General features: G+C 60.6%; 46 protein-coding genes, 1 tRNA gene and 2 pseudogenes (1 of these 49 running past the window's edge). 29 read left to right on the forward strand and 20 right to left on the reverse strand.

Annotated elements, in window-relative coordinates:
* Positions 1 to 321 precede the first annotated feature (321 nt).
* Together EXR36_00360 and EXR36_00365 are read left to right on the forward strand one after the other, a co-directional pair.
* Positions 322 to 1,383 carry a hypothetical protein gene (locus EXR36_00360; protein ID MSQ58133.1) on the forward strand — a complete coding sequence of 354 codons (1,062 nt, stop codon included), beginning with the start codon at positions 322 to 324 and terminating at the stop codon, positions 1,381 to 1,383.
* A gap of 50 nt (positions 1,384 to 1,433) precedes the next feature.
* Positions 1,434 to 2,255 carry a methyltransferase domain-containing protein gene (locus tag EXR36_00365; protein MSQ58134.1) on the forward strand — a complete coding sequence of 274 codons (822 nt, stop codon included), beginning with the start codon at positions 1,434 to 1,436 and terminating at the stop codon, positions 2,253 to 2,255.
* Here the strand turns inward: EXR36_00365 and EXR36_00370 are convergent.
* The 7 genes from EXR36_00370 to glmU form a co-directional block, all read right to left on the reverse strand.
* Positions 2,252 to 3,379, reverse strand: a complete 1,128-nt coding sequence (locus EXR36_00370) for a 5-(carboxyamino)imidazole ribonucleotide synthase (protein MSQ58135.1) — start codon at positions 3,377 to 3,379, stop codon at positions 2,252 to 2,254. The two genes, EXR36_00365 and EXR36_00370, sit on opposite strands and share 4 nt — an antisense overlap.
* Positions 3,376 to 3,870: a 5-(carboxyamino)imidazole ribonucleotide mutase gene (gene purE / locus EXR36_00375; GenBank protein MSQ58136.1), complete on the reverse strand. Its 495-nt coding sequence runs from the start codon at positions 3,868 to 3,870 to the stop codon at positions 3,376 to 3,378. The genes EXR36_00370 and purE overlap by 4 nt, the downstream gene beginning before the upstream one ends.
* Before the next feature lie 2 nt (positions 3,871 to 3,872).
* On the reverse strand, positions 3,873 to 5,300 hold the full coding sequence (gene pyk, locus EXR36_00380) for a pyruvate kinase (GenBank protein MSQ58137.1): 1,428 nt from the start codon (positions 5,298 to 5,300) through the stop codon (positions 3,873 to 3,875).
* A gap of 144 nt (positions 5,301 to 5,444) precedes the next feature.
* Positions 5,445 to 6,626, reverse strand: a complete 1,182-nt coding sequence (locus EXR36_00385; protein MSQ58138.1) for a phosphoglycerate kinase — start codon at positions 6,624 to 6,626, stop codon at positions 5,445 to 5,447.
* 175 nt (positions 6,627 to 6,801) lie between these two features.
* Positions 6,802 to 7,815: a type I glyceraldehyde-3-phosphate dehydrogenase gene (gene gap, locus EXR36_00390; GenBank protein MSQ58139.1), complete on the reverse strand. Its 1,014-nt coding sequence runs from the start codon at positions 7,813 to 7,815 to the stop codon at positions 6,802 to 6,804.
* A 185-nt stretch (positions 7,816 to 8,000) separates the two neighbouring features.
* Complete coding sequence (gene glmS / locus EXR36_00395; GenBank protein ID MSQ58140.1) at positions 8,001 to 9,827, reverse strand: glutamine--fructose-6-phosphate transaminase (isomerizing); 1,827 nt, start codon at positions 9,825 to 9,827, stop codon at positions 8,001 to 8,003.
* Between the two features lie 33 nt (positions 9,828 to 9,860).
* Entirely contained in the window at positions 9,861 to 11,243 is a 1,383-nt protein-coding gene (glmU, locus tag EXR36_00400; protein ID MSQ58141.1) for a UDP-N-acetylglucosamine diphosphorylase/glucosamine-1-phosphate N-acetyltransferase, read from the reverse strand.
* Between the two features lie 249 nt (positions 11,244 to 11,492).
* On the opposite strand from glmU, the gene EXR36_00405 reads away from it, so the two are divergent.
* The gene (locus tag EXR36_00405; GenBank protein MSQ58142.1) at positions 11,493 to 11,945 is read left to right on the forward strand and encodes a hypothetical protein; all 453 of its coding nucleotides are present in this window, start codon (positions 11,493 to 11,495) and stop codon (positions 11,943 to 11,945) included.
* Here EXR36_00405 and EXR36_00410 read toward each other — a convergent pair.
* From EXR36_00410 to EXR36_00425, 4 genes are all read right to left on the reverse strand, one after another.
* The gene (locus tag EXR36_00410) at positions 11,942 to 13,066 is read right to left on the reverse strand and encodes a c-type cytochrome (GenBank protein ID MSQ58143.1); all 1,125 of its coding nucleotides are present in this window, start codon (positions 13,064 to 13,066) and stop codon (positions 11,942 to 11,944) included. The genes EXR36_00405 and EXR36_00410 overlap by 4 nt on opposite strands.
* A complete protein-coding gene (locus EXR36_00415; protein ID MSQ58144.1) occupies positions 13,023 to 13,700 on the reverse strand; it encodes an SCO family protein in 678 nt (225 codons plus the stop codon). The genes EXR36_00410 and EXR36_00415 overlap by 44 nt, the downstream gene beginning before the upstream one ends.
* On the reverse strand, positions 13,700 to 15,010 hold the full coding sequence (locus EXR36_00420; GenBank protein ID MSQ58145.1) for a selenium-binding protein: 1,311 nt from the start codon (positions 15,008 to 15,010) through the stop codon (positions 13,700 to 13,702). The genes EXR36_00415 and EXR36_00420 overlap by 1 nt, the downstream gene beginning before the upstream one ends.
* A gap of 91 nt (positions 15,011 to 15,101) precedes the next feature.
* Positions 15,102 to 16,253 carry an MFS transporter gene (locus EXR36_00425; GenBank protein MSQ58146.1) on the reverse strand — a complete coding sequence of 384 codons (1,152 nt, stop codon included), beginning with the start codon at positions 16,251 to 16,253 and terminating at the stop codon, positions 15,102 to 15,104.
* 359 nt (positions 16,254 to 16,612) lie between these two features.
* Between EXR36_00425 and soxB the strand changes: the two genes are divergently transcribed.
* From soxB to EXR36_00440, 3 genes are all read left to right on the forward strand, one after another.
* On the forward strand, positions 16,613 to 18,301 hold the full coding sequence (gene soxB, locus EXR36_00430; GenBank protein ID MSQ58147.1) for a thiosulfohydrolase SoxB: 1,689 nt from the start codon (positions 16,613 to 16,615) through the stop codon (positions 18,299 to 18,301).
* A gap of 67 nt (positions 18,302 to 18,368) precedes the next feature.
* Positions 18,369 to 18,662, forward strand: a complete 294-nt coding sequence (locus tag EXR36_00435) for a c-type cytochrome (GenBank protein ID MSQ58148.1) — start codon at positions 18,369 to 18,371, stop codon at positions 18,660 to 18,662.
* 10 nt (positions 18,663 to 18,672) lie between these two features.
* A complete protein-coding gene (locus EXR36_00440) occupies positions 18,673 to 19,947 on the forward strand; it encodes a twin-arginine translocation signal domain-containing protein (GenBank protein ID MSQ58149.1) in 1,275 nt (424 codons plus the stop codon).
* Positions 19,948 to 20,068: 121 nt separating this feature from the next.
* On the opposite strand, the gene dacB is transcribed toward EXR36_00440, so the two are convergent.
* The gene (gene dacB, locus EXR36_00445; GenBank protein ID MSQ58150.1) at positions 20,069 to 21,532 is read right to left on the reverse strand and encodes a D-alanyl-D-alanine carboxypeptidase/D-alanyl-D-alanine-endopeptidase; all 1,464 of its coding nucleotides are present in this window, start codon (positions 21,530 to 21,532) and stop codon (positions 20,069 to 20,071) included.
* Positions 21,487 to 22,874: pseudogene (locus tag EXR36_00450) on the reverse strand (MBL fold metallo-hydrolase). Before EXR36_00450 ends, dacB begins: the two are co-directional and overlap by 46 nt.
* A 209-nt stretch (positions 22,875 to 23,083) precedes the next feature.
* Here EXR36_00450 and EXR36_00455 point away from each other — a divergent pair.
* The 5 genes from EXR36_00455 (at position 23,084) to EXR36_00475 (ending at position 28,188) form a co-directional block, all read left to right on the forward strand.
* Positions 23,084 to 23,704, forward strand: coding sequence for a diguanylate cyclase (locus tag EXR36_00455; GenBank protein ID MSQ58151.1), 621 nt, complete (start codon positions 23,084 to 23,086; stop codon positions 23,702 to 23,704).
* Positions 23,705 to 23,932: 228 nt separating this feature from the next.
* A complete protein-coding gene (locus EXR36_00460) occupies positions 23,933 to 24,223 on the forward strand; it encodes a co-chaperone GroES (protein MSQ58152.1) in 291 nt (96 codons plus the stop codon).
* Positions 24,224 to 24,264: 41 nt separating this feature from the next.
* On the forward strand, positions 24,265 to 25,920 hold the full coding sequence (gene groL / locus EXR36_00465; GenBank protein MSQ58153.1) for a chaperonin GroEL: 1,656 nt from the start codon (positions 24,265 to 24,267) through the stop codon (positions 25,918 to 25,920).
* Positions 25,921 to 26,162: 242 nt separating this feature from the next.
* Positions 26,163 to 27,785 (forward strand): MFS transporter, encoded by a 1,623-nt coding sequence (locus tag EXR36_00470; protein MSQ58154.1) that lies wholly within the window; start codon positions 26,163 to 26,165, stop codon positions 27,783 to 27,785.
* A gap of 327 nt (positions 27,786 to 28,112) precedes the next feature.
* A tRNA-Phe gene (locus EXR36_00475) sits at positions 28,113 to 28,188 on the forward strand.
* A 142-nt stretch (positions 28,189 to 28,330) separates the two neighbouring features.
* Here the strand turns inward: EXR36_00475 and EXR36_00480 are convergent.
* Positions 28,331 to 28,706 (reverse strand): annotated as a pseudogene (locus EXR36_00480) (integrase).
* Positions 28,707 to 29,144: 438 nt separating this feature from the next.
* Here EXR36_00480 and EXR36_00485 point away from each other — a divergent pair.
* Both EXR36_00485 and EXR36_00490 read left to right on the forward strand, forming a co-directional pair.
* Positions 29,145 to 30,221 (forward strand): C-terminal binding protein, encoded by a 1,077-nt coding sequence (locus tag EXR36_00485; GenBank protein MSQ58155.1) that lies wholly within the window; start codon positions 29,145 to 29,147, stop codon positions 30,219 to 30,221.
* Positions 30,222 to 30,292: 71 nt separating this feature from the next.
* Positions 30,293 to 31,897, forward strand: coding sequence for a GAF domain-containing protein (locus EXR36_00490; GenBank protein MSQ58156.1), 1,605 nt, complete (start codon positions 30,293 to 30,295; stop codon positions 31,895 to 31,897).
* 4 nt (positions 31,898 to 31,901) lie between these two features.
* Here EXR36_00490 and EXR36_00495 read toward each other — a convergent pair whose 3' ends face one another.
* Both EXR36_00495 and recQ read right to left on the reverse strand, forming a co-directional pair.
* On the reverse strand, positions 31,902 to 34,301 hold the full coding sequence (locus EXR36_00495; GenBank protein MSQ58157.1) for a PAS domain S-box protein: 2,400 nt from the start codon (positions 34,299 to 34,301) through the stop codon (positions 31,902 to 31,904).
* 326 nt (positions 34,302 to 34,627) lie between these two features.
* The gene (recQ, locus tag EXR36_00500) at positions 34,628 to 36,454 is read right to left on the reverse strand and encodes a DNA helicase RecQ (GenBank protein MSQ58158.1); all 1,827 of its coding nucleotides are present in this window, start codon (positions 36,452 to 36,454) and stop codon (positions 34,628 to 34,630) included.
* Between the two features lie 130 nt (positions 36,455 to 36,584).
* Between recQ and EXR36_00505 the strand changes: the two genes are divergently transcribed.
* The 4 genes from EXR36_00505 to metH all read left to right on the forward strand — a co-directional run bounded on the left by EXR36_00505 (position 36,585) and on the right by metH (position 43,664).
* Positions 36,585 to 37,844 carry a glutamyl-tRNA reductase gene (locus EXR36_00505; protein ID MSQ58159.1) on the forward strand — a complete coding sequence of 420 codons (1,260 nt, stop codon included), beginning with the start codon at positions 36,585 to 36,587 and terminating at the stop codon, positions 37,842 to 37,844.
* Complete coding sequence (prfA, locus tag EXR36_00510) at positions 37,841 to 38,929, forward strand: peptide chain release factor 1 (GenBank protein MSQ58160.1); 1,089 nt, start codon at positions 37,841 to 37,843, stop codon at positions 38,927 to 38,929. The genes EXR36_00505 and prfA overlap by 4 nt, the downstream gene beginning before the upstream one ends.
* A 5-nt stretch (positions 38,930 to 38,934) precedes the next feature.
* On the forward strand, positions 38,935 to 39,801 hold the full coding sequence (gene prmC / locus EXR36_00515; protein MSQ58161.1) for a peptide chain release factor N(5)-glutamine methyltransferase: 867 nt from the start codon (positions 38,935 to 38,937) through the stop codon (positions 39,799 to 39,801).
* A gap of 152 nt (positions 39,802 to 39,953) precedes the next feature.
* Complete coding sequence (gene metH, locus EXR36_00520; GenBank protein MSQ58162.1) at positions 39,954 to 43,664, forward strand: methionine synthase; 3,711 nt, start codon at positions 39,954 to 39,956, stop codon at positions 43,662 to 43,664.
* A gap of 111 nt (positions 43,665 to 43,775) precedes the next feature.
* On the opposite strand, the gene EXR36_00525 is transcribed toward metH, so the two are convergent.
* Both EXR36_00525 and EXR36_00530 read right to left on the reverse strand, forming a co-directional pair.
* Positions 43,776 to 43,934: a PIN domain-containing protein gene (locus EXR36_00525; protein ID MSQ58163.1), complete on the reverse strand. Its 159-nt coding sequence runs from the start codon at positions 43,932 to 43,934 to the stop codon at positions 43,776 to 43,778.
* The gene (locus EXR36_00530; protein ID MSQ58164.1) at positions 43,931 to 44,155 is read right to left on the reverse strand and encodes an AbrB/MazE/SpoVT family DNA-binding domain-containing protein; all 225 of its coding nucleotides are present in this window, start codon (positions 44,153 to 44,155) and stop codon (positions 43,931 to 43,933) included. The genes EXR36_00525 and EXR36_00530 overlap by 4 nt, the downstream gene beginning before the upstream one ends.
* 276 nt (positions 44,156 to 44,431) lie before the next feature.
* On the opposite strand from EXR36_00530, the gene EXR36_00535 reads away from it, so the two are divergent.
* The 9 genes from EXR36_00535 to ald all read left to right on the forward strand — a co-directional run bounded on the left by EXR36_00535 (position 44,432) and on the right by ald (position 53,564).
* Positions 44,432 to 45,871 (forward strand): hypothetical protein, encoded by a 1,440-nt coding sequence (locus tag EXR36_00535; protein MSQ58165.1) that lies wholly within the window; start codon positions 44,432 to 44,434, stop codon positions 45,869 to 45,871.
* Positions 45,864 to 46,328: a DUF2214 family protein gene (locus tag EXR36_00540; protein ID MSQ58166.1), complete on the forward strand. Its 465-nt coding sequence runs from the start codon at positions 45,864 to 45,866 to the stop codon at positions 46,326 to 46,328. The genes EXR36_00535 and EXR36_00540 overlap by 8 nt, the downstream gene beginning before the upstream one ends.
* Positions 46,325 to 47,737, forward strand: a complete 1,413-nt coding sequence (locus EXR36_00545) for an amidase (GenBank protein ID MSQ58167.1) — start codon at positions 46,325 to 46,327, stop codon at positions 47,735 to 47,737. Before EXR36_00540 ends, EXR36_00545 begins: the two co-directional genes overlap by 4 nt.
* A gap of 19 nt (positions 47,738 to 47,756) precedes the next feature.
* Positions 47,757 to 48,587: a hypothetical protein gene (locus tag EXR36_00550; GenBank protein MSQ58168.1), complete on the forward strand. Its 831-nt coding sequence runs from the start codon at positions 47,757 to 47,759 to the stop codon at positions 48,585 to 48,587.
* Positions 48,588 to 48,598: 11 nt separating this feature from the next.
* The gene (locus EXR36_00555; GenBank protein MSQ58169.1) at positions 48,599 to 49,054 is read left to right on the forward strand and encodes a nuclear transport factor 2 family protein; all 456 of its coding nucleotides are present in this window, start codon (positions 48,599 to 48,601) and stop codon (positions 49,052 to 49,054) included.
* A gap of 50 nt (positions 49,055 to 49,104) precedes the next feature.
* A complete protein-coding gene (gene mgtE, locus EXR36_00560) occupies positions 49,105 to 50,547 on the forward strand; it encodes a magnesium transporter (protein MSQ58170.1) in 1,443 nt (480 codons plus the stop codon).
* 135 nt (positions 50,548 to 50,682) lie between these two features.
* Positions 50,683 to 51,645: a protein-methionine-sulfoxide reductase catalytic subunit MsrP gene (msrP, locus tag EXR36_00565; protein ID MSQ58171.1), complete on the forward strand. Its 963-nt coding sequence runs from the start codon at positions 50,683 to 50,685 to the stop codon at positions 51,643 to 51,645.
* Positions 51,646 to 51,789: 144 nt separating this feature from the next.
* Positions 51,790 to 52,428: a sulfoxide reductase heme-binding subunit YedZ gene (locus tag EXR36_00570; protein ID MSQ58172.1), complete on the forward strand. Its 639-nt coding sequence runs from the start codon at positions 51,790 to 51,792 to the stop codon at positions 52,426 to 52,428.
* Positions 52,428 to 53,564 carry an alanine dehydrogenase gene (ald, locus tag EXR36_00575; protein ID MSQ58173.1) on the forward strand — a complete coding sequence of 379 codons (1,137 nt, stop codon included), beginning with the start codon at positions 52,428 to 52,430 and terminating at the stop codon, positions 53,562 to 53,564. Before EXR36_00570 ends, ald begins: the two co-directional genes overlap by 1 nt.
* On the opposite strand, the gene EXR36_00580 is transcribed toward ald, so the two are convergent.
* Both EXR36_00580 and EXR36_00585 read right to left on the reverse strand, forming a co-directional pair.
* On the reverse strand, positions 53,520 to 54,407 hold the full coding sequence (locus EXR36_00580) for a DMT family transporter (GenBank protein ID MSQ58174.1): 888 nt from the start codon (positions 54,405 to 54,407) through the stop codon (positions 53,520 to 53,522). The genes ald and EXR36_00580 overlap by 45 nt on opposite strands.
* A gap of 40 nt (positions 54,408 to 54,447) precedes the next feature.
* A complete protein-coding gene (locus EXR36_00585; protein MSQ58175.1) occupies positions 54,448 to 54,906 on the reverse strand; it encodes a DUF1178 family protein in 459 nt (152 codons plus the stop codon).
* Between the two features lie 555 nt (positions 54,907 to 55,461).
* Between EXR36_00585 and EXR36_00590 the strand changes: the two genes are divergently transcribed.
* The 3 genes from EXR36_00590 to EXR36_00600 all read left to right on the forward strand — a co-directional run.
* Positions 55,462 to 55,557, forward strand: a complete 96-nt coding sequence (locus tag EXR36_00590) for a hypothetical protein (GenBank protein ID MSQ58176.1) — start codon at positions 55,462 to 55,464, stop codon at positions 55,555 to 55,557.
* A complete protein-coding gene (locus EXR36_00595) occupies positions 55,558 to 55,929 on the forward strand; it encodes a universal stress protein (GenBank protein MSQ58177.1) in 372 nt (123 codons plus the stop codon). It abuts the gene before it with no gap.
* Between the two features lie 1,569 nt (positions 55,930 to 57,498).
* On the forward strand, positions 57,499 to 57,671 hold the 5' end (the start) of the coding sequence (locus EXR36_00600) for a ParA family protein (GenBank protein MSQ58178.1). 589 nt of this gene lie beyond the right edge of the window; the window shows 173 of its 762 coding nt (coding positions 1-173); it begins with the start codon at positions 57,499 to 57,501; the stop codon falls past the right edge of the window.

Raw genomic sequence — 57,671 nt, forward strand, 5'->3', positions numbered from 1 at the left:
CAGGCGGCGGCGCCAAGAACCCCCGCGCCGCCCGCGAGAAAGGCCCATTGGCGTATACCGTGGCCGGTGAAATCCGGAACGAAGTACCACCCCATGCCGGCTCCCATCAAGGCAAACAGGAGTACGGTGAGTATCAGTCCTAGGAATCCGATTCGTCTTAGCATGGGGGTGGACCCGGCTCCTGAACTGTTCTTCGAGTTGGACGGCGGCGTCCTCACCAGCAAACCCATGAAGGGCACCGCCGGACGTGGCCTGTGGGGGGCGGACGACGAGGCCAAGGCCCAGCGCCTATGGAACTAGGCCAAGGACCGCGCCGAGAACGTGATGATCGTGGACATGGTGCGTAACGACCTGGGCCGTATCGCCCGCACGGGCAGCGTCACGGTGCCGAAATTGTTCGAGACCGAGCGCTATCCCACCTTGTGGCAGATGACCTCCACGGTGCGGGCGCGGTCCAACGCAACGCTCACCGAGATCTTGCGAGCAATGTTTCCGGCGGCCTCCATCACCGGTGCGCCAAAAGCCCGCGCCACGCGGATCATCGCGGATTTGGAGACCACGCCGCGCGGTGTCTATACTGGATGCGTGGGTTACTTGGCCCCTGGAGGCCGCGCGCAATTCAACGTGGCGATTCGCACCGCCGTCATCGATCGCCAGAGCAACCGGATCGAGTACGGGGTGGGCGGCGGCATCATTTGGGACTCCACCAGCTCGGCGGAATACGCGGAGTGTTTGCTCAAGGCACGCATCGTCACGGACGCGCCGCCGCCCTTCGAATTGCTGGAAACGCTGCTGTGGGAGCCCGGTCGCGGGTATTTTCTGCTGAATGAGCATCTGCTTCGCCTACGCGATTCGGCGCTTTACCTGGATGTACCGGTGGATATCGCGGAGGTGGAGGCCGCGCTCCTGGCCGCAGTGCCCGAAGGCGCGGCGCAACCCCGGCGCGCCAGGCTCCTGGTTAGCCGGACGGGTGAGATAAAAATTTCGCTTCAGCCCGCACCCGCGAATGCGGACGCGATTGCCCGTCTTGCCGTGGCGCCCGCGCCTGTGAACCGGAGCAATCCCTTCCTCTATCACAAGACCACCCACCGGGATGTCTACGAGCAAGCAAAGGCCGCATCCCCCGGCTACGACGACGTCGTCCTCTGGAACGAAGCGGGAGAGGTTACCGAGACTACCATCGCCAACATCGCGATCGAATGCAAGGGACGTCTTATCACGCCTCCGGTGCGATGCGGTCTCCTCGCGGGAGTTTTTCGCAACGCCATGCTGGCGCAAGGTAAGTTGGCCGAAGCCCCCATCACCCTCGACGAATTGCGCGAGGCCCCACGCATATTCTTGCTCAATTCCGTGCGCAAATGGCGCAAAGCGAGCGTGCGCTAGAACGAGCGATACTTACCCAATCGCCAATGATCGAACAATAAGGAATGACTATGGGCACCGTTGACGTATACAGAATTACCGACCGCTTGGATCAAACCACCCTGGACGTGCTTGTGGCGCGGCTGGAAGCGCGTGGCAAACATCCGCGCGTGATCGAGATGATCAGCGAATATCTTGGCGCCATGAACATCGACGGCGCGCAAGACGTTCTGGACATCGGCTGCGGCACCGGCGTCGTGTCGCGCGCGATCGCGCGGCGCCTGAAGTTTGGCGGCAGGATCATCGGTATCGATCTTAGCCCCTATCTGACCCATGCCGCGGCGCGCCTGGCCGAAGCCGAGGGGCTGGGCCATCGCATCGACTTCAGAACCGGCGATTCGCACATCCTCGGAATACCGGAACGTTCCCTCGATGCCGTGGTGGCTCACACATTACTGAGCCATGTGGACAACCCCGGCGCGGTGCTCGCGGAGATTTACCGAATCCTCAAACCTGGTGGCACGGCCGCCATTTTCGATGGCGATTTCGCTTCCATGACCTTCGCCAGTAGCGATCCCGAACAGGGTAAGCGCGATGAAGAACGCATCATCAACGCCATCGTGACGCAACCCCTGGTGATGCGCCAGATGCCCGAGCTATTGCAGCAGGCGGGATTCAAGCTCGAGAAGTCTTTTCCCTACGTCGTCGCCGATATCGGCACGATGGATTATTGGGTACCGGGGATCGAATCTTTTCGCAAGGTCCTGCCCAAATCCGGCGCCATGTCGCAACAGGAGGCGGACCGGTGGGCCGATGCCATGGTGGAGAGGTCAAACCAGGGTACGTTCTTCGGGGCGAGTAACTTCTACACCTACATAGCGAGGCGCCCTTAAGCGGCCAGACCCGCCTTGATGTCGCGGGCTGTTTCCACCACGGCGGATAACTCCTCGCCCAGAAGCGTGATGTGCCCCATCTTGCGGCCCGCGCGCGCCTGCGCCTTGCCGTACAGGTGCAGCTTGGCGCGCGGGTGCGCCAGCACCTTGCGCCAGTCCGGTTCGCCGCGCCGCCACGCATCGCCCAGAATGTTCACCATGACGGCGGGACAATGCAGCGACGTATCGCCCAGCGGCAGCTTCGCCAGGACGCGGGCTTGCTGCTCGAATTGCGAGGTGACGCAAGCGTCGATGGTGTAATGCCCGCTGTTGTGCGGGCGCGGAGCGATTTCGTTGGCGAGCAAGCGGCCGTCGCGCAGGATAAAAAATTCCACGCATAGCACGCCGCGATAATCCAGTTGCCCGGCGATGCGGATGGCGGATTCTCGCGCCTTGTGCGCGATGCTCTCGCTCACCCGGGCCGGTACGATGCTCAAATCGAGGATGCCGTTCACGTGCTCGTTCTCGGATACGGGATAGGTGGCGGTCTCCCCTTCGAAGCCGCGCACCACGACCACGGAGACTTCCAATGCCAGATCCAACATGCGTTCCAGCACGCAGGGTTTTTGGCCAAGCTCCCGGAAGGCGCCGGCGAGTTGGTCTTGGGTGCGAACGCGGATCTGGCCCTTACCGTCGTAGCCCAGACGGCTCAATTTCAAGATGCCGGGTAGCAATGCCGCATTGCCGGCGGCGCCGGTACCGGCGGGAGATTCGATGATGGCGAACGGGGCCACTTCGATTCCGATGTCCGACAAAAAACGCTTTTCTCGAATGCGGTCCTGCGCAACGGAAACGCTTTGCGCGCCCGGGCTGACCAAGCAGTGCTGGGCGAGAAATTCCAAGGCAGCGGCGGGCACGTTCTCGAATTCGGTGGTGGCCGCCTTGCAATGCCGCGCCAGTTCTTGCAAAGCCTTGCTGTCAAGGTAGTCCGCTTGAATATGGCGGTCGGCCACGATTCCCGCAGGACTTTCCGCTCCGGGATCGAGCACCAGCACTTTGTAACCCATGCTTTGCGCCGCCATGGTGAACATGCGGCCAAGCTGGCCTCCGCCCAGGAGGCCCAGCCAGGAACCCGGCGGAATCATTTCTTCGGGGGCAACGTCATGGCGCGCACGGTTTCTTGCTGCTTGGCGCGGAACTCATCGAGTTTCTTGGCGAGGGCCTTATCCGTCGTGGCTAGAAGGGCGATGGCGAAGAGCGCGGCATTCACGGCGCCGGCTTCGCCCACGGCAAAAGTGGCCACCGGTACGCCGCGCGGCATCTGCACGATGCAGAGCAAGGAATCGAGTCCCTGCAGATGCTTGCTGGGCACCGGAACACCCAGCACAGGAAGGATGGTCTTGGCCGCGATCATCCCGGCGAGGTGAGCGGCCCCGCCAGCGCCCGCGATGATGCAGCGAAGCCCGCGGCCAGCCGCCGATTCGGCGTAGCGGAACATGTCATCCGGCGTGCGATGCGCTGAGACAACCTTCGCTTCATGGGCAACGCCGAAGCGCTCTAAATACTGGGCCGCATGTTGCATGACTTCCCAGTCGCTGTCGCTGCCCATCACCACGCCTACCAATGGTTGTGTCATGACTACGCTCTCTCGCCGATGCGAACGATCTTCATGAGGTTGGTGCCCCCCGGCTGGCCGATGGGTTCCCCGAAGGTGAGCACGATGAGATCGCCCGCCTTCACCACGCCGGCTTCGACCAGCCGCTCTTCCGCCATGCGCAACAAGGTATCGCGGCTATCGCCCTCGTATTGCAGCATGATGGGGAACACGTCGCGAAACAAGGAAACCTTGTAGCGCGTGGAGACTTCTGGCGTCAGCGCGTAGATGGGTACACCGCAGTTCAGCCGCGACATCCACAGCGCCGTGGAACCTGACGACGTGAGTGCGGCTATGGCCTTCACCTTCAAGTGATAGGCGGTGAACAACGCCGCCATGGCGATGGATTGATCCACGCGCGTGAACACACGGTCGAGAAAATCCCGGTCGAGCGTGACTTCCTTGGACTTCTCCGCTTCCAGGCACACGCGCGCCATGGCTTCCACGGTTTCCACGGGATATTTGCCACTCGCCGTTTCCGCGGAGAGCATCACGGCATCGGTACCATCCAGCACGGCATTGGCCACGTCGGATACTTCGGCGCGGGTCGGCAACGGGCTGTTGATCATGGATTCCATCATCTGCGTGGCGGTGATGGTGAGTTTGTTTCTTTCGCGCGCCATGCGGATCATCTTCTTCTGCAGCGCCGGCACGGCGGCATCTCCCACTTCCACGGCGAGATCGCCGCGCGCCACCATGATGGCATCGGCCGCGTTCACGACTTCCTCCAATGCGTTGATGGCTTCGGCACGTTCGATCTTGGCGATGAGCAGGGCCTTGCCTCCAGCGGCACGCATCAGCTCACGCGCCATGTACATGTCGGCACCGCTCTTGGGAAAGGACACGGCGAGAAAGTCCGCTTTGATCTGCGCCGCGGTACGGATGTCCTCCATATCCTTGCCGGTCAAGGAGGGAGCGGTGAGGCCGCCACCTTGGCGGTTGATGCCCTTGTTGTTGGACAACTCGCCGCCGTGGCGCACGACAGTCATGACTTGGCTGCCGCGCACCTCCTTCACGTCGAGCACAATACGGCCGTCGTCGAGCAGCAGCACGGATCCCGCGGGCGCATCGGAAGTCAGTTCCTTGTAATCCAGCCCGACGCGCTCCTGGTTCCCCAGTTCGCACTCCGCGTCAAGAACGAAGGTGTCGCCCTTGTTCAAGGTGACCTTGCCGGAAGCGAACTTGCCGATACGGATCTTCGGGCCTTGCAAATCCACCATGACACCCACGGTTCGCTGCTGTTCGCGCGCGATCTCGCGCACGAGCATGGCGCGGTCTATGTGGTCTTGCGCCTTGCCGTGGGAGAAATTCATCCGCACCACGTTGACGCCCGCGGCGATCATGCGCGAGAGCACTTCGCGGCTTTCAGATGCGGGGCCGAGAGTTGCGACAATCTTGGTACTGCGCCGCATGAAAATCCTTTGGAAAAAAATAAAAGGGGCTTCGCGGGCGGGGTATTGACCCCGCCCTTGACCAAAGAGCGGCTACATAGTCGCCCACTTTGGAAACCCCCGAAGCTAGTCCCCGCGCCCAGAGCGCGGAGAATACAAGTTTATCTACGATGCCGCGCGTCGTTCCAGTATCTCCACCGCCGGGAGTTTCTTGCCTTCAAGAAACTCCAGGAACGCGCCGCCCGCGGTGGAGACATAACCCATCTTGGAGGTGACGCCAAATTTTTCCAGGGCCGCTATCGTGTCGCCGCCGCCGGCGAGAGAAAAAGCGGGAGACGAGGCAATGGCGTAGGCTAACTCGCGCGTGCCGCGTGCGAATAGATCGAACTCGAAAACACCCAAGGGCCCGTTCCACACCACCGTGCCCGCGCTGGCCAGCAGTGCCCCGAGCATGGCGGAAGTTTGGGGCCCGGCGTCCAGGATGAGATCGTCATCCGCCACCGCGCTGGCGGGCTTGGTGGTAGCCGTGGCCGTGGCGGAGAACTCCTTGGCCACCACGACGTCCACGGGCAAATGCACATTACCGCCCTTGGCCTTCAGTTTATCCATCACCTTCTTCGCTTCGCCTAGCAAGGCGGCCTCGCACAACGACTTGCCAATTCGCATCCCCGCCGCAGCCATGAAGGTATTGGCGATGCCGCCGCCCACGATGAGTTGATCCACCTTATCCGACAACGCATCGAGCACCGTGAGCTTGGTGGACACTTTCGAGCCGCCGACGATGGCGACCAGCGGATGCTTGGGATGCTTGAGCGCCTTGCCGAGGGCCTCCAACTCCGCCGCCAGCAGCGGGCCCGCGCAAGCGACGGGCGCATACTTGGCCACGCCATGGGTGGTGGCCTCGGCGCGGTGGGCGGTGGCAAAGGCATCGTTGACATAGACATCGCATAAGGCGGCGATGCGTCTGGCCAAAGCGTCGTCGTTCTTCTTCTCGCCCTTGTTCACGCGGCAATTTTCCAGCATAACGACGTTACCGGGTTGCACGCTTACGCCGTCGAGCCAATTTTGTTTGAGCGGAACATCGCGCTTGAGCAGTTCGCTCAGGCGTTTGGCGATGGGCGCCAAAGAGTCCTTAGGATGCAACTCACCTTCAGTGGGGCGGCCCAGGTGCGAGGTCACCATCACCGCGGCGCCCGCCTTCAACGCGTGCTCGATGCCAGGAACGGATGCGCGTATGCGGGTGTCGTCAGTAATGGCTCCGCTCTCGTCCTGGGGTACGTTGAGGTCAGCGCGTATGAGGACTCGCTTGTTGCGCAAGTCCAGATTGGTCATTTTTATAATTGGCATGGTCCGTTGCCGGTGGTCGATTCCATCATCCCCACCCTTGTGGCTCCGGCTTTACCTAAAGGTAAGCCTTCACCGCAACAAGCCGCTTCGCGGCGTGTTGTCCCGTGGGAAGAAGGGCTTTTACTTCCCTCGCCCTCCGGGAGTGGGATCGAGGGTGAGGGAGAAAGCGTATCCATTATTTCGCGTTCATCAGTGCGACCGTGGTATCCAGCATTCGGTTGCTGAAGCCCCATTCGTTGTCATACCAGCTGCTTACTTTTACTAGGGTTCCATCGGACACCTTGGTCAGCGTGGCGTCGAAGATGGATGAGGCAGGATTGTGATTGAAATCCACCGACACCAGCGGCTCCACGTTGTAGAGAAGAATGCCCTTCAATTCGCCATCCGCCGCTTGCTTGATGGCCGCGTTTACTTCATCCACTGTCGTGGCCCGTTTGGCGACGAAGGTCAAGTCCACGAGGGACACATTGATGGTGGGCACGCGCACGGCAAAGCCATCTAGCTTGCCGTTGAGTTCGGGCAGCACCAAGCCCACGGCGGCAGCGGCGCCGGTCTTGGTGGGAATCATGGATTGCGTGGCGGAGCGGGCGCGGCGCAGATCCTCGTGATAGACGTCCGTCAGCACCTGGTCGTTTGTGTAGGCGTGAATGGTGGTCATGAGGCCGCTCACGACGCCGATGCCCTCATGCAGGGCCTTGACCATGGGCGCCAAGCAATTCGTGGTGCACGAGGCGTTGGAGATCACGGTGTGAGCCGCCTTCAGCGTCTTGTGATTCACCCCATAGACCACGGTGGCATCCACGTCCTTACCGCCCGGCGCGGAAATGATGACTTTCTTGGCCCCCGCGGTGAGATGGGCGCCAGCCTTCTCCTTCGTGGTGAAAAGCCCCGTGCACTCCAGCACCACATCGACCTTCAAATCCTTCCAGGGAAGTTCGGCCGGGTTACGCTTCGCGCTGACCTTGATCTTGTCGCCATTGACGACCAGATGGTCGCCCTCCACCGCGACGGTACCGGGGAATGGCCCGTGAGCGGTGTCGTAACGGGTGAGGTGGGCATTGGTTTCGGGGCTGCCAAGATCGTTGATAGCAACGATCTGGATGTCGTGCTTCTTGCCGCCCTCGTAATGGGCGCGAAGAATGTTGCGCCCGATGCGGCCATAGCCGTTGATGGCAACGCGGATAGTCATCGGTGAGAGCTCCTATATAGGGGTCGAGAAAAGAAGGATTCTAGCCTTCGGCGGAACCTCCCGTGAGACCGGTCAATCGACCGTGAGCGATTTCGCAACATTGAGGGGCTTGTGGCTACGGCCGCTTCGCTTAACTTGTCCCTGGGGCCAAGTTAGCCTTCGCCGAAAGCCTCGCGCGAAATCATTCACTCGACCGTGACTGATTTCGCAAGATTGCGGGGCTTGTCCACATCGGTTCCGCGTGCGACAGCGGCGTTGTAAGCCAGCAGTTGAACGGGAATGGAGTGGACGACGGGGGAGAGCACTCCCGCGTGGCGCGGCGTGCGGATAACGTGTACGCCTTCGCTCTCGGTGAAATGACTGTCCAGATCGGCGAAGACGAAGAGTTCACCACCGCGCGCACTCACCTCTTGCATGTTGGACTTGACCTTTTCCAGCAGCGTGTCGTTGGGCGCGATGACCACCACTGGCATGTCGCTATCGACCAGCGCCAAGGGGCCGTGCTTGAGTTCGCCTGCGGGATAGGCCTCGGCGTGGATGTAGGAAATTTCCTTCAGCTTCAAGGCACCTTCCAGCGCGATGGGGTAGTGAATACCGCGGCCCAAGAAGAGCGCGTGGTGTTTGGTGGCGAAGCGCTCCGACCAGACGCGAATCTGGGCTTCGAGGTTGAGCGCGTGCTGCACGCTGCCGGGCAGGTGACGCATGGCGGTAAAGTGATTGGCCTCCTGCTCCATGCCAAGGCGCCCCTTGGCCTTGGCGATGGCGAGCGTCAAGGTGAAAAGCGCGGTGAGTTGCGTGGTGAAGGCCTTGGTGGAGGCAACGCCGATCTCGGCGCCCGCGCGTGTGAAAAACACGAATTTGGAATTGCGCGGAATGGCGCTCTCACGCACGTTGCAGATGGAGAGCGTTTCCTCTTGTCCCAGTTCTACCGCCCGCTTCAGCGCTTCCATGGTGTCCAGGGTTTCGCCGGACTGGGAGATTGTGACGATCAATTGCTTGGGATTGGCCACCACGTCGCGGTAACGGTATTCGCTGGCGATCTCCACGTTGCAAGGGATCTTCGCTATGGATTCCATCCAGTAGCGCGCCACGCTGCCCGCGTAGTAGCTGGTGCCACAGGCAAGGATTTGCACGCCCTCGATCTCCTTGAACGACTTCTCCGCGCCGGTGCCGAAGAGCTGGGGGACGAAGCCTTCGGCGATGACTTGTTCCATGGTATCGAACAATGCCTTGGGTTGTTCGTGGATTTCCTTCTGCATGAAGTGCTTGTAGGGACCCAGTTCCAAGGATGCCAGCGAGACATCGGAAACATTGACCTTGCGCACGATGGGCTGGCCGCTCTTGTCGTAGATGCGCACGGACTCGCGGGTGATTTCCGCCACATCGCCTTCGTCCAGGTAGATCACCCGGCGCGTGGCGGAGAGCACCGCGGAGACGTCGGAGGCCACGAAATTCTCGCCGTCTCCCAAGCCGATCAATAGCGGGCAGCCCATGCGTGCGCAGATGAAACGGTTAGGCTCCTTGAGGCTGACCACGGCGATGGCGTAAGCGCCGACGAGCTCGCCCACCGCGATCTGCGTGGCGCGCAGCAGATCGTATTGCTGGACGAGGTAGTAGTGAATGAGGTGCGCGATGACTTCCGTGTCGGTCTGGGATTCGAATTGGTAACCCAGTTTTTTCAGCCGGTCGCGCTGTTGTTCGTGGTTCTCTATGATGCCGTTGTGCACCACGCTCACCAGTCCGCCCGAAATGTGCGGATGCGCATTGGGTTCGGTGACGCCGCCGTGGGTGGCCCAGCGCGTGTGGCCGATTCCCATGAGCCCGTTGAGATTCTCGGCCTGCGCGGCGGCTTCCATTTCCGCGACCCGGCCCACGCGGCGCACGCGCTTGATGACGCCGTTCAGCACCGCCACGCCGGAGGAGTCGTAACCCCGGTACTCCAAGCGCTTCAAGCCTTCGACAAGAATGGGTACGACGTTACGCTGGGCGATGGCGCCTACGATTCCGCACATGGTTTGGTCACTTTAGTAAGGATTGATCAAGAACTACCCGGCTTTATTCTTCACCGGGCGCTTCCATCCGGCGATGGCGGTCTGCTTGGCGCGGGAGATGGTGAGTTCGCCAGGCGGGGCATCCTTGGTCAGCGTGGTGCCCGCGCCCAAGGTTGCTCCCTTGCCCACCCTAACGGGGGCGACGAGCTGGGTGTCCGAACCGATAAATGCGTCGTCTTCGATCACCGTTCGGTGTTTGTTGGCGCCATCGTAATTGCAGGTGATGGTGCCGGCACCCACGTTGACGTTGCGCCCGACGGTGGCGTCTCCCAGGTAGGTCAGATGATTGACCTTGGAACCTTCTCCGAGATCGACCTTTTTCATTTCCACGAAATTCCCCACGTGGGCATGGGCGGCGAGAGTGGTTTCGGGGCGGATTCGGGCGAAGGGGCCGATGCGGCACTCGGGCCCCACTTTGGCGCCATCGATGACGGACATGGGCGCGATGACGGTGCCGGCGCCAATCTCGGCGTCCTTGATGTAGCAATTGGCACCCACCACCACCCCTTCCGCCAGATGCACCTTGCCTTGGAACACGCAGTTCACGTCGATCTCCACGTCCTGGCCGCAGTGCAGGTCGCCGCGGATGTCGATGCGGGCGGGGTCTCGCAAGGTCACCCCAACCGCCATCAAGCGCAATGCGTATTCGTGCTGGTAACGGCGCTCGAGCTCCGCCAACTGTGCGCGGCTATTCACCCCAAGCACTTCCCAGAGGTTGGCAGCGTTCACGGACGCTACGTTCATGCCCTGGGCGATGGCCCGAGGCACGATATCGGTCAAGTAGTACTCGCCCTGGGCGTTGTGGTTCTTGAGTGACATTAACCAACCCGCCAAGGCCTTCGTGGGGGCGGCCACGATGCCGGTGTTGATTTCGCGCACTGCCTTTTCCTCGGCGGTGGCGTCTTTTTCTTCGGCGATGCGCAGGAATTTCCCGCTCTTGTCGCGAATGATGCGCCCGTAGCCGGCCGGGTCCGCCAGCTCCGCGGTCAGCACGACCAAGGTTTGCGCGCTGGCGCACACGGCGGCCAGCGTTTGCGCCCGAATCAATGGGACATCGCCATAGAGCACCAGGGTGCGCCCGCTGAGGGGTATGAGCGGCATGGCTTGCGCCACGGCGTGACCGGTCCCCCGTTGGGGCTCTTGCTTGACGAAACGCACGCCGGGTTGCGCAAAGGCATTGGGTACTTGTTCGCCGCCATGGCCGTACACCACGACGATATGCGCCGGATTCAAGGTTTTGGCGGCATCGATCACATGCCCCAGCAGGGGCTTATGGGCCAGCCGGTGCAAAACCTTGGGCAGGTTGGAGTACATTCGCGTACCCTTTCCAGCGGCGAGGATGACGACGCTTAGGTCAGAGGTGCTGGAATCCGTCATGTTCATCAAGCGGGCTTGGGGAATGCTGCTGTAATTACGTGGCGAGTTTTAGTGTGGCGGGGCCCATAATATGCCACCGGATTATCCCATAGCACCTTGCGCGCAAAATCACAGCGCAGGAGCTATGCCAGGCTTTGGCAGGGTGAGGCCTGGGCTTAAGCGGGATGGATGGGCGGACGTTAATGGAAGACTTGTGTCTGAAAAGGAATGCTCATGGGATGGTGGCGGACAGGATTAGTCGGAGTGTTCATGGCGGGCTTACTCAGCGCGAGCCCGGCTCAGGCCCAACTCACGGAAGCCCGCGTCGAGCAGTTTCTGGTGCAACTGGAACTGGCGGCCGAGCGGCGAGATATTGCTCACATCATTGACTCGCTCGCCGACGACGTGGTCATCGTGTTTCGCATGGCCGCCCTGGGCGGCATGCCCGACATGACCTTGGACAAGGTTCAGTACCGCGATTTCTTGGTGGGCGCTTTTGCCACCATCGAAGCCCATGGTTCGCGGCGTTACGGAACCAAGATCACCGTCTCGCCGGATGGGATGTACGCTGAAGTGTTCGCCAATGTGGAAGAGACGACCACCATGAAAGGGAGGACCTCCGTTCACACCTCGCAGCAGACGGTGCTGGTCGCGCTGGCGAACAACAAACTTCAAGTGAAGCGCGTTTTCGCCGAGGTGATGCCGGGGGGCAGCGATACCTAGCGCGATATGTGATCGGTGCCGAAACCTTCGCGGGCGGCACGAATTAGCTCGCCGATGTTGCCAGCGCTTAAGGCGCGAAGAAAAGTAGCCAGCGCGCGTTTCTCTCCTGGGCTCAAGCCGAGGGGCTTGATGAGCTGGTCCACATCCTTGCCCTGGCCGCCTCGGTCATAGAAAGCGATCACCTCTTCCAGAGTGCTCATGGACCCGTCGTGCATGTAAGGGGCGGTCAAGGAGACGTTACGCAAGCTGGGTGTGCGAAAGGCCTTGCGGTCCTTGTCTTCGCCCGTGACTTCCCAGCGCCCTAGATCCAAAGCGGGCGGATCGATGGCCCCCTCCAGATCTTGCCGCGCGACGAGTACCTCTACTCCGGGCGCCAGTTCGACTTTCAGTTTTTCCGGCGGCGCGGCTGCTCCAGCACCCGTACGGTGGAACCGGTGATCGGTAAACAATGCCCCATCTCGGCCAGCGCTGTGACACTGTGCGCAACCGGCTTTCCCCTGAAATAGCTCGAAGCCCTTTTGTTCTTCCACTGAAAGAGCGTCCGCCTCACCGCCAAGGTACCAGCGATCGAAGCGCGAGCCTCCGGCGACCACGGTGCGCTGGTACGCCGCCAGGGCGGCGGCTACGCTAGCCTCGCCGATGCCCTGCGCAGGGAAGGCCTGTGCAAAAGCATGCTCGTAACCAGGCAAGGCGCGGATGCGCTCCACCACCTCGGATTTGGACGCGTTGTTCATCTCGTCCTTGGATAGCAGCGGTGCCCATACTTGCGATTCCAGCGAGGCTTCGCGCCCGTCGTGGAAAAAGCTCCGCTGGTACGCCACGTTGAGCGACGTGGGCGCATTACGCCGCAGGCTCTTGCCGAACATCCCCACGGAGGTGGCGACCTCGTTGGAGGTAAACCCCTGTTCGGGCACGTGGCACATGGCGCAGGACATGGTTTGATTGGGCGACAAACGCCGGTCGAAGAACAAGCGGCGCCCGATCTGCGCCTGCACGGCATCGGGAGGTTCCATGGGCGGCAATCCCAACGAGGACGGTGGCGCGGCGTGTGCCGCGAGTACACCTAGCGCGACCAGACTAATTCGCGCGCTGTTCTTCCAGAAGGAGGGATTGAATGTCATTCACGACCACCTGCGGCAAGAGGTAGGAGGTGGTGTAAATCTCCCGTACCCAGCCCGTGGCATCGATGAGAAAGACCTTGAGTACGTGGCTAAAGGAGCGCGAGGCCACTCCAGTTTTGGGATCCACGCGGATACGCACGTCCTGGCCTAGCCCCTTCAACAACGGGGCCAACTCGCGGTAGGAAGGCGTGGTGAGGAAGTACCACGGCAACCCGCTCTTGCGGCTCAACTGGCTCTCGCCGTAGTCCGCCATGACTTCTGGCGTATCCACGAGGGGATCGAAACTCAGGCTGATGAGTTGTACCCGGCGCTGCGCCGGCGCATCCGCCTGTAACGTGGCTTGGATTTGATCCATCACATCGTAGGCAAGCGGACAACCTTCGGGATCCATGCAGGTGGTGAACATGAAAGACAGCAACGTAACCTTGCCTTGCGTAAAACGCGACAAGGCCACCGCTTGGGCGTTGGTGTCCAACACCGTTCCTTGGGGCACGCGTTGAATTTTTTCCAGCCGGTAGGTGCCCGCGGCGGGCGGCACGAATTCCAACCTTGCACCGCGCTCGGCTTCGTGAGCTGAAGCGGTGGCGGCGGCCATCGCGAGGAGGGCCGCCGCCAAGCGGTACGGCAAGGGCATTATTGCTTTGCCGCCAGGGTATCCGTCGTGGGAGCGTAAGCGGACTTTAATTCCGCGGTGCCAAACTTCATGTGATGAGCACGGCCCAGGCGCAACTTATTAAAGTCCACCTCGAAAGCCTGGGTCAGTTCATGGCCATCCCAATTAAAGGCGCGCAGCACTTGCTCGTTCATGTCACCGCCCTTATCCCAATTGGCCAGCAAGGATGAGGTGATGTACACGCGCTTGCCATCCCAGCTTTGGGAGACCATGTTGACCTGCTTACCCGTCTGCTTGGCGTAGGTCTGCTTCGGCGCTTCCGGGTCTGTGAGGTCAAAGTAACGCGTCATCCCATCCATGAAGGTGTTCACCCAGAGTCCCTTGGCGTCGGCACTAATACTGATGTCCACGGGCAATGGAATCTTGGAGGGGTCGCCGATGGTGGCCACTTCCTTGGCTTCCCACTCGCCTCCCGCATCTTGCTTGATGAGCCAGATCTTGGAAGTGAGAGCCGTGGCCACCACGGCCCAGTTATCTTCGCGCTTGAGCGACCAACGTACTTCCAAGGGGCTGCCCGGAACGGAGAAAATCTTCTTGGGCTCCATCGCTTTCAAGTCCCACATCACCATGGTGCCGCCAAAACGCTTCATAGCCTCGGCGTCTTGGATCAACTTGCCGATGGGCATCATGTAATTGTTCCAGCCCGTGAAGCTGGAAGTCAGCAGCGCGTTGCGCGAGGGATTGATACCGATGTCGTAACCGTAGCCGTCACCGCCATCGCTGGTGGGCATGGGATAAGTCTGGATGAGATCGCCGCTGTTGTTGAACAGCAGCATCCCCGTTACCCCGCCATGGTCCTTGGTGTTGGCAAGCATCTGCACCAGCATGCGCCCAGGCAGGGCGTAGAAGGTATGCGGGCCCACCAAACCTGTCTGCTTGGGCAGATCGGAAATGGTTTTCACCAAGCGCGGCATCGCGGGTTCCGTGCCGACGTCGAAAATGTAGATCCGGCTATCGTCCAGGCCGCCCGCCCACAGATAGCGCCGGTCATCGGTGAAGCCCATGTGGTGAGCTTCGCCACGCCGCTTCACCGAGAAGGAATGAATCACCTTGCCGTAGCGAGGCGATTCGGGATTGACATCGATGGTCACCAGCTTGTCCGATCCATCGCCTAGGCCTTCCACGCCCAGGGTCCATACGTAGACGTAATCTTCCTGCCCCTTGATGAGGTTGCTCATGTAGGGCGAATTGCAGGTTTCGTCGGCGGCCGCTGGAACGCCAACGGCGGCCAGCGATAGCGCAAACGCAAGACTCCTAAATACATTTTTCATGTCTTTCCTCCTGTCCATGGGGTTGCGTCATGGCCACCAGAGCGGCGGCAGCGGCGAGGATAAGCGATAGAGCGTGGGGTTGCAAACGCACTCACTTACGTTCCCGCCATCGCAGCGCGGCGGCTCCGCCGCCCGCGACTACTGCCGCCATGGCCCAGAGCATCGCGGCGGCCCCGAGCACGGAGCCGAAGGCGCCGAACATCAATGGCAGCACCACGTGGCTGCTGTTCATGATCGTCGTGCGTACCCCGAGCGCCTCCCCGACGCGTCCCTCCGGCGAGCGTGAATGCAGAAGCGACATCACATTGGGTTGCGCGGACCCCAGTCCGCAGCCCAGCAGGAAGGCCACCATCATGAGCGGTGCAAGCGATGAGAAGAGCGGGAACAAAGCGAAGCCCAGGCTAGTGTTGAACAAGGTGTACGTGAGCACCTGCCACTCGCTGAAGTGGCGAGACAGCCATGGCATGGCAAGGCGCACGCTGAAGGTCGCCGCCGAGAAGGCACCCAACACGAAGCCCACCTGAGAGGCCGATAATCCCACGTGAGTGCCATGTACCGGCACCACGAAAGTCATCAGATCCCATGACATGGAGATCAATCCCGTGGTGATGAGCACGCGCCGCAGCTCTGTATGTTTCAGCAACTCGAAGGGATGCATGGGCTCCGGCGCGCTGCCCCGGTGCTTGTGCTCGGGGAAAAGCCCGCGGTTTAGCCAGAGCAACCCCAACGCCAGCAGCACGACAACCACCAACACGGCGAAGGTGGCGCGGTGGCCGAAGCCGTCGATCAGCAAGCCGCTCACGACGGGTCCTGTAAAACCCGCGATGGAGGCGCCCATCGCCAACCAGGAAAACGCCGCCGCGCGGCGATTCGGATCCGCGCGTTCACCGACGATTTGCTGGATGGCGAGCATCACCAAGGTGGCTCCGGTGCCGATCATGGCCGCCGCGACCAGCAGGGGCGCGACATCGCTGGTCGCGTAGGGAAAGGCCGCAGGCAGCAACATGCCCCCCAGCATCAACAAAACTCCAACGAGCGTCGGCCGCCACGGCCCCACGACATCCAGCCACCGCCCCGCGCGCACGGCGATCAACATCGGCACCAACGCAAACAACGCCATCACGACGCCAACAGTGAAGGTAGACGCCTTGTTCGCCAGCGCATAGAGGGAACCCGTCATGCGCGAGGCGACAAAAGCCATATGCGTGAGCACGGCAATCGCGATGATGCGGGCGAGTATCATGGAGAATTGCTTCCGACTGGGTGAGGGCGTTTCAGCCTAGAGGTTGCGAGCCGTTAGTCTGGCATGGAATCTACCGGCTTACGGCTAGCTCCTCTCAAACGTTCGCGTCGAGTAGCATTCATTTTGCGGGCGTTATGGTGTTGGCTTCGATAACCGCATCATGCTAGAAATAGCCGCCTGCATCTTCACTTTTCGCCACGCCTTGCGAAATAAATCCCCCGCACCGCCGAGGTTTTGCAAGAGCCTCTATCGTCATAATGTTTCCGTGCCTCAGACTCGAATCCGTCCGCCAACATCAATCCGCGCATGCGCCATTTCGCCAAGTACACTCAAATTGACCCGCGGGACCGAGAAGTAGCGTGACACGCCGAGCGTTCTTGGAAGTGTTGGCCGTGGCAGGCATGGCGGGCCTAAGCGGCTTCGCGAGGGCGGAGTCGTTGTACGCTCGCCCGCGCTTCGGCAACGTCCACCTGTTGCACATCACGGATTGCCACGCTCAGCTCTTGCCTATCTATTATCGAGAGTCCAGCCTAAATATCGGGGTGGGCAATGCGAAGGGCAAGCCGCCGCATTTGGTGGGCGAGGCCTTCGCGCGACATTTCGGTTTGGCGAAAAATTCGCGCGAACTACATGCCTTCACCCATTTGAATTTCACGGAGGCCGCGAATGTGTTCGGCAAGGTAGGCGGCTTCGCGCATCTTGCAACCTTGGTCAAGCAACTCAGAGCGGACCGGCCTAACGCATTGTTGTTAGATGGCGGGGATACGTGGCAGGGTTCCGCCACCGCCTTGTGGACTCAAGGCCAGGACATGGTGGATGCCTGCAAGCTTTTAGGCGTGGATGTGATGACTGGGCATTGGGAATTCACCTTGGGTGCCGCACGCGTGAACCACATCATCGAGCACGATTTCGCCGGGCACACCGATTTTCTTGCGCAAAACGTGCACACGCGAGATTTCGCGGATCCCGTTTTTCCAAGCCATGCGGTAAAGGAGTTGAACGGCGTTCCCGTGGCCATCATCGGCCAAGCCTTTCCTCACACTGCCATCGCCAACCCCGCTCACCTGGTGCCAGATTGGTCCTTTGGGTTGCATGAGAACAAGTTGCAAGACTTGGTGGACAGTGTTCGCGGCCAAGGTGCGAGAGCGGTCGTGCTGCTATCTCACAACGGCATGGATGTGGATCTCAAGCTCGCGTCTCGTGTGAGCGGCATAGATGCGATTCTCGGCGGGCATACGCACGATGGTATTCCGAGCCCGGTGCTGGTGAAGAACCGTTCGGGGCAGACTCTGGTCACCAATGCCGGATCGAACGGAAAATTCCTCGGCGTACTGGACTTCGATGCGCGGCAAGGGCGAGTGAAGGATTTTCGCTATGCGCTTTTGCCGGTATACGCGAACCTCTTGCCAGCCGATCCGGCCATGCGTGATCTCATCGAGAAATCGCGCGCGCCCTTCCACGCCAAACTCACGCGCAAACTCGCGGTCACGGAAGGACTTCTATACCGCCGGGGAAATTTTGGCGGCACCTTCGACCAACTTCTGCTCAACGCCCTGATGGAGGTCAAGGGCGCGCAAATCGCGCTATCGCCGGGATTTCGCTGGGGCACGAGCTTGCTGCCGGGTGACGCGGTCACGGTGGAGGACGTGTTCAACCAGACCGCCATCACCTACCCCGCCACCACGCTCACGGACATGAAGGGCGGGCAAATCAAGGATATTCTGGAGGATGTCTGCGACAACCTGTTCAACCCCGATCCCTATTACCAGCAAGGCGGCGATATGGTTCGGGTGGGCGGGATGACTTACACATGCACTCCCAACGCCAAGATGGGTGCGCGTATCGGCGATATGCGTATAGGCGGCCGGCCCATCGAGGCGGACAGGGTCTATAAGGTGGCGGGCTGGGCCCCGGTGAGCGAAGGCGTCACTGGCGAGCCCATGTGGGATCTGCTACAAACCTATCTGCGCGCCCATCCCAATATCGAGCCTCTCACGCCTCAAGTGCCGAAGCTGGTGGGCGTCGAAGAAAATCCAGGAGCAGGGTAGGTGGACTGTCACCGTTTGACTGGCTCGTGCGTTTTGGAGGCGTTAAGAACTCATAAAGGAGACCCCGATGAAAGCCCTATTCACAGCAGGCGTTCTAGCGCTCGCCAGCGCAAGCGCTCACGCGGCGGACGCAAATCACGCCAGTTATCTTGCCTCCACCTGTGCCAGCTGCCATGGCACGGACGGCAAGTCCACCGGATCGGTGGCGAGCCTGGCGGGCCAGCCGGCGGCTGACTTACTCACCAAGTTGGCCGAATTCAAGGACGGTACGCGCCCGGCGACCATCATGCACCAGATCGCCAAGGGCTACACCGGCGAGCAACTCAAACTCATCGCCGAGTTTTTCTCGGCGCAGAAATAAGGAGGCGGTCATGACGGATAGACGCGATTTCATCAAGTCGGCCGCCGCGGTGGCGGGGACCGCCATCACAGGTTTCCCGGCCATCGTGCATGGGATGGGGCAAAAGAACGTGGTCGTGATCGGCGGCGGTTACGGCGGTGCGACCGCTGCCCGCTACGTCATGCGCTGGGGCGGGCCGAAGTTTCGGGTGACGCTGATCGAGCGCAATACGCAGTTCATCTCCTGCCCGCTTTCCAATCTGGTGCTGGGCGGCAGCAAGACGCTCGCGGACATCACGCGCTCCTACGATGGTTTGCGCAAGGAGCTCATCATGACTGTGCAAGACGAGGCCGCGGCCATCGACCCGGCCGCCCATTTGGTGAAGCTCAAGAGCGGGCGCAATATCGACTACGAACGCCTGATTGTCTCCCCTGGGGTGGATTTTCTCTGGGACCAGGTGGGCGGAATGAGTAGCCCCGAGGCGCAAGCCAAGATCCTGCACGCCTGGAAGGCGGGCCCTCAGACCGTGGCGCTACGCAAACAATTGGAGGCCATGGACGACGGCGGCGTATTTGGCATTTCCATTCCGCTGGCGCCCTATCGTTGCCCGCCCGGGCCCTACGAGCGGGCGTGCCAAGTCGCGCATTACTTCAAGCAATACAAGCCGAAATCCAAGGTGCTGGTGCTGGACGCCAATGACAAAATTGTTTCCAAGCCGGCCCTGTTCGAGAAGGCTTTCAAGGAGCGTTACGCGAACATCATCGAATACCGGCCCAATAGCAAGCTCGTGGAAATGGATATCGCTACCAACACCGCGAAATTCGAGTTCGACGATGTGAAGGCGGACGTGTGGAACGTGATCCCGCCCCAGCGCGCCGCGGACATAGCCAAGCAGGCGGGGTTAATCACGGCCAACAATAAATGGTGCGAAGTGAACTGGCTGTCCATGGTCTCCAAGGCGGATCCGGACATCCATGTCTTGGGCGATGCAACGCTCTCCGGGCCCATGATGCCCAAGTCCGGGCACATGGCGAACCAGCATGGCAAGCTGGCCGCCGCCGCCATCGTGAACCTCATGAACGGCAAGGAGCCCAATCCCGAACCCGTGGTGATGAACACTTGCTACAGCTTCTTGGACGACAAGAGCGTGATCCACGTAGCCTCGGTGCACCAGTACAACAAGGAAAAGAAAGTAGTGGAGCCGGTGCAAGGAGCGGGCGGCGTTTCCAAGGAAGCTTCCGAGCTGGAAGGCGAGTATGCGTTCTCCTGGGCGAAGAATATTTGGGCGGATATGCTTGGGGGGTGAGACGTGCAGGGTGCAGGGTGCAGGGTGAAGGGTGCCCCCACCCTATCCCTCTCCCGCGAGCAGGGGAGGGGACGATATTTCACGTCTCACGCTTAACATCTCACGCCTATCGCCTCACGCCTCACCGCCTACAACACTTCTTCTTACCCGGCGTTGCATACGCCCATTCGATCACGGCGTCGTGAAAGCCTTGCGAGGCGCGCGCGCTTGCGCCGTTGACTAGGCACACCACGACCACCATGCGGTCCTCCTCGTCTTGAACGAAACCCACGCTGGCGCGCACGCCCTCTAGGTATCCCGTCTTGATGTGCGCGCGGCCGGTGGTGGGGCTCTCCTTCAAGCGCTTGCGCATGGTGCCGTCGATGCCGCTCAGGGGAAGGGACGCGATGAATTCGGGCGCGAGCGGAGATATCGCCGCCCACAGCAGCAGCTTGCCAAGATGTTCCGGGCTGATCCGCTCCGCGCGTGAGAGGCCCGATCCGTTTTCCACCACCAACTCCGGAAAATCGAAGCCCTCGCGATTAAGCCATTGCCTGAGCGCGTGGGCCGATTTCTCCGCGTTCAGGGGCGGCACGTTCTCGGCGAGACCTAGAGCGAGAAACAAGTGCCGGGCCATGACGTTATTGCTGAATTTATTGATGTCGCGAATGAGTTCGGAAAGCGGTTCCGATCCATGGGTTGCAATCAATTGGGCATACATGGATCCGGTGCCATCGCTCGCTTGCCCTGAGAGAGTTCCCCCCAATTCGCGCCATAACTCGCGGAACACGGCCTCGATGTATCGCGGCGAGGACAGCGGGCTATAGTTCCGCGACGTTTCTCCGCAGGGGATGGGAAAATCCCCCTTGAATAGCATTTGGCCGGAGCCCGCGTCGTGGACGGGGTCCTGCGGCCAATCGGCGCAGGCCATATCCACCGCGTGAAGTTGGTTGAGCAACGTGATCTGCGGCAGTGGCGGATGCATGAGTATTGCCACTTGGCCAGAATCCGCCTTCGGTATGAAATTGAGCCGAACGGCGTTGAAGTTCACCAGCAACGCATCGGGCAGCGCGTTGTAGGGACGCAGACTATCGCCATCGAAATCTCCGGGCGCGCCATTCACCGTTTCGAAAAAGGTGCGGTCCAGCACCAACTCCCCGTGGATGTGCCGAACGCCCCGAGCGCGAACTTCGCGCAGCAAGGTCCAGAATTCCTCCAGGGTGAGCTTGGGATCCCCGGCCCCTTTAAATACGAGGTTTCCGTCCAGTACGCCGTCCTTGACGGGCCCGTCGGCGTACACCTCCGTGCGCCAGGAGTAAGCGGGGCCCAGGACATGCAAGCCCGCGAGGGTCGTGACGAGCTTCATGGTCGAGGCGGGATTCATCGGGCGCTGCGCGTTATGAGCTAACCGCGCGGGCTTGGTCCCTACCACGTGAACGTACAAGCCTAGGTCTTCCGCGCGCAAGCCATGCTCCTTCGCGGCGCGCGCCAAGGGCTCCGGAAGAGGGGCAGTGCGCGCCCCGCCCGCGCACAGGAAAAGTACCGCCAGCAGGAGTGCTTTTATAACTCCACGATGGTTCCGCGTTCGGGCACTTTGGTGCTCCATCCCAACTCCTCTTGAATGACTTCGCTGAAAGCGATGGCCGCCGCGTACTCGCCATGCACGATGTAGGTCTAGCGCGGCGGCGCGGGCATTTGCCGCATCCATTGCAGCAATCCTTCCTGGTCCGCGTGCGCGGACAAGCCGCCGATGGTATGAATGCTTGCGCGCACCGCAATCTCGTCGCCGAAGATGCGCACGCGGGACGCGCCATCCACCAAGCGCCGGCCAAGCGTACCTTGCGCTTGGAATCCCATGATGATTACACAGGACTCTTCCCGCGGAAGATTAGCCCGTAAATGAAACTTGATGCGCCCCGCATCGCACATGCCCGAGCCCGCGATGATGATGGCACCTTGTTCGCGGCGGCTTAGCTCGCCGGATTCATCGGCGCTTTCGACGAAACGGATATTGAGATCGTGCTCTTGTTCGATTCCCGCTTCGAACATGGGCGCCACGTCCGGGTCGAGCACCTTCCAATGTTTTAGAGTGGCCGTGGTGGCCTTGGTGGCGAGTGGCGAATCCACGAATACATCCATGGCGGGTAAGCGGCCCTCCCGGTGCAAGCGGATGAGCAGATACAAAAGCTCTTGCGTTCGGCCCACCGCGAAGGCCGGAATGACGATATTGCCGCGTTTGAGCGCGAGGGTACGCGTGATGATGTCCACGAACTCATCGAGCGTCGCGGCCAGCTTGCGGTGCTGGCGGTTGCCGTAGGTGGATTCCATCACCAAAACGTCCGCTTGCGCCAGGGCTGCCGGGTCGCGCACCAGTGGCCGCCCGCGATTACCGATGTCTCCCGAGAATACTAGACGCCGCGTGACGCCATCTTCCGTGATGGCCAATTCGATGAACGCCGCGCCCAGAATGTGGCCCGCCTCCCGGAAACAAGCGCGCACGCTAGGGCACGGAGAAAACTCTTCGTCATGGGAATGGGCCCGCAGTTGCGCCAAGGTTCGCAGTGCTTGAGTGGCCGTGTAGAGCGGCTCTCCCTGTTTAGCGCCGTGGCGCTGCTCCTTGCGCCGTTGCGCTTCGTACTCCTGAATGTGGGCCGCGTCGAGCAGCATGGGTTCGAGCAGGGCGCAGGTGGCGGCGGTCGCGTGGATGAGCCCTTGGAATCCCATCGCAATCAAACGAGGCAGCAGCCCGGAGTGGTCGATGTGGGCGTGTGTGAGCAAGACAAAATCGAGGCCGTGTATCCAGGGGCCCAATGCAACGCGGTTTTTCTCCGAAGCATCGCGCCCCCCTGAAAAAGCCCGCAATCCACCAGAAAGCGCGCGTCATTGCTCTCTAACAGAAAACAAGAACCGGTGACCTCTCGTGCCGCGCCGAGGAATTGGAGATTCATGGGGGAGTTATCTATTCGTGGACATTCTACGCATTGGCAGCGTACCACCACGAGCGCTAGCACTTAATCGCGGCGAACACGGTTACATTTCAGGTTCAGGGATTTCGTCCGATGACATTGGCAGGGGACGCGAATTTTCGCGGTGTTGCGATATCAAGAACGCAAAGGCGGCCAGCCCATGCCGCGATTAATTACGGTGGAGGAAGGGTATGGAATTTATCGATCGAATCGAACAACAACTCTCGGCTACCAAGCTGCCCTTGGTGGCGATCACCTTCGCGGCGGTGCCATGTCCCGACACTCCAGTCATTCTCACCTTGCACTGGCACGGTTTCATAAGCGATAAAATCGCCGACGTGGAAGGTGCCAACCCCGTGCGATTCACCTCGGTTCCAAGCTCAGCGCTGCAATTGAACGAACATTGGGACGATGTGGAAGATCTCGACCGCGCCACCTTGGACGCGGCCTGGGCCTTCGGCGCCTGGGATGTCGCCCGCGCCGAGCGGCCATCGTGCATGCGGCCAGGTGCGCAATCCCGGGAGGCGGTGGAGTGCCTGCAAGCCTTTGGCGGATTTCCCTTCGGAGCCCATGGCGACCAAGTGGTGGTTGCAGACGCGCCCGACGCGGATGAACTCATCAGCGTGGCAGCCAAGCGCGGTTACCTCATGTGGATGTTCCGGCCCGTGCATGGCGGCATTTGGAAGGACGTCGCGGAGGATGCCACCCTCAAACCCGATGGCAAGCGCGAACCGCCTTGCCACTTGGAGCCCGTCCCTCCTGTTGGTAGGGGCATGCGCAAGACCGTCTATCGTTTGGGCGCCCCGCTCTAACCTCACGGCCGAAGCCATAGCCGCCCGCGGGCGGTAGAAGTACCCCAGCTCGTTCTAACTGGCACTCCATCCCGGAATGCCCATAACTTCTTGTCCTATCCGGAATGCCCAGTTACTATTAGCACTCAGTAGTAAGGAGTGCTAGCAGGGTGCCAGGAAGCCTGTGCCGGCCTTCCATCCAACCGAAGTAGTTCATACATTCAATCAGTTAGAGAAAAGGAGAATTCCATGAAGATCCGGCCATTGCATGACCGAGTCGTCGTGAAGCGTCTGGAAGAGGAGCGCAAGACCGCCTCTGGTATCGTCATCCCGGATACGGCGGCGGAAAAACCCGATTCAGGCGAGATCATGGCTGTGGGCTCGGGCAAGATCGGCGACGACGGCAAAGTGCGTCCGCTGGATGTGAAGAAGGGCGACAAAGTCCTGTTCGGCAAGTATTCCGGCCAGACCGTCAAGGTCGACGGCGTGGAGTACCTGGTGATGCGCGAAGAAGATCTGATGGGCGTGATCGAGGGCTAACGCGCCTCTCCCCCTACTACCCACCAATTTAGGAGACTTACATGGCAGCAAAGGACGTAAGGTTTCACGATAGCGCCCGTGCGCGCATCATGGCTGGAGTGAATGTTCTGGCCGACGCGGTAAAAGTAACCCTGGGCCCGAAGGGCCGTAACGTAGTGCTGGAGCGCTCCTTCGGTGCGCCGACCGTCACCAAGGACGGTGTCTCGGTCGCCAAGGAAATCGAACTCAAGGACAAGTTCGAGAACATGGGCGCGCAGATGGTCAAGGAAGTGGCTTCCAAGACCTCCGACATCGCGGGCGACGGCACCACCACCGCCACGGTGTTGGCCCAAGCCATCGTGCAAGAAGGCATGAAGTACGTGGCCGCCGGCATGAACCCCATGGACTTGAAGCGCGGCATCGACAAGGCGGTCATCGCCATCGTGGCCGAGTTGAAGAAAATCTCCAAGCCCTGCTCCACCAGCAAGGAAATCGCCCAGGTGGGCTCCATCTCCGCCAACGCGGATGACGACATCGGCAAGATCATCGCCGATGCCATGGACAAAGTGGGCAAGGAAGGCGTCATCACCGTGGAAGACGGCAAGAGCCTGAACAACGAGCTCGACGTCGTGGACGGCATGCAGTTCGACCGCGGCTACCTCTCGCCCTACTTCATCAACACGCCCGACAAGCAAAGCGCCATGTTGGACAACCCCTACGTCCTGCTGCACGACAAGAAGATCTCCAACATCCGCGATCTTCTGCCCGTGTTGGAACAAGTCGCCAAGTCCGGCCGTCCCCTGCTGATCATCGCCGAGGAAGTGGAAGGCGAGGCACTCGCCACCTTGGTGGTGAACAACATCCGCGGCATTCTGAAGACTTGCGCCGTCAAGGCCCCTGGCTTCGGTGACCGCCGCAAGGCCATGCTGGAAGACATCGCCGCGCTGACTGGCGGCACCGTGATCGCCGAGGAAGTGGGCCTGTCACTCGAGAAAGCGACTCTGGCCGACCTCGGCCAAGCCAAGCGCATCGAAGTGGGCAAGGAAGAAACCACCATCATCGACGGACAAGGCGACACCAAGCAGATCGAAGGCCGCGTCAAGTCCATCCGCCAGCAAATCGACGAAACCAGCAGCGACTACGACCGCGAGAAATTGCAAGAGCGCGTCGCCAAACTGGCCGGTGGTGTGGCCCTCATCAAGGTGGGCGCCGCGACCGAAGTCGAAATGAAAGAGAAAAAAGCCCGCGTGGAAGATGCACTGCATGCCACCCGCGCCGCCGTGGAAGAAGGTATCGTCCCCGGTGGTGGTGTGGCCCTCATCCGCGCCCGCAGCGCGCTAGCCGCGATCAAGGGTGAGAACCCCGACCAGGATGCCGGCATCAAGATCGTCATCCGCGCCCTGGAAGAGCCCCTTCGCATGATCGTGGCCAACGCCGGTGCCGAACCTTCTGTCGTCATGAACAAGATCATGGAAGGCAAGGGTAGCTACGGCTACAACGCCGCCACCGAGAAATATGGCGACATGATGGAAATGGGCGTGCTGGATCCCACCAAGGTTGCGCGCTGCGCTCTGCAGAACGCCGCCAGCGTGGCCGGCTTGATCCTCACCACCGATGCCATGATTGCCGAGTCCCCCAAGGAAGAAAGCCACTCCTACGGCGGAGGCGGCCACGGCGGCATGGGTGGAATGGGCGGCATGGGCGGCATGGACATGTAATTGGGTCCAACCCTCCAGCAGTAAACGCAGTACAAGAGAGCCCCGCCCAGTGCTGGGCTCTTTCTTTTTACCCCTCATGCTATTGCCATGCTTGGGGACCGGCATTTTTAGTAATATGTTGCGCTTCCCTGTAGCCAGGGCCCATTCGCTGGCGGGCGGCACGGGGGCACAATCCATAAAACCGATTCGGGGAGAGCACTATGGCTGTAGCGTCCGCCGCTGTACAGGGTGAAGTCCGGCCCATGACCGCCGACGAGAAGAGAGTTATTTTCGCCTCGTCCCTGGGTACCGTATTCGAGTGGTACGACTTTTATCTGTTCGGCGTCATGGCGGCCATCATCGCCAAGAACTTCTTCTCCGCGCTGGACGATTCCACCCGGGTCATCTTCACTCTGCTGGCCTTCGCCGCGGGTTTCGCGGTGCGCCCCTTTGGCGCCATCGTGTTCGGGCGCCTGGGAGACCTCGTAGGCCGAAAGTACACCTTCTTGATCACCATCATGATCATGGGTACATCGACCTTCATCGTTGGCCTGCTGCCTAACTATGCTTCCATCGGGCTTGCGGCGCCCGTCATCCTCATCGCTCTTCGCCTGCTGCAAGGCTTGGCCCTGGGCGGCGAATACGGCGGCGCGGCCACTTACGTCGCCGAACACGCGCCCCATGGCAAGCGCGGTGCCTACACCGCTTGGATTCAAACCACCGCTACTGTCGGGTTGATGCTGGCACTTTTGGTCATCTTGGGAACCCGTACTGCCATGGGAGAAGAGGCCTTCACGGCTTGGGGCTGGCGCATTCCCTATCTGCTTTCCGTCATCCTGCTGGGCATTTCCGTGTGGATTCGTTTGCAGTTGAACGAGTCTCCCGCCTTCCAGAAAATGAAGAACGAAGGCAAGGGCTCGAAGGCGCCTCTAACGGAATCCTTCGGGCAATGGGCGAATTTGAAGATCGTGATTCTCGCCCTCGTCGGTTTGACAGCGGGGCAAGCGGTGGTCTGGTACACGGGCCAGTTCTACGCGCTGTTCTTCCTGGAGAAGATGGCCAAGGTGGACGGCCCCACGGCGAACATCCTCATCGCCGCGAGCCTGGTCATCGGCACGCCATTCTTTCTGCTGTTTGGCTCGCTCTCGGACAAGATCGGCCGCAAACCCATCATCATGGCGGGATGCTTGATCGCGGCTCTGACCTACTTTCCGCTCTTCAAAGCCCTCACGCACTACGCGAATCCGGACTTGGCCTCGGCACAGGCCAAGAGCCCCATCATGGTCAACGCCGACCCATCGCAATGCTCCTTCCAGTTCAATCCAACGGGAACGGCGAAGTTCACCTCCAGTTGCGACGTAGCCAAGGCCTACCTCGCGCAAAACGGCTTGGATTATCACAACACGAAAGTCGAGCCAGGTACCACGGCGTCGGTGAAGATCGGCGAGAAAGTCATCGCCGCCTACGACGGCAAGGCGCCTAACGCCAAGGAAGAGGGCGCCCGCTTCAAGAAGGAAATGGACACGGCGGTGAAAGAGGCCGGCTACCCCGCGAAGGCCGACCCCGAGAAGATGAATAAGCCGATGCTGATCTTGCTTCTCACCATCATGGTGATCTACGTCACCATGGTCTACGGCCCCATCGCCGCCATGCTGGTGGAGATGTTCCCCACCCGTATCCGTTACACCTCCATGTCGTTGCCCTATCACATCGGTAACGGCTGGTTCGGCGGCTTCCTCCCCGCCACCGCCTTCGCCATCGTGGCCGCCAACGGGGACATCTACTCCGGACTGTGGTACCCCATAGTGATCGCCGCCGGCACATTCGTCATCGGCATGCTCTTCGTGAAGGAGACCAAGGACGTCGATATCTACAAGCACGACTAGATAATCGGCCACCGGAGGGCCCCACCCGGCCCTCCAAACGCTTTTGTTTTAGCACCCGCGCGGCTAGAATGCGCGCCTTTCGCCAGAGGGTCTTTAGCGGGCGAAACGGCCAAGTAGCCCAGTTGGATGAGGCCGGACAAGCAAAAAGCCCTGCGGCTTGTTGCTTGCCTGCCGAATCCGAGCGCCATGCAGGGCGCGAGGCGGAAGAGCAGAGGACTGATAACTTGGCCGTGCATTTGGGCCAAGTTACGTCGTAGACTCACATTTCGCGAAACGCAATGTGATGTCGAAGACAAAATCCTTGTACCTTGCTTTCGCAGCACCCGTGGCCAAGTAGCTCAGTTGGTAGAGCAGAGGACTGAAAATCCTTGTGTCGGTGGTTCGATTCCGCCCTTGGCCACCATTAGCTCTAGCTTTTGGTAGAAGTATTCACTAACTCGCTTCTACAAAAAAACCGCACTCTTCTACAAAACGAAGAGCGATGGGCTCGGCGGCGCTCAACGAAGCGGCTTGACCTTGTCGCCCTTTCGGTTTCGCGTGTATTGCTACGTCATCTCTTGGTGCTTGTGTCCGAGCAGCTTCTGCGCGCGCGAGGTCTTCCATATCGGTTGCTGACTTCGCGCGAATATCCCTGAATTGGAACGAGACGCCAGCGGCCGCGCGAGCTTTGTCGAAGCGAGAGCGCAGCGCGAAGTAACTCAAGCGTTGGCCGTTCTGATTTTGTATCGTAGAAAGGCCCGTAGATTTTCGCGGCTTGTTCAACATGCGGTCAATCAAGCTAGAAAGTTAGCCGGTGACTTCGATGCGCAACTTCTTGCCGTTTTTTTTCTGCGTGATCCAGAGCACACCGTCATGCACGTCGGCGCGTTGCAGTTTGAGCACGTCAGCGGGCCGCTGTCCGGTGAGATAGGCGAGGCCCATCGCGTTTTGCACGTGAAGTGCGCTTTCTCGTAAACCGCGAGGAACTCTGCGTCTTCAATGTAGCGATCCCGGCCCGGCTCGCGGTTTCCCTTCGCGCCCGCGCACGGGTTCGGCGCATCGGTGTAGCCCCACTCCCTCGCGCAGTTGAATACGTGGCTCAGTAGCGCCTTTTCGCGGTTCGCGCGGGCCTTGGCTTTCACTGAAGGCTACGCACTGGTTTCCAGTTCTCGGGAATTCGAACGTGCATTGCAACGCTCTCTTGTCCGCCATGCGACACGAGGCGCCCTGCTGCGACGGTTGACCGAAGCGGGTCTGTGGGCGGGATGACAACGGGTACGTTTGTCGTTGCGCTCCACCAGTTCGAAACCATCCGCGCCAAACCGCTCCGGGAGCGCCAAGGGTCATAATGATGTTCCGAGATCACTCAGGTAAGAACCCATGACCCAACCCTTCCGAGTACTGCACATTGCTCCCGCCAAGTCGGAGGCCTTTGATATCTCCTCCATCGAACAGCAAAGCCGTGCGATTTTGCATGCGGGTGGGACGGTGATTCGTTATACGGGCCAGAGCACCGACGAGTTGGTGGCGGCGCTTCGGGATGTGGACGTGGCCTTGCTCCAAGGCCATGGATTCGACCGGGCTGCGTTCAACGCCATGGGATTGCACGGCCGCTGCAAGGGACTGGTTTCCTTTGGCCATGGTTACGATCACTTGGATCTGGAGGCGGCGGCACAAAACGGTGTCGTGCTGGCCAATACCGCCTCGTTCGGCACCGAGGAAGTGTCGAACCATACGATGATGCACTTCCTGGTGTGCGCGCGAAAATTCGTTCTGCACGACAAGCTGGTGCGAAGCGGGACTTGGACTCGCAAGAACTTGGGGACCATGGGCCATGTCGCGGGCGAGACCTTTGGCATCGTGGGCCTGGGCGATATCGGCCGCGCGGTGGCGCGCAAGGCCAAGGCTTTCGGCCTGCACGTGATTGCCTACGATCCCTACGTCGCGTCCTGGGATGCGCTGGAGAGTGGCGTTGAGATGGTGGGCACGCTCGAAGCATTGTGCCGGCGGTGCGATTACCTAAGCGTGCACGTTTATCTCAACGCCGAGACCCGCTATCTGATAAGTAAGCCGCAGTTCGCCGTCATGAAGCCCACCGCCTACCTCATCAACTGCTCGCGCGGCGGCGTGGTCGATGAAGGCGCCCTCATCGAAGCGCTCAATGAAAAACGCGTCGCGGGCGCGGGGCTCGATGTGTTCGAGAAGGAGCCCGTGGATCCCAACAATCCGCTGCTCAAAATGGACAACGTCTCGGTGACCAATCATTACGCGAGCTATTCGGAAGTGGCATGGGAACGGGCACAAACACAGTTGGGCGAGGAGGCAGTGAGAATCGCCACGGGCATGTGGCCCATGTCGCACATCAACCCCGGCGTGCGCCACGTGATCCCGCCACGCACGGCAGCCCGGTCTTGGGAGGTGCTGGCTCCCGAGTTATCGGCGCCACGCCATCGCTGAATCGCCAGGAGGGCTCCCGGTTGGGGGGAGATTTCTAAAGTAGCACCGCAATCTGCCGAACAAGCGGTGCCATGTCACAAAATCCAGAGTCCCATCCGCCAATCGAGACCGAGGAGCCCCCGCGGGAGGGCGTCTCGGGAACCATGGAATTTCTCATTGGGAGAATGCGGCGCAATGGGGACTTCCCCGCGCTTTCGAGCACCATAAGCGCGGTGAGCAAGGCAGCAGCATCGGAAATGGAGGGCATCTCCGCGCTCGCTGGCAACATTCTCAAGGACTTTTCCTTCACGCAAAAGCTGCTGAAGCTGGTGAACACCGCTCACTTTGGCCGTTTCGGCGGCACGGTCAGCACGATCTCGCGGGCCATCATGGTGATGGGTTTCGACCAAATTCGTACCCTTGCGGTGACCTTGTTGCTATTCGAGCATTTGCAGAACAACGCGCAGGCGGACGACCTCAAGGATGAGGTGCTGTCGGCCTACTTCAGTGCGCTCATCGCTCGCGACTTGGTGTCGAAGGCTGGCGTGCGGAATTCGGAGGATGCTTTCATCTGCGCCATGTTTAGCCGGCTAGGTAAGCTTCTGGTGACTTTCTATCTGTACGACGAGCGCCTCGCGATCGAGCGTGCGATAAGCGCTGGCGCCAGCGAAGAGTCCGCATCCATCCAGGTTCTGGGAATTTCCTATAGCGAGGCCGGAATGGGGGTGGCGAGCTCCTGGGGCTTTCCGGATAAGCTGGTTGCCTCCATGCGGCCTTTGCCGGAAAGCGAGATTCGCAAGCCTGCCGGGGATACGTCGCGTCTGTGCGTGCTATCGGAGTTGTCCTCCAGCCTAACGCAGCTCATCCGCGATGTGCCTCTCAGCAAACGCCAAGAAAGCGTCAAGGCCATGGTGGCGCGGTTCGGAAAAGGCTTGGGTATCACTGAGCAACACCTGGACGGCGCGGTGCTCAATACGGTGAACGAGATCGCCCGCGACGCCGGGATACTGAATTTTCGCACGGACAAAAGCGCTCTCTTCGATAAAGCCCGTAAATGGTCAGTGAAAGCCAAGACAAAATCCGGCAACGATAGCGAGGCCGGTCTGCCAATGGAGGCCGTGCTCCTGGACGGCTCCAAGACGACCAGCGCGCCCGCCGCCGGGGCGGCTTCGGGCGCGGCCAGGCAAGCCATATTGAGCGCGGGATTCCAAGACATCAGCAACGCTTTGGTAGGTGATTTCAACCTCAACGATGTCTTGCGCATCATTCTCGAAACCATGTACCGCGGTCTCGGATTCACGCGCACCATCCTTTGTGCCCTGGATCCGAAGAGCGATTCCCTCAAGGCTCGTTTCGGTTTCGGGCAAGACGTGGATCAAATCATTCGTGCAGGCTTTTCCATTTCTCTCTCGCCCGCGCGCGATGTGTTCCACGCCGCCATCAGCAAAGGCGCGGACATCTACATCGATGATGTGCAAAGCGAACGCATACGAGATCACATTCCTGGGTGGTACCAGCAACTCATTCCCGCCAAATCCTTTGCGCTATTTCCCGTGATGATCGCCAAGAAGCCCGTGGGGTTGTTCTACGGGGATGCGAACACCGCGAAATCCCTGCGCCTGGAGGCCGGCGACATGGCGCAACTCAAGACGCTACGCAACCAGGCGGTACTCGCGATCAAATCTCAGAGCGCGTAACGCGTTACGTGAGCCTCTCGGCGGCAGCCGGAGGGATCTCTCGCCCGCCTTGCGTGCGCCGCTGGCGGCAGGGCACGACGAAAGTAAACACCGAGCCTCCCGCTGGATTGTGAGAGGCGTTAATGTAGCCTTCGTGCTGGCGCAAGATCTCGCTGCATGCCGCCAGATTGAGCCCTGCTCCGCCCACCCCATGGGCGTCATTCCCAACCGGGTGTTCGAAGACCCGCTCCAGCTCACCCCCTGGAATACTCGTACCCTCGTCGGTGACACTCACTTCGGCGGCTTCCAAGATTCCCATGTACTGCGCCCCATGTCCTTCGGGTAGCCAGGACTGCGCGACACGCACCGCAATACGCTTGCCCGCCGGGGTGAATTCGTGCGCATTGGACAGGAGGATCCGCATCACTTGCCGGATGCGCTCCGGATCGCACCAGGCATATACCGGGAAGCTGGAGCATTCCAAGACGATATTGACTCCGCGCCGCACCGCCACCGCGCTTAGTTCGTCCGCCGCCGCGCGTACGATGGCATTCATCTCGTGAATGCCGAAAGCGCTAACCCCCGCGCTTAGCTTGGAGATGCCGAGCAGCTCGCCCAGCGAAGACAGCAAGCGCTGCCCAACCTCATCGATCTTGCTGGCGAGAAACTCGGAATTGGGTTGAGCTCCAACGGCTACCCGCGGGACATGAACGGTATGGGGATTGGCTTCCAACTCGCGCACGCGTGACTGAAGTTGCTTGACCTCAACCTCGGCGGCGGCGATATCCGTGGCGTCTCGTATCACGCAAAGAAACATCCGCTCTTCGCCGAACATCGTCTCGCTCACGGCGGTCTCCATGGGGAATTCCTGGCCGCCGGCACGAAGACCGGCTAATATGGGCAGCGGAACAGACGTGTCTTGCAAGCCGCGCTCCCATAGGCCGCGATTCTTCTCCGGCATCAACGCGCGGAGATTCTGGCCCGGCAACTCTGATTGCTCGAATCCAAACATGCGGCAGGCGGCGGCATTGGAGGATTGAATAACGCCCTGTTGGTTGGCGATGACCACGCGCGCGCTCAGGGAATCGAACAGGACTTCAAGCCTCTCTTCGATCTCCTTGCCCGCGGCCTCCGCATGTTCGGCTCGCTTCAGCGCTTCCTGCAACGCTTGCGCGGATTCCTTCGCCTGCGAAATATCTTGCACTACCCCAATGAAACGCGACAGCCGGTCTTGTTCTCGAATGGGCACCATCTTGATGCGAACCCATTTGACCCAGTCGTCGTCCTTGTGAATACGGTGTTCGCTTTCAAATTCCGTCCCGCGAATGAGCGCGGTCTGAAAAGCCTGCGCCACGGCTTGCCGGTCGTCGGGATGAATGCGCCTCGACCAACCCCAGTCTTGCGCTTGGTCCTGGGTTAACTCAACCAACGCTTCGCAGCGCTTGTTAAGGCGCACGGTTTTACTGTCGGAGGAGATCTCCACGATGGCTACCGGGGCATGGTCATGGACGATCTTCAACTCATCGGTTCTAACCCCAAGCTGCTGCTCCAGGTCTTGGGCGGATTCCTTCAAACGCCGGTTCGTCCTCGACAAGCGCAGCATGAGGACGAAAGGGGAAAAACTCGCCACGAGAGCGCTAACGCCCAATACATTGGCCCAGATCCATGCTGTGGTATCCCGGCTCAGGCGCGCGCTCAGCTCCCAAGTGCGCCCAAACACTTGAAGACTCACCGATGCGTGGGCGAAATTGTCCGGCTTCACTCCGGTGGAGGGCGGGTAACTTGCAAGTGGCAACGACCCGCGTTGGCCTTCACCCGCATCTCGTATTTCGATCTGCTGGCGCGTGGTTTCGGGGTTCTCGGTGGCGCGCAAGAAATCCGTGGCGGAGAACGCACTGAAGACCCAGCCCCGTACCATCCCCAAGGGCCGCCACACGCTGGGTCCGATATCCGATTCCCAATAGACGGGGAAGTACAGCATCGCCACGGGGTTCGAGTCTTTCTCCCGAGCGAGGGTAATCGGCGCGGAGAGTACCGCAGCATTTGCCTCGCCTGCCCGCGCCATGGCGGCTTGAAGGGTTGGTTCCGTCCACATATCGAAGCCCGCCATGCGGGCATTGGCGCCTTCCCCCGGTTCCAACAGGAGTAGCGGCGCGTAGACCTCGCGCTTGCCCGAGGGATAGATGTTGAAGTCCCGCAGCTTTTGCTCGCGCATGCGGTTGGTGAGTTCATCTTTTTGCCTGCGCGAAATGACCTCCGCGAAACCCAGGGTCCCAGGCCCGTGCGAGGGAAGATCCAGCCGGGACGCATACTTTCTCCAGCGCTCCCGCCTCACGTTGGCGTCACCTTCGAACAATGCGCTGGCACCCGCCAGAACCTGCTCGTGGGAGCGCATGCGCTCCCACGAGCTTGAGCCGCATCTCATTTACGTAGCTCTGGGCGCGCACCTGGTCTGCATTCCTAGCGTGATGCAGGGCGCCCCACCACACGCCAGCCGTGATCGATAGCGATGCAAGCAACACACTCCATGCCACGCGGTGGCGGCGTAGACTCGATGTCATGCTGGCACCTGGCCGCGCACTTACCTCCATTCGTTCGTTCATGTTTTCGCTCTAACTCGCCGAGAAGAACTTCCCACGTCTATTACGGCGGCATCCGGCGGTTCCGAAGCCCCGCAACGGATCGTCCGGGGAGGATTTTTGTTAATCCGTATCCAAAAGCAGACGGATGGATGCCCGCGCCGGAACGGCGTCAGCGGGCAGAGGCGGCGGCGATCAGTGCCAGCAGATCCGCGCCATAACGGTCCAGTTTCGCCGTGCCGATGCCGCTGATTCCAGCAAGCGCCCGCAAGTTGTGAGGTTGCTGGCTCGCGATTTCCGCTAAGGTCTTGTCGTGCAAGATTACGAAGGCAGGTACGCCTTGCACGCGGGCCTGTTCCCGGCGCCATGTTTTCAGTTTCTCAAGCAACGCCATTCCCCCGGTAGATAGGTCCGCGGCTCCCGCGGATACCGCAGGCCGTTCGCGGCGCTTCCTGGGCGGATCGGTATGCCGCATTTGCAAGTGCTCGCCGCCCTTGAGCACCGGGCGGCTGGCATCGCACAGTTTCAGAGCCCCGTGAGATTCGTGATCCACCCGGACATAGCCCAGCGCCACCAACTGGCGGAAGATGCCGCGCCAGGCGATATCGCTCAAATCGGCGCCGATGCCGAAGACGCTCAGCTTCTCGTGACCCCAGCGCGTGACGCGGTCATTGGCTTTGCCGCGTAGAACGTCAATGACGTGAATGGCGCCAAAGCGCTGGCCCGTTCGGTAGATGGCGGAAAGAGCCTTGCGCCCGACCTCGGTGGCGTCCCAGGTATGAGGCGGGTTGAGGCAGGTGTCGCAATTTCCGCAAGGCGCGCTGTCTTCACCAAAATAACTCAGCAGCCGCACACGGCGGCAACCCGCTGTTTCGCACAAGCCCAGCAAGGCATCGAGCTTGGCGGCGCGCACGCGTTTGAATTCCTCGCCGGCGTCCGATTGGTCGATAAGCCGGCGCTGTTGCACCACGTCGGCGAGGCCGTAGGTCATCATCGCGCTGGCTGGTAACCCGTCGCGCCCCGCGCGGCCAGTCTCCTGGTAATACGCTTCAATGCTCTTGGGCAGATCGAGATGAACCACGAAACGCACGTCGGGTTTGTCGATGCCCATGCCGAAGGCGATGGTGGCCACCATCACAATCCCGTCTTCCATCTGAAACAGGGACTGGTGCTTGGAACGCTGCGCGGTTTCCATGCCGGCGTGGTAGGGCAAGGCCGCAATGCCTTGCTGCCCGAGCCAGTGCGCGGTCTCATCGACCTTGCGACGCGATAGGCAGTAGACGATACCGGCTTCCCCCGCGTGTTCTTCCCGGATGAAACGCAGCAGTTGCGCGCGCGCATCGGTTTTGTCGGTGATGCTATAGCGGATGTTGGGGCGGTCGAAGCTGGACACGTACTCACGCGCCTTGCCGAGTACCAAGCGGTCCAGGATTTCCTTGCGCGTTTGCGGATCCGCCGTGGCCGTGAGCGCGATGCGCGGCACGCCAGGAAAGCGCTGGTGCAGAATGGATAGTTGCAAGTACTCAGGGCGAAAATCGTGGCCCCACTGCGACACGCAATGCGCCTCGTCGATGGCGAAGAGCGCGATCTTTATACGCTCCAAGAGTTCGATGCAGCCGTGGGTGGTCAAGCGCTCCGGAGCGATATAGAGCAAGTCCAATTTGCCGCCGAGCATGGCTTGCTCGGTGGCTCTGGATTGCGCGAAGTCTTGCGTGGAATTGAGAAAGGCCGCGCGCACGCCCACTTGTTTCATGGCCGCTACCTGGTCCTGCATCAAGGCGATGAGGGGCGAAATCACCACGCCCGTGCCCTCGCGCAGAAGGGAGGGAAGCTGGTAGCACAGGGATTTTCCGCCGCCCGTGGGCATTAGCACCAGGGCATCGCCTCCGGCCACGACGTGATCGACGATTTCGGCCTGAGCCCCGCGAAACTCGGGAAAACCGAAAGTCTCGCGCAGAAGCTTCAAGGCGGACGATTGAGGCTGGGAGGTGTGTTGCATGGAGCGGCATTATCGGGCAACACCTTGCGTGTTCGGTCGTCTGCGCCGGTGTGAGAGGTGCACCCGCCAGGCGCCCCGTGCCCTATAATTCAAAGACTTGAGAATTTCCGCTGAACACCTCACCCAAACCGTGGCCCAATCCCAGCAGCTATTCGCCCTTGGCGTGAATCATAAGACCGCTCCCCTGGACGTACGGGAGCGCATCGCCTTTTCGGCCGAGACGCTGCCCGTGGCGCTGAGAAACTTCGCCGATACCGAGGGGATAGGTGAAGCCGCTATCGTCTCCACCTGCAACCGGACGGAGGTGTATTGCAACGGAGGCGACGCCGAGAAAGCCGTGCGCTGGCTCGCCGGTTATCGCCAATTGAAGCCGCAACAAGTCGAACCTTTCGTCTATCTGCTGCCGCAAGAAGGTGCCGTCAACCACGCCATCCGGGTCGCGAGTGGGTTGGATTCCATGGTTCTCGGCGAACCGCAAATCCTGGGGCAGATGAAGCAGGCGGTGCGCTCCGCGGAGAAAGCCGGCACGCTGGGGTCGGTGCTGCACAAATTCTTTCAGCTCACATTCTCCATCGCCAAGGACGTGCGTAGCCAAACCGATATCGGCGCCAACTCGGTGTCCATGGCGGCGGCCTCGGTGAAACTGGCGGAACGCATCTACCCGGCCATCGGCGAGCAGCGCATCTTGTTCATCGGTGCCGGGGAAATGATCGAGCTGTGCGCCACCCATTTCGCCGCTCAGCACCCACGTGGCACCACCTTCGCAAACCGCACCTTGGAGCACGCCCAGGAACTCGCGAAACGCTTCGAGGGCAGCGCGCGGGCATTGAGCGATCTTCCGAGCTATATCGCCGCCCACGACATCATCGTCACCTCCACCGCAAGCCCTCTGCCCATTATCGGTAAGGGGTTGGTGGAGCGCGCCCTGAAGGCACGGCGCCACCGGCCGGTGTTGATGATCGATCTCGCCGTGCCGCGCGACGTGGAAGCCGAAGTGGGCACATTGGATGACGTGTTTCTCTATACCGTGGACGATTTGGGCAAGGTGGTCGAACAAGGGTTCGAGTCGCGCAAGGCGGCGGTATCCAAAGCCGAGACCATCATATCCGCGGGCGTGGTGGATTTCATGCAATGGCTGGAAAGCCGCAAGAGCGTGCCTGCTATTCGCGCGTTGCGCGACCAAGCCGAGCGTGCGCGCCGCAATGAGTTGTCGCGCGCCATCAAACGCCTGTTACGCGGCGATGCACCCGAGGAGGTGCTCGAGGCGCTTAGCCGTTCCCTAACGAACAAATTGATTCACCCGCCCACCGCCGCGCTGCACCGGACTCCCGGCCAAGACGAGCAACGCGCCCTCGTCGAGCGCATTTACCAACTGAACCGCGGCGAATGAAACCCACCATAGCCTCCAAGCTCGCCCAACTCTCGGCGCGCTTGGAGGAGTTGAATGGCCTGTTGAGTGCCGAAGGCATCACGGCCGACATGGATAATTACAAGAGGCTCACCAAGGAGCACGCCGAAGTGGCGCCCCTGGTGGAGTTGTATCGCACCTACCAGCACACCTTGAAGAACATCGAGTCCGCCGAGCTGATGCTTTCGGATCCGGAAATGAAGGAACTGGCGCAGGAAGAAATCCTGTCCAACCGCGCGCGGGTCAACCAGTTGGAAGATGAGTTGCAGCAAAGATTGCTCCCCAAGGATGCGAACGACGAGCGCAACATCTATCTCGAAATTCGCGCCGGTACTGGAGGAGACGAATCCGCGCTCTTCGCGGGCGATTTGTTTCGCATGTATACGAGATTCGCGGAGCGCAGGCGCTGGAGCGTGGAGGTCGTGTCGCAGAGCCTCGGCGACGTGGGCGGTTTCAAGGAAATCATCGTTAGCATTGCCGGCCAAGGCGTCTACTCGCGCCTCAAGTTCGAGTCCGGCGGTCACCGCGTGCAGCGCGTCCCGGCAACCGAGGCCCAAGGCCGCATCCACACCAGCGCCTGTACCGTGGCCATCATGGCGGAGGTGGATGAAATCAGCGACGTCACCATCAATCCGGCGGATTTGCGTATCGATACTTTCCGCGCTTCGGGCGCTGGCGGCCAGCACGTGAACAAGACCGAATCGGCCATCCGGCTCACTCACCTGCCCACGGGCATCGTGGTGGAATGCCAGGACGACCGCTCGCAGCACAAGAACAAGGAGCGCGCGATGTCGCTACTCGCCGCGCGCATCAAGGACAAGCAGGTACGCGAGCAGCAGGCCAAGGAAGCGGCCACGCGCAAATCCCTAGTGGGCAGCGGTGAGCGCTCCGACCGCATTCGCACCTATAACTTTCCGCAGGGGCGCGTGACGGACCACCGCATCAACCTCACGCTGTACAAAATCGACGCCATCATGGATGGTGACCTCGGCGAGATCTTGGACGCCCTGTCGGCCGAACACCAGACCGAGCAGCTCGCCGCCATGGCCGAAGAACAGGCGGCTTAGGACCTCTGAGCCCTCCTGCCTCCCTCGCCGCCCTGCTCACTAGAGATGCCTCACGCATCGCGCAGGCTCTAGGCCTTGCCCCGGAGGACGCGGCGAACGAAGCGCAAATCCTGCTGGCCAGCGCCGCGAGAAAATCTCGCGCATGGGTCATGGCGCACGGACAGGATGCTCCAAGTGTCTTGGGCTCAACCCCCTACGAGCAATGGATCGCCAGGCGCGTTGGAGGGGAGCCCATCGCCTACATCCTTGGCCGCCGTGAGTTTTACGGCCTCGAATTGGAAGTCGGCGAACATGTTCTCATTCCCAGGCCCGAGACCGAGCTCCTGGTTGATCTAGCCCTTGACCATCTGCGCGAAGCCCGGCCATGCAAGGTGCTCGACCTTGGCACCGGTAGCGGCTGCATCGCGATCGCCATCGCCGCCCATGCGCCGCATTGCCATGTGCTGGGCACTGATTCATCGTTGGAGGCCTTGAGCACCGCCGCGCGAAATATTCAGCGGCATGGCCTGGAGAACGTGGACTTGCTGCATAGCGATTGGTACGTAGCGCTAGGCGCGATGCGCTTCGGCGTCATCGTCTCCAATCCGCCCTATATCGCGGCCGCTGACGCGCATCTCACCCAGGGCGATTTGCGTTTCGAACCGCAGGGGGCGCTAACCCCGGGCACTAAGGGCCTCGAAGCGATCGAGCGCATCGTCACCGGCGCACAGGGTTTTCTGAGAGAAGACGGCAGGCTCATGATCGAGCACGGTCATGACCAAGCTCAGGCGGTGCGTGAGATCCTTGAGCGGAACGGTTTTCAGGGCGTAACGGCCGCACGTGACCTTGCCGGAATCGCACGGATAGCCATGGGGCGCATGCGTCCCGATTGACAGATGCCCGGCCAGTCCTTAAGGTAGCCCCCATCGCGCCGATTTGTCCGTGATTGCGGGCGCGTAATAAGTGCGGCTAAAACTCGGGAGCACCAAGCCCGATTGCCTATTACCGGTAGCTTCGGGCTTTTTTGTTGTTGGATAGATTCGAGATGAACAAAACCACACAGCGCCTCCACGATCTCCTGGGGGAACGCATCCTTCTGCTGGATGGTGCCATGGGCACCATGATCCAGGGCCACGGGCTGGACACGCATCACTACCATGGTGACCGCTTCCACGACCACCATTGCGACCAGAAGGGCAACAATGACTTGCTCACCCTGACCCAGCCAAAGGTCATCGCGAGCATTCACCAGGCCTACCTCGAAGCCGGCGCGGACATTCTGGAGACCAACACCTTCAACTCCTCCCGCATCTCCATGGCGGACTACTACATGGAGGATCACATCCTTGAACTCAACCGCGAGGGAGCCCGGCTGGCGCGCCAGCTCGCGGACGAATATTCCAAGAGCACGCCCCATAAGCCACGCTTCGTGGCGGGCGTACTGGGGCCCACGAACCGCACCGCCTCCCTCTCGCCCGATGTGAACGACCCTGGCGCCCGGAACGTGAGTTTCGACGAACTGGTGGCCGCCTACGGCGAGGCGGTCGAAGGGTTGGTGCAAGGCGGCTCTGACTTGATTCTCGTGGAAACCGTGTTCGACACCTTGAACTGCAAGGCCGCCTTGTTCGCCGCCAGCGAGCACTTCGAACGCCATGGCATGGTGCTGCCTTTGATTATCTCCGGCACCATTACCGATCTTTCCGGGCGTACTTTGTCCGGCCAGACGGTGGAGGCTTTCTGGAACTCCGTCTCGCACGCCAAGCCCTTCGCGATCGGACTGAACTGTGCCCTGGGCGCCAAGGAATTGCGGCCCTACATCGCCGAGCTTGCGCGCTTGGCGGATACTTTTGTGTCCATCCATCCCAACGCTGGCCTGCCTAATGCGTTCGGCGAGTACGACGAAACGCCGGCCCAGATGTCCGCTCTTCTGGACGAATTCGCGCGCGAGGGATTCTTCAACATCGTGGGAGGCTGCTGCGGCACGCGCCCCGAGCACATTCGCGCCATTGGCGATGCGGTCAAGAGCAGTGCTCCGCGCGCAGTGCCGGCAATCGAGAAGAAACTCCGCTTGTCCGGACTCGAGCCCCTCAACATAGGCGACGACTCGCTGTTCGTGAACGTGGGCGAGCGTACCAATGTCACGGGCTCCAAGGCCTTCGCGCGGCTCATCCTGTCCTCCAACTACAAGGACGCGCTCACGGTCGCGCGCCAGCAGGTGGAAAACGGCGCGCAGATGATCGACGTGAACATGGACGAGGGCATGCTCGACTCCAAGGCGGCCATGGTCACCTTCTTGAACCTCATCGCCTCGGAACCGGATATCTCCCGCGTGCCGCTGATGATCGATTCCAGCAAATGGGACGTGATCGAAGCGGGCTTGAAGTGCGTGCAAGGCAAGGCGGTGGTCAACTCCATCAGCATGAAGGAAGGCGAAGCGGAGTTCCTGCGCCAAGCCAAATTGGTGCGCCGTTACGGCGCCGCGGCCATCGTCATGGCCTTCGACGAGCAAGGCCAGGCCGATACTCTGCAAAGGCGCAAGGACATCTGCGCCCGCGCCTACGATCTGCTCGTGAACCGGGTGGGATTCCCGCCCGAGGACATCATCTTCGATCCCAACATTTTCGCCGTGGCCACCGGCATCGAAGACCATAACAACTACGGCGTGGATTTCATCGATGCCACGCGCCATATTCGAGCGCACTTGCCCTACGCGAAAGTGAGTGGCGGCGTATCCAACGTGTCCTTCTCCTTCCGCGGCAACGAGCCCGTGCGCGAGGCCATCCACACCGCTTTTCTTTACCACGCCATCCAGGCCGGCATGACCATGGGCATCGTCAACGCCGGGCAGATTGGCGTGTACGCGGAAATTACCAAGGACTTGCTGGAGCGCGTTGAAGACGTGCTGCTCAACCGGCGGCCCGACTCCACCGAGCGCCTAGTGGCGTTCGCGGAATCCTTCAAGGGCCAGGGCAAGTCCGTGACGGAAGACTTGGCTTGGCGCAATGCCCCGGTCAACGAGCGCTTGGCTCACGCGCTGGTGAAAGGCATAGACACGTATGTCGTCGAAGATACGGAAGAGGCGCGGCTCCAATTCGCGCGGCCCATCCAAGTCATCGAAGGCCCGCTGATGGACGGGATGAACGTGGTGGGCGATCTCTTCGGTGCCGGCAAGATGTTTCTGCCCCAGGTGGTCAAGTCCGCGCGCGTGATGAAGCAGGCGGTGGCTCATCTCGTGCCCTATATCGAGGCGGAAAAGCAAGCGAGCGGCGACAAAACCAGCAAGGGCAAGATCGTGCTCGCCACGGTGAAGGGCGACGTCCACGATATCGGCAAGAACATCGTTGGCGTCGTTCTTCAATGCAACAACTTCGACGTGGTGAACCTGGGCGTCATGGTTCCCGCGCAGAAAATTCTCGACACAGCCATCGCCGAAAAAGCCGACATCATCGGCCTCTCGGGCCTGATCACGCCATCGCTCGAAGAGATGTCCCACGTTGCCAAGGAAATGCAGCGCCAAGGTTTCACCATTCCTCTGTTGATCGGCGGCGCGACCACCTCGCGCGTGCACACGGCCGTGAAGATCGAACCCGGCTACCACGGCCCCACTGTTTGGGTGCCCGATGCTTCGCGCAGCGTGGGCGTTTGCACGAGCTTGATCAGCGGCGAACTTCGCGGGGATTACGTCACGAAGGTAAAGGCGGAATCCCATCGCGTTCGCGAGCAACACAAGGGCAAGAAAGGCCAAGGGCCGTACTACACCATCGCGCAAGCCCGCGAGCATGGTGTGAAAACCGACTGGTCCGCGTATTCCCCGCCCGTACCCAAGCGGCTAGGCCTCATGCAATTCAACGATTACTCTTTGCAAGAGATCAGCGAGGTCATCGACTGGACACCGTTCTTCCAAACCTGGGAGCTGGCGGGCCGATATCCCAAAATCCTGCAAGACGAAGTCGTGGGTGAAACCGCCCGCAACCTTTTCGCCGATGCGCAAGCCATGTTGAGGCGCATCATCGAGGAAAAGTGGTTGAGCGCCCATGGGGTCATCGGTTTGTTTCCGGCCAATCGCGTCGATGGGACGGATGATATCGAGGTCTATGCGGACGACGTTCGTTCGCATGTCATCTCCCGCTTCCACTTCCTGCGCCAGCAGATGCAAAAGCCCGTGGACCGCGCCAATCTGTCTCTGGCGGATTACATCGCGCCGAAGTCGTTGGGAAAGAAAGACTACATCGGCGCCTTCGCCGTCACCAGCGGCACCGGCATCGACACTCGCGTGGCGGCCTATGAAGCCAAGCACGACGACTACAACTCCATCCTGCTCAAAGCCTTGGCGGACCGCCTCGCGGAAGCCTTCGCCGAGCTCATGCACCGCCGCGTGCGCCGCGAATTCTGGGGCTACGCCACGGATGAAGAAATTTCAGTGGAATATCTGATCGCCGAAAAATACCGAGGCATCCGTCCCGCGCCCGGCTACCCCGCTTGTCCCGATCATACCGAGAAGGGCGCGTTGTTTTCACTGCTTGAGGCCGAAGCCCGCGCGAAGATGAAACTGACCGAAAGCTACGCGATGCTCCCCGCCGCCGCGGTCAGCGGCTTCTACTTCTCTCATCCAGAGGCTCACTACTTCGCCGTCGGCCGCATCGATCAAGACCAAGTGAAGGAATACGCCCAGCGCAAGGGAAAACCCTTGGAGGAGGCGGAGCGCTGGCTGGCGCCGAATCTCAACTACGAGAGAACGCAGAAGGTGGCGGTGTAAGAGGCGCTGTGATTTCGTGCATTGGCGGCTTGCAGATGCGCAGTGACCATCGCAGCTTCGGCAACATCGGGGCGGGCAGTAGGCATGCGGCGACATGACCCCTGCGCCAAACTATGCCGGTTTCGGCTTCCTTGCTTTGAGCGGAAGGGCTTCCCGCTCCGTCGGCAGAGCATTGAATTCGGGGTCTTTGTGGATCAACAAGGCGCCCTGCTCCTGGGCGCAAGCGGCAATCCAGGCATCCGCGAGCGACAAGGAATACTCTGCCTTCATTCGCGCGCCAGTTCGTCGCGGCGCGCGGCGAGCAGCCGTTTCGTGGCGCCGCCTTTGCCTTGCCCGCGAAATGCCTCCACCGGATTGGCGCGCACCGGCACCACGCGGATCGTGCCATTTTCCAGTATCCACTCCAGGCGGTCTGCCGGGCTTAAACGAAATTGGCGGCGGATAGCCGCCGGAATGACGGTCTGCCCGCGATCAGTAATGGTGCTTCTCATGACGCCTCCAGGATGAATTACAAATCAATCTAAAGTGTAATTCAGCTCCTGCGTGTTCGCAATACGAATCGATTCCGGGAAGAGAGCGTTATCGGCTCGGGCGCGGTGTTGAGGCGCTGCCGGTTGCGATCCTGAACAAGATTTCGCAGGATTAATTGCGTACCGGTGCAAACCCATGACACAACGTCACCACGGCTTCCCACAGGAGTCCATGGGACCAGTCCAACTCGGCAAAGTGATACCATCGGCGCTAACTTTGAACTTGCCGGTATTGCATTGACGATCCATGGAATCCTTCTTTACTGTTACCTATTGCTGTGTTCGGTTGGTGCGCTGACCCCGGCCTGGGCGGACGCACCCAGCCGCATTCATCACTACCGCCTTGAAGCCGATGAAGGATTGACTACCCTGAAGGCACGGGCATGTTTTAACGGAGCGCCGCCACTATACTTGGTAGCGGAATCCCTGGATGCCTCCACCGCGCTTAAGGAGGCGCGCATCGAGGGCAGTCGCCGTGACCTTGAACCCAACGGCACGGAACTCAAGCTGAAGGGCGCGGCACGCGATACCTGTGTTCTGTATACGGTGGACATTTCTCCCTCCGCGGCACGCCATGAACGCGGTGGTAACTTGAGCGGCTGGGCGGGCGACGATCTGGTGGTGGACGTCGGCCGTTGGTTTTGGCGCCCGCAGACGCTCGCGGCGGATGAGGATATCCGGCTGGAGTTCGTGCTGCCCGAAGGAGTGGCTATATCCGCGCCGTGGAAGCGCGATGAAGGCAGGGGAGGCGCGAACTTTCGTGCCGGGCATACTCCCGCGGATTGGCCTGCGGTGGTGGCTTTTGGCCGGTTCAAGGAAAACGTCATCGCCGTTCCAGGTGCGACATTGCGGGTCGCGGTGCTGGGCGTGACACCGAAGATCGATGCTGCCCAGATCGCCGAATGGGTGCGCAACGCCGCGCTCGGCGTCACCACGGTCCACGGCAAGTTTCCGGTGCCTGAAGCGCGCGTGTTGGTGGTCCCCAACGCCCAAGGCAATGAACCGGTGCCCTGGGCCTTTGTGCAGCGAGGCGGCGGCCCGTCCGCGCAATTTCTCATCAACCACCGCTTGCCGGCCGAGGCCTTCGTATCCGATTGGACCTTGTTCCACGAGCTGGCCCATCTGCTCTTGCCTTACATCGGTTCACAGGATGCCTGGTTGTCGGAGGGAGTGGCCAGTTATTATCAAAATTTGTTGCGCGCGCGCCGCGGAGTCATCACGCCGCTGGATGCCTGGCAACGCTTGCACGCGGGATTCGAGCGCGGGCGCAAGAGCCAGATCGGCGTGACGCTGGCCGATGCCACGGAGCGCATGTATCTCAACGCCGGCTTCATGCGCGTGTATTGGCAAGGCGCGGCCATCGCGCTGCTGGCCGATTACAGGCTGCGCGTGCAAGGCCACCACTCCCTCGACAGCGCGCTGGGGGGGCTGGCTCGGTGCTGCTTGCCTTCGGATAAAACCTGGAGCGGGCGCGAGGTGTTGGAACGACTGGATGCCATCACCAGCACTTCAGTTTTTACCGAACTGTATGACCGCTATATTCGCTCGGAAGCGTTTCCGGATTTGAGCGAGGTCTACCAGGGATTGGGATTGCAGGTACAGGATAAGGAATTGCGGTTCACGGAGGGTTCACCGCACACCGCGTTGCGCGATTCGATGATGAGCATCCATGATTGAAGCTCTGGTGGCCTATCTGCACTACACCTCGGTCATCGTCATGGGAGCCGCGCTGTTCACGGAGTACTCGCGCTGCCACGAGGATATGCAACCGCCTGATATCCGCGTTCTGGCAAGGGTTGACGTGGTGTACTTCATCGCCGCCATCGCCGTGTCGGCTACCGGCCTCGCACGCGTGTTTCTGCTGGGGAAAGGTGTTGCGTACTACTTCCACAATCCGGTTCTCTATATCAAGCTCGCACTGTTCCTGGCGGTGGGCCTGCTGTCGATTCCGCCCACCTTGCAGTTCATCCGGTGGAACCGGGCCTTGAAGAGCGGGCAAGGGCGCATTCTCAACGGCGACCAGATCAGCGCCACGCGCCATTACTTGATCGCCGAACTCATCGTTTTTCTTTTCATTCCGCTCGCGGCAGTGATGATGGCGCGAGGCTTCGGCATTCAGGCTACGCCACCATGAACCCCATGTGTTTCTTACCGGCCTCTGATCTTGCCTCGATGATTCGCCGCAAGGAGGTCTCTTGCGAGGAGGTAATGCGGACTCATCTTGAACACATTGACCGCATTAACCCGGTGGTAAACGCCATCGTGACCCTGGTGCCAGATCAAGCGATGCAAGGGGCGCGAGAGGCCGACCGCCAAATCGCTCGCGGTGATGCTCTGGGTCCGTTGCATGGGTTGCCGGTGGCCCACAAGGACTTGATGGTCACGAAAGGCATTCGCACCACCTTCGGCTCGCCCATCTTCAAGGACTTCGTGCCCGAAGAGGATGGACTTATCGTGGAGCGATTGCGCGCGGCGGGGGCTATCACCCTGGGCAAGACCAACACGCCGGAATTTGGCGCAGGCTCTCAGACATTCAACGCCGTGTTCGGGGCCACGAAGAATCCCTACGATCTTACCAAGACATGCGGCGGCAGCAGCGGCGGTGCGGCCGTGGCGCTCGCCTGTGGCATGGTGCCCATCGCGGACGGGAGCGATCTGGGAGGGTCTCTGCGTAACCCCGCGAGCTTCTGCAATATCGCGGGGTTTCGCCCTTCGCCAGGGAGGGTGCCCAATTGGCCCGTGCTCAACGCCTACTACCCCCTCTCCGTGGTGGGGCCCATGGCACGCACGGTTCAAGATCTGACCCTCATGTTGAGCGCCATCGCCGGGCCGGATGCACGGGCGCCACTCTCCATCGCGCAGCCCGCTTCGGTCTTTGCGCAATCGCTGGGGCGAGATATCAAGGGGGTCAAGATTGCGTGGGGTTCGAATCTCGGTGGCTTCGAGGTAGACAGGCGCGTGAGCGCGGTGCTCGATAGTCACCGCCACGTGCTGGAGGATCTCGGTTGCATCGTGGAAAAGGCCCATCCGGATTTTCGGGATGCGGATGAAATTTTTCAGGTGCTGCGTGCCTATGCCTTCGAAACCAACTTTGGCGAGTTACTGCCTTCCCACCGCCACCAGATGAAGGAGACCGTCGTCTGGAACATCGAGGCCGGACGCAAGCTCACCGGCGCGCAAGTGGGCCGCGCCGAGGCCAAGCGCACGGCGCTCTACCACCGGGTGCGAACGTTTATGGAACAATACGAGTACCTGGTGCTGCCAGTGGTGCAGGTTCCGCCCTTCGATATCGCCCAGGAGTACGTCACGCGGATCAACGGGCATAAGATGCAAACCTACATCGATTGGATGCGCTCCTGCTACTACATCACCGTGACGGGCTGCCCGGCCATCTCGGTGCCGTGCGGATTCACCGAGGAAGGCCTTCCCGTGGGGTTGCAGATCGTGGGAAGGCACCAACAGGATTTCGCCGTATTGCAATTGGCCTATGCATTCCAGGAACAAGTGCCATACTGGAAGCGCAGGCCCGCGATGTTCAACTGACTCTCTCGAACCATAAAACATGAATGCTTCTACCTTCGCACGACTTGTCTGTGCATTTTTTCTCTCGGCAACTACCTTCCTAGTCATGGCGCAAACGGACGCCCCAGCCGCCGAAGCGCAGGCCAAGCGCCCGCCCCGCCCTGGCCGCGTCTACATCAAGGACGTGGAGGGCATCTGGATGGCCCAGCAGTACATGAATGCGCTCAAAGCCACACGCTCACCGCGAGCGGCGGCACGCAAGTCCCAGCCCATCGTCATCCAACTCAAGAAAGAGAACTGGATCTACCCCATCTTGACCACGAATTTTCGCTCGGCGGTGTTGCAATTCATGATCGAAATCGAGCCGGATAAAAAGCCGCAATCCTGGCGCTTCGTCACCGCCAAGACCGAAGGCATCGTCAGTTCGAGCGACGTGATCTACAGCTACTTCACGGGCAAGCGCGGCATGACCGGTGCCTTTGAAACCTTGTCCCTGAAGGAACCGCACTTCGCCCAGCGCAAGAGCACTCTCTTCGCGCGGCTGGCCGAACCTCTGGAGGTCTTCGTCAATAAGAATACCGTGGCCGGCAAATACGAGGACGAGGACGGCAAACCCTACGAATTTAGCGGCGAGGGAGATGCCATGTTTCCTGATCGCAAATTCGCCTATGAAGTGCTGTTGGATACGGCGCAAGCAAGCTGTGACGTGCTAACGAGCCACCACGAGAAGGAGCCCGAAGGCAAGGAGCGCATCGGCTTTGCCGCCAAGGGCGATAAGCTTCTCTTGTACAAGACGCAATCCCTGTCCAAGGGTACGTGGCGTTGCGAAGCCAAACCCTTCGCCACGTTAACCCGCGGCGAACAAGCTTAAGGAGAAAAGCCATGTTGAATTACATTAAGACCGTATTACTAGGTGCCGCCGTCGCATTCGCCACACAAGCCCTCGCGGGTAACTGCGAAGACATCAACGCCCACGAAGCGCAGAAAGCCGAAGATGCCCGCTACGCCGCGCAAATGAATGACGACTTCGCCGCGATGGATAAGCTCTTCGCCGATGATTTGGTTTACACGCACTCCAGCTCCGTGGTCGATAACAAGAAGACCTATATCGAATCCATGACCTCGGGCACGGTGAAGTACAAGGTGATGCGCCGCTCGGATGTGACAGTGCGCACCTTCGGATGCATCGCCATCCTTACCGGCCTGGGGAATTTCGACGTGAGAGTGAAAGGGCAGGATCTTTCCGTGGAGTTGCGCTTCTCGAGCACATGGATCAAGCGCAATGGCGCGCCGCAATTCGTTTCCTGGCAGGCCACCCGCACGCCTGCTAAGCAGTAGCCGCCGGTTTTCCCTGAACCGCGATTCCATCTTGAGCCCGTTGAGGCGCCATGTCCGAAGCCAAAGAGCGACAGCCCCAGGAGGGCGTGCAGCAGGCGTTGCAACAAATCGTTGCCCTGCTGGACAAGCAAAAGCTGGTCGAAAGCCTCGTGCACAAGCAGGAGATGCCGCGCCACGACCTAGTGGAATCCCTGGTCCACAAGCAACACCTCGCTGAACTTCAGAAGAAGCTCGACACCCTTCACGCCGCCGATATCGCCCACATCCTGGAGGCCTTGCCCCTGGATGAGCGGCTCTATGTTTGGGATCTGGTCAAGGCGGAGCGCGAGGGCGATATTTTGCTCGAGGTCTCCGAGCCTGTCCGCGAGACGCTCATCGCCTCCATGGAGCCGCAAGAGTTGTTGGCGGCGGCGGAATCCCTCGATACCGATGAACTGGCCGACCTCGCGCCCGACTTGCCGCAAGACGTCATGCAGGACGTCTTCAAGTCCCTTTCGCTCGAGGAGCGCGAGCAGTTGCGCGCCGCCATGTCCTACGAGGAAGACACGGTGGGGGCATTGATGGATTTCGATCTCGTCACCATACGCGAAGACATCACGCTCGAAACCGTGCTGCGTTACCTGCGCCGGCTGGACGAGTTGCCTGACCACACCGACCAATTGTTCGTTGTGGACCGCCGCGGGCGCCTGAAGGGGGCTTTGCCCATCAAGCGATTGCTGGTGCAAGACCTCGACAAGACCGTGGCGGAAGTGATGCACACCGGCATGTTGATGCTGCGCGCGCGCGACCGCGCCGAAGAGGCCGCCCAGGCCTTCGAACGCTACGACTTGGTGACCGCGCCCGTCATCGACGAGCGCGCCAACCTGGTGGGCCGCGTGAGCGTGGACGCGGTGCTCGACTACGTGCGCGAAGCGGCCGAGAACGAACGTCTCAATCTGGGCGGCTTGCGCGAAGAGGAGGATATCTTCGCCTCGGTGTGGGATGCCGCCAAGAACCGTTGGGCTTGGCTGGCCGTGAATCTGGTCACGGCCTTGGTGGCCTCGCGCGTCATCAGCGTGTTCGAGGGCAGCATCGAAAAACTAGTGGCGCTGGCCGCCCTCATGCCCATCGTGGCGGGCATCGGCGGGAACTCCGGTAACCAGACCATCACCATGCTGGTGCGCGCCATAGCGCTCGGGCAGGTGAGCCGCATGAACGCGAAGCGCTTGCTGGCGAAAGAACTGCTGATCAGCTCGCTCAATGGCTTGGTTTGGGGCGGCATCATGGGTTTGATCGCCGTGGCGCTCTATGGTAGCTGGCTGCTGGGCTTGGTGATGGCCATGGCCATGACATTGAATCTCGCCGTGGCGGCGGTCTTCGGTTTGGGAATTCCGTTGGTCCTGGACCGCTTCGGCCGCGATCCGGCAGTGGGCTCCAGCGTCATGATCACGGCTATCACCGACAGCGGCGGGTTCTTTATTTTTCTCGGGCTGGCCACGCTGTTCTTGCTTTGAGAAGGGCGGCCATCACGAATGTCTCACGCTTCATCACGCATTGTTCAATTTCGCGTTGGCTTCCGAACCGCGGCGGCTTAGCTAGCTCAAAGCCGCATCCGCGCCATCCCGGATTACCGTATAACGAGGCTACGCATGCTAAAGGATATTACCGTGCTGGTCAAACACTCAAACGATATCGTTCCCTCGGAAATTACGCCCAAGGCGCTCTATGAAGGAAGGCGCCAGTTCATGCTCAAGAGCGGAGCCGCGCTCGTGGGTGCCTGGGGTTTAGCGGCTGCGCGCAACGATGCCTTCGCCGGCGTGAAACTGGCTGGCGTGAAGAAGAGCCAGTACACGGTGGCGGAAGCGCAGACTCCGCTAAAGGATGTCACCACCTATAACAACTTCTACGAATTCGGCACGGACAAGTCAGACCCCGCCGCCAATGCGCACACGTTGAATCCACGGCCGTGGACAGTATCCGTGGAAGGCGAAGTGAAGAAGGCGAAAACCTTCGGCATCGAGGAGTTGCTCAAGCTCGCACCTTTGGAAGAACGTGTCTACCGCCTGCGCTGCGTGGAGGGATGGTCCATGGTCATTCCCTGGGTAGGGTATTCGCTGGCGGAACTCATCAAGCAAGTGGAACCCACTGGGAACGCCAAGTACGTGGAATTCGTTTCGCTCGCCGATCCCGCGCAGATGCCCGGGGTGAAGGACTCGGTCCTGAATTGGCCTTACACGGAGGGCTTGCGCATGGACGAGGCAGTGAACCCGCTCACGCTCTTGTGCATGGGACTCTACGGCGAAGCGCTGCCTAACCAGAACGGCGCGCCGGTGCGCGTGGTCATCCCATGGAAGTACGGTTTCAAAAGCGGAAAATCCATTGTGAAGATTCGCTTCGTGGAGAAGCAACCCACCACGGCCTGGATGGCCGCCATTCCCAGCGAGTACGGCTTCTACTCCAACGTCAATCCGCAAGTGGATCATCCGCGCTGGAGCCAGGCGAAGGAACGGCGCATCGGCGAATTCGGCAAACGTCCCACGCTCATGTTCAACGGCTACGCCGACCAAGTGGGCAAGCTCTACGCCGGCATGGATCTCAAGAAATTTTTCTAGGGCAATGCCAATGGAGTCCGTTCGCCCTGAGCTTGTCGAAGGGCGCTCTGCGCAACTCGCTGAAGTTAGAGGGTCCTCCGCTCATGCTTCGACAAGCTCAGCACGAACGGAGGACTTAGTCAGGCTATTCCTAACGTGAAGGCGCTGGCGCATATCAGCGCGGAAGACCTTCGCGCGATCAAGGCAGCCGTGTTTTTAGCCGCCCTGGTGCCTCTCGCGCGGCTGGCGTGGCTGGCGTGGCACGGCGGCTTGGGCGCCAATCCCATCGAGTACATCACTCGTTCGACAGGGTGGTGGACTCTGTCGTTCTTGCTCATCACCTTGAGCGTGACACCCTTGCGGCGCTGGACAGGTTGGAACTGGCTCATCAAGTTGCGCCGTACGCTGGGGCTCCATGCTTTCTTTTATGGGCTGCTGCACTTCACCACCTATGTCTGGCTGGACCAATTATTTAGCTGGATGGATATCGCCAAGGACGTGGTGAAGCGCCCCTTCATCACGGTTGGATTCTCGGCCTTCGTCCTACTGATTCCGCTGGCTATCACCTCGACCAACGCCATGGTTCGCCGCTTGGGCTGGCGGCGCTGGCAGATGTTGCACCGGCTGGTCTATGTCATCGCCACTCTAGGCGCGGTCCATTTCTGGTGGCTGGTGAAGAAGGATATTCGCGAGCCATTGGTGTTTGCCGCGATCCTTGCTAGCCTTCTCCTTGCGCGCGCTTGGTTCGCGATGCGCAAGTCCGTTTCCGCTCCCGTGAAAACCTCTCGTTCGCAGGCGGCTTAATGCAAATCGGCATTCCCAAGGAAACCAAGGACCAGGAGTTTCGCGTTGGAATGATCCCCGCCGGGGTGGACGCGCTGGTGAAGGGCGGCCATGTCGTCCTCGTGCAATCTCGCGCGGGGGAACGGACGGGCTTCTCCGACGCGGATTATGAAGTCTCGGGCGCGCGCATCGTGACCTCCGCCCAGGAGATTTTCGCCAGCGATCTCGTGGTGAAGGTCAAGGAACTCCAGCCTCCCGAGTACCCTTTGTTGAGGCGCGGCCAGATCGTGTTTGCCTACCAGCAACTGGCACCCGACCCCAAGCTGCTGGACTGCGTGTTGCAAGCTGGAATATCGGCCATAGGCTATGAAACCGTCGCGGACGAACGCGGCAATCTTCCTCTGTTGGCGCCCATGTCGCGCATCGCGGGGCGCATGTCGGTGCAAATCGGCGCATGGGCTTTGCAGATGAACAATGGCGGAAGCGGCGTGTTGCTTCCCGGCGTGCCCGGCGTGCCACCCGCCAAGGTCGTGGTCATCGGCGCGGGTGCCGCCGGGAGCAATGCCGTACAAGTGGCCGCGGGCTTGGGCGCGGACGTGACGGTGTTCGATGTCAGCATCGACCGCTTGGCGCACATCGACGCGCTCTACCGCGGCGCTGTCAAGACCTGCTACTCGATTCCACTACCGCTGGCGGAAGCCGTCGCGGATGCCGATCTCGTCATCGGCGCGCTACTGGTTCCGGGCAAGCTTGCACCCAAGGTCATCACGCGCGCCACGGTCGCCCGCATGCGCAAGGGGTCCGTCATCGTGGACATCGCCATCGACCAGGGCGGCATTTCAGAAACCTCTCGCATGACCTATCACTCCGCTCCTCTGTACGTGGAGGAGGGCGTGGTGCACTACTGCGTCCCCAACATTCCCGCCGCCTGCGGGCGTACGGCCACTCTCGCGCTAACGCAAGCGACGCTACCCTATGCGCTGCGGCTCGCCAACCAGGGACTCATGGCCATGAAGGGCGATTTCGGTTTCGCCGCCGGGCTGCAAACGCACGACGGCCATGTCACTCACAAGGGTTTGGCGCAGGACACGCAGCGCCCACACCGGCCGTTCTCAGGCCTTGGCGCGGGTAGCGCAAAAGATTCCCAGAAGAATTAGCGCGAAGGCCGCGCCTTGAATCCAGTCCACGGATTCGCCGAAAAGAAAAAAAGCCAGCAAGGCCGAACCCACCGGTTCTCCCAGGATGGAGAGCGCCACAAAGGTCGCGGAAACTTGGCGCACCGACCAGTTGAGCAGCGTGTGCCCGAGCAACTGCGGGCCCAAGGCTAGACCCAATATGCATAGATAGGCTGCCGGCGTGAAACCGGCCACGCCCGTGCCGCTCACCAGCGCGGCCGCGAAGAGCATGATGGCCGCCGCGCCGTAGGCGAGCCAGATGTAGGCCAGCAGGGAAAGGCGTGTACGTAAAGATCTGCCGATGATGAGATAGGCACTGGCGCACAGAGCGCCGGTCAAGGCGAGCGTATTTCCCAGCATCGGGTTGGCGGCGCGTTGCGAGGAGGCTTCCGGGCCGGCCAGGAACATGGTCACGGTGCCAAGCGTTGCGAGGCCGATGCCCAGCACCACCAGCAAGGCGAGCCGCTCCCGAAGAAAAAGCACCGATGCCAGCCCCACCCACAGCGGATTGGTGGTGACGAGTGCCGTGCTGCTCGCCACGGAAGTGTGTTCCAGGGATGTGATCCACGAGCCGAAATGCACCGCGAGAAAGGCGCCCGAAAGGAGCGAGAGACCGGCGTCTCTTGCGCTCAGCGAGCGAAGTTCCGCACCGGCGTGGTGCCATGCGATGGGAGTCAATATCAACGAGGCCACGCCGAGGCGCCAAGCGGCGATGGCCATGGATGTGGCGCCCTCTGCCTGGGCTATGCGGATGAGAATGGCGGCGGTGGATACGACGAGAACTCCGGTGGCGAGTCCGCCATACGCCATGGCGCGATTATTCATGCCCTCGTTCAAATCAGCGCGCCCACGCGCCCACTGGTGTCTAGTGCAGCTGCCCTGGCGGTACTGGCGCCATGGGGAGCGCCATGACATCGATCCCTTCTTCTTTAAGTTCCTTCGCTTGTTCGACAGTAGCTTGGCCGCGAATAGCGCGTTCGGGAGCTTCACGGTAGTGAATGCGGCGCGCCTCATCGGGAAACTTCTTGCCCACGTCCTCGGTGTTCTTGAGCATGTAATCTAGCACCTTGGCGCGCAGTTCGCGAAGTGCTTCTTCGGGGAAGCGCGCGAGATTACGGGGACCATCGTTCTCCCGCTTCTCGCCGCTCTGGCTGGAACTGCAACGGCCGATGTTGGGCGCCGAGGGCTGCTTGACGACTCCGTTGGAACCGCACACGGGACAGCTCACGGACAGAGCTTGCGCCTGCTCGTCGAATACTTCCGGCGAGGCAAACCACCCCTCGAAGGAATGGCTGTTGGTGCAGGCTAAGTTATATACGACCATGGGACGATCTCTTATTCTCGTTAATCTCGTATCACTCTACTGTTGGCAACCTTGGAGAAGAATTTGATCCGCCAAAGCTCCGTCCAGGGGATTAACAAGGGGCCACCCCTTGTTCCTTCCTGGGGGATAAACAAGGGGAGCTCTCCCCTTGTTCGTAGCATGAATTTTGTCCGGCACAACAGTCACCCTTTTTGGTTTCAGCTGCGCCCGCTTAAGACTCACTCCGCCGGGGATTGTGCCCCAGCTCACAGAGGCGCGCAAACGCTTCCGTAAAGGTTGAGCAATCCGTGGTCCAAATGACCAACAGAAATGCTGCCGGCCCCATGTGGCATGCCGCTGGGAACGTAAGGCCTTGATTGGTCCGAACAAGTGCCTCTGGACTTGCACGCCCGGGGGCGCCATGCCCGGGCTTGCGCATCCTCTAGATTGCCGAGATTTCGGTTCCGGCGTAGATATTTCTCTTAATTTAAGGCGGCGCTAACGAGGGGAATTATTTGGTATCTCGTCACAGGCGAACGACAACAACATTCCACGATATTGAAGGGGGCTAGGATCATGAGGAGGGTATTGGTAGCGGTGGATGGTTCCAAGAGTTCGGACCGCGCGGTGGAGGAAGCGGTCAAGACGGTCAAGCACGGGACCAATGCCTAAGTGCATCTGGTCAATGTACAACCCAGGGTCTTGAGCGACGATGCGCTAATCGGTTTACGAAAGGAAGACATCGAGCGCTATTACTACGAGCAAAGCTCCAAGGCGCTGTCCTGGGCGGAAAAAATACTGCGCGAGAACAGCGTGCCGTTCACTTCTCACCGCATCGTGGGCCCGGCCGCGCAGAGCATCGTCGCGCAAGCGCGCGACCTTCAATGCGACGCCATCGTGATGGGTACGCGAGGGCTAAGCCGCATCAACGGATTGAGCTTAGGCTCGGTGTCCATGAAGGTATTGCACTTATCCGACCGTCCGGTGACGCTCGTACGGGGCGACCCTCCCGTGGAATTCAGCGGACGTTTGAGCGCGAGTTAGGGTCGGCTGACAACCCTAGAGCTCCAGAATCCAACGCGTGACAGCGCCGGTTTCCTCCTTGCTCAGACTCGCCTTGACGTGGCCCTCTTCGGCTTTGGACAAGGTAATGATGCGATAGCGCTCGCGGTGCGGCTTGACCCCCAGGTCAAGGGCACCGCGAGGTGCGCTACGGGCGCCGCCACTATGTTATTGATCGATGGTGGGGAAAGATCGATTGCGCGCGCAAGATCATGGATTTCGAGAATCAAGTTAAGGTGAAGATGGATTTTGGGAATGTGTGGCCATCATACTGAGTTGCTAACCCATAAGGATTGAGGCGACGCGAAGCGTCGTTTCAATCCGCAGTTCAAGAAGCCCCGGGGGCGGACGGCGGTGTGTATTTGGGCGCGAGCCCGCCGAGCTGCTCGGCGCCGGATGAAGGAAGGAAAAGCAAACCAGCGGTTTGCGGAAGAGTGTGGTTCTTGGGTTTGGTTTGTGATTTGGTTTGGGTGTGGCTTTGGATGTTGACGTGCCCTCCCCTTCTGAACCGCCGAGTAACGCAGGAGCGAAGGGGGATGTCGCCGAGGACTGTTCGACGGCCGCGCGCTTTTTGCGCGGACTAGTTCCGCAGGCGCCCATCGCTTCGAGTAACGCAGGGTACCCTGCAAGGGGCGGGGCAGTAGGGGCGGCCTTTTTTCGCTTACCTTTTTTGGCCGCGCAAAAAAGGTGAGTAGCTGCCGGGCTACCCCCGGCGACTTTTCTATCCTGGTAGATTAACTAATCAGACGCACAGTCCGAGACTAATCAATACGGCGCCCCCATCCCAACCTTCCCCCGCAAGCAGGGGAAGGAGCAAACAAGCGGTCATCGGCATTGGCAGCGAATGGTCACGCAGAGCTTGATCAGGCGAAAGTTACTCCAAGGCGCGGCGGAAAATCAGCGCGCAGCCATGCCGTCTTTCTAGTGCTCGCACAGCCCTCGCGCAAGAACATGCGACAAGGAAGAACAAGGGAGCGTGTATACATATCCGGCACTTTGACGGTAAGAATGCTGCCCGTTTATGCAGCGAAGGCACGACAGATTCTCGCCCCGCGCGATTAGCGCTTATGCTTTAGCGGCTTCAAGAACCCCCAGCGATGGTCACGCGATTCTCATTGCCGCGCCGGAAGCCTGGATGCTTTCCCGGGGCCCTGGAAGAGACTCCACGGCGCGCGCGTCGCGAATTGCGGCCATGAACCTGTAGTGGCGTCTTTTCCCTCATCCCCATCCCTTCTCCCACGGGGAAAAGGGAGCGTCGTGCTCTCCGCCCGAGCGGAGAGGTTCATGGCTAGGTGCGCGCACCACTTGCGAGTCGCATGCCTGGCTGCGAGACGTCCAAACCTATCCTTCGCAGGGTCAACCGCCAAAGCCCCGCAAGCGAGTGATCGCCATGGGAGATAGGCGCGGCTGCTCTTCATAGTGCAATGAGCCACCGCCTGCCGCACGTGAGCCAAAACCATGGATAATTGCCGGAGTTACAGGGGCCGTAAAAAGAGTGAGGGGGCAGCAGGTGGCAGGCAAGGATTTATCGGCGGGGGAGCGGGTCGTCCAATGGCCGTAGTCGCAGTGTTCAACCAAAAGGGCGGCGTTGGAAAGACCACGACCACGCTGAATATCGCGGCCTGCTTGGCGGCCGAGCATCGCGCGCCCTTGCTGCTGGATACGGACCCGCAGGCGCACCTCACCTTGGCCTTCGGAATACGCAATGTGCCGGGGGATAAGAG

The sequence above is a fragment of the Betaproteobacteria bacterium genome (assembly GCA_009693245.1).
Lineage (GTDB): Bacteria > Pseudomonadota > Gammaproteobacteria > Burkholderiales > SHXO01 > SHXO01.

What these genes read in the sequence shown, in the direction of transcription:
- EXR36_00365 (MSQ58134.1), top strand. Translation starts at nt 1,434, where the DNA reads ATGGGCACCGTTGACGTATACAGAATTACCGACCGCTTGGATCAAACC.
- EXR36_00370 (MSQ58135.1), bottom strand. Translation starts at nt 3,379, where the DNA reads ATGATTCCGCCGGGTTCCTGGCTGGGCCTCCTGGGCGGAGGCCAGCTT.
- purE (MSQ58136.1), bottom strand. Translation starts at nt 3,870, where the DNA reads ATGACACAACCATTGGTAGGCGTGGTGATGGGCAGCGACAGCGACTGG.
- pyk (MSQ58137.1), bottom strand. Translation starts at nt 5,300, where the DNA reads ATGCGGCGCAGTACCAAGATTGTCGCAACTCTCGGCCCCGCATCTGAA.
- EXR36_00385 (MSQ58138.1), bottom strand. Translation starts at nt 6,626, where the DNA reads ATGCCAATTATAAAAATGACCAATCTGGACTTGCGCAACAAGCGAGTC.
- gap (MSQ58139.1), bottom strand. Translation starts at nt 7,815, where the DNA reads ATGACTATCCGCGTTGCCATCAACGGCTATGGCCGCATCGGGCGCAAC.
- glmS (MSQ58140.1), bottom strand. Translation starts at nt 9,827, where the DNA reads ATGTGCGGAATCGTAGGCGCCATCGCCCAGCGTAACGTCGTACCCATT.
- glmU (MSQ58141.1), bottom strand. Translation starts at nt 11,243, where the DNA reads ATGACGGATTCCAGCACCTCTGACCTAAGCGTCGTCATCCTCGCCGCT.
- EXR36_00405 (MSQ58142.1), top strand. Translation starts at nt 11,493, where the DNA reads ATGGCGGGCTTACTCAGCGCGAGCCCGGCTCAGGCCCAACTCACGGAA.
- EXR36_00410 (MSQ58143.1), bottom strand. Translation starts at nt 13,066, where the DNA reads ATGACATTCAATCCCTCCTTCTGGAAGAACAGCGCGCGAATTAGTCTG.
- EXR36_00415 (MSQ58144.1), bottom strand. Translation starts at nt 13,700, where the DNA reads ATGCCCTTGCCGTACCGCTTGGCGGCGGCCCTCCTCGCGATGGCCGCC.
- EXR36_00420 (MSQ58145.1), bottom strand. Translation starts at nt 15,010, where the DNA reads ATGAAAAATGTATTTAGGAGTCTTGCGTTTGCGCTATCGCTGGCCGCC.
- EXR36_00425 (MSQ58146.1), bottom strand. Translation starts at nt 16,253, where the DNA reads ATGATACTCGCCCGCATCATCGCGATTGCCGTGCTCACGCATATGGCT.
- EXR36_00435 (MSQ58148.1), top strand. Translation starts at nt 18,369, where the DNA reads ATGAAAGCCCTATTCACAGCAGGCGTTCTAGCGCTCGCCAGCGCAAGC.
- EXR36_00440 (MSQ58149.1), top strand. Translation starts at nt 18,673, where the DNA reads ATGACGGATAGACGCGATTTCATCAAGTCGGCCGCCGCGGTGGCGGGG.
- dacB (MSQ58150.1), bottom strand. Translation starts at nt 21,532, where the DNA reads ATGGAGCACCAAAGTGCCCGAACGCGGAACCATCGTGGAGTTATAAAA.
- EXR36_00455 (MSQ58151.1), top strand. Translation starts at nt 23,084, where the DNA reads ATGGAATTTATCGATCGAATCGAACAACAACTCTCGGCTACCAAGCTG.
- EXR36_00460 (MSQ58152.1), top strand. Translation starts at nt 23,933, where the DNA reads ATGAAGATCCGGCCATTGCATGACCGAGTCGTCGTGAAGCGTCTGGAA.
- groL (MSQ58153.1), top strand. Translation starts at nt 24,265, where the DNA reads ATGGCAGCAAAGGACGTAAGGTTTCACGATAGCGCCCGTGCGCGCATC.
- EXR36_00470 (MSQ58154.1), top strand. Translation starts at nt 26,163, where the DNA reads ATGACCGCCGACGAGAAGAGAGTTATTTTCGCCTCGTCCCTGGGTACC.
- EXR36_00485 (MSQ58155.1), top strand. Translation starts at nt 29,145, where the DNA reads ATGACCCAACCCTTCCGAGTACTGCACATTGCTCCCGCCAAGTCGGAG.
- EXR36_00490 (MSQ58156.1), top strand. Translation starts at nt 30,293, where the DNA reads ATGTCACAAAATCCAGAGTCCCATCCGCCAATCGAGACCGAGGAGCCC.
- EXR36_00495 (MSQ58157.1), bottom strand. Translation starts at nt 34,301, where the DNA reads ATGAGATGCGGCTCAAGCTCGTGGGAGCGCATGCGCTCCCACGAGCAG.
- recQ (MSQ58158.1), bottom strand. Translation starts at nt 36,454, where the DNA reads ATGCAACACACCTCCCAGCCTCAATCGTCCGCCTTGAAGCTTCTGCGC.
- prfA (MSQ58160.1), top strand. Translation starts at nt 37,841, where the DNA reads ATGAAACCCACCATAGCCTCCAAGCTCGCCCAACTCTCGGCGCGCTTG.
- metH (MSQ58162.1), top strand. Translation starts at nt 39,954, where the DNA reads ATGAACAAAACCACACAGCGCCTCCACGATCTCCTGGGGGAACGCATC.
- EXR36_00525 (MSQ58163.1), bottom strand. Translation starts at nt 43,934, where the DNA reads ATGAAGGCAGAGTATTCCTTGTCGCTCGCGGATGCCTGGATTGCCGCT.
- EXR36_00530 (MSQ58164.1), bottom strand. Translation starts at nt 44,155, where the DNA reads ATGAGAAGCACCATTACTGATCGCGGGCAGACCGTCATTCCGGCGGCT.
- EXR36_00540 (MSQ58166.1), top strand. Translation starts at nt 45,864, where the DNA reads ATGATTGAAGCTCTGGTGGCCTATCTGCACTACACCTCGGTCATCGTC.
- EXR36_00545 (MSQ58167.1), top strand. Translation starts at nt 46,325, where the DNA reads ATGAACCCCATGTGTTTCTTACCGGCCTCTGATCTTGCCTCGATGATT.
- EXR36_00550 (MSQ58168.1), top strand. Translation starts at nt 47,757, where the DNA reads ATGAATGCTTCTACCTTCGCACGACTTGTCTGTGCATTTTTTCTCTCG.
- EXR36_00555 (MSQ58169.1), top strand. Translation starts at nt 48,599, where the DNA reads ATGTTGAATTACATTAAGACCGTATTACTAGGTGCCGCCGTCGCATTC.
- mgtE (MSQ58170.1), top strand. Translation starts at nt 49,105, where the DNA reads ATGTCCGAAGCCAAAGAGCGACAGCCCCAGGAGGGCGTGCAGCAGGCG.
- msrP (MSQ58171.1), top strand. Translation starts at nt 50,683, where the DNA reads ATGCTAAAGGATATTACCGTGCTGGTCAAACACTCAAACGATATCGTT.
- ald (MSQ58173.1), top strand. Translation starts at nt 52,428, where the DNA reads ATGCAAATCGGCATTCCCAAGGAAACCAAGGACCAGGAGTTTCGCGTT.
- EXR36_00580 (MSQ58174.1), bottom strand. Translation starts at nt 54,407, where the DNA reads ATGAATAATCGCGCCATGGCGTATGGCGGACTCGCCACCGGAGTTCTC.
- EXR36_00585 (MSQ58175.1), bottom strand. Translation starts at nt 54,906, where the DNA reads ATGGTCGTATATAACTTAGCCTGCACCAACAGCCATTCCTTCGAGGGG.
- EXR36_00590 (MSQ58176.1), top strand. Translation starts at nt 55,462, where the DNA reads ATGAGGAGGGTATTGGTAGCGGTGGATGGTTCCAAGAGTTCGGACCGC.